Genomic DNA, 45,235 nt, shown 5'->3' on the forward strand with positions numbered 1-45,235 from the left:
CACGAAACGCCGAGGAAACCGCGGGAACAAAAGCCACGAGAGAGGACGAAAGAAGCTCTACAATGGACCTCGGTCCCATATCGCGGGCTCGGTGACCACAATGCGGATGCCAATCCCACTCAACGGACTACGTCCCACATCATGGGCCTCTGGCGGCGGCCGACACCGGTTGAACCACGCCGGGTCCGCGGCCACCGCGCAGCCGAGACCTCTAACGCGAAAGGTCTCTAGTGCTCGGTCGCGCCGAACGGAGCCACGCTGCTTCCTCCGGGAGATCGGCGAGGGTCAATGGCGTTCGCCTCGCAGAGGAAGGCGGGCGGGCCGTCACGACATTCGTCAGCCGTGTGAGCTGACGAAACTCGATCCGGTTACCCCACGCCGATAGGGCACACGTCAGGAGCGAGCCCGCCGTCACCAACAGGCTGTCGACGCCGCTTTCGAGCAGCCGGGAGCGTCTTTCGGTCGTTTGCTCTCACGCAAGCCCTCAACGGGGGTGGGCGACGCCCCGACGGCCCGGATGCCACCCAACCCACCTTCGAGCCGGGGAACATCAACAGTCCCCGAATGAGCGACAGCCCGTACCGCCCGCCCCGCTACGACCGCGGGCTTGTGACCTTGAAGTTTGTCTTGGCACTGGACGCGCCTAGGAGGTGGGCCAGATGCGGAAGTTTTGCCAGGAGCGGCTGGCCGTGGGGCCGCGCTGGCCCTGATAGCGGGAGCCGTAGACGGCCGAACCGTACGGGTGCTCGGCCGGGCTGGACAGGCGGAAGATGCACAGCTGGCCGATCTTCATGCCGGGCCAGAGCTTGATCGGGAGGTTGGCTACGTTGGACAGTTCGAGGGTGACGTGGCCGCTGAAGCCCGGGTCGATGAAGCCCGCGGTCGAGTGGGTGAGCAGGCCCAGGCGGCCGAGGCTGCTCTTGCCCTCGAGGCGGCCGGCGAGCTGATCGCCCAGCGTGATCACCTCCAGGGTGGACGCCAACACGAACTCGCCCGGGTGCAGGACGAAGGCCTCACCCTCGGCGACCTCCACTTGTGACGTCAGGTCATCCTGCTGCTCGGCGGGGTCGATGTGCGTGTACAGATGGTTGTTGAACACGCGGAAGAACCGGTCCAGGCGCACGTCGATGCTGGACGGTTGCAGCAGGGCCGGCTCGAAAGGCTCCAGGGCGAGGTCGCCCGCCTTGATCTCTTGGACCAGGTCGCGGTCGGAGAGCAGCATCGCAACACCATACCTACCTGCTGTTTCGGCGTGTTTCGGTGGGCGTGTCGAACATATGTTCGATAGACTCTCCCCATGGCTTCCTGGTCCGATTTCGTCGCCGCCGAGCCGTCGCTCGCGGCGGGCGTTCGTGCGCTGCTCCAGCAGTACGGTCCCGGCATGGGATACCTGGCCACGGTGCGTGCCGACGGCGGGCCGCGCGTGCACCCGGTGTCACCGGTCATCACCGACGACGGGCTGTATTGCTTCATCGTCAGCTCACCCAAGCGGCGCGACCTCGAGCGTGACGGACGCTACGCGCTGCACTCGTATCCACCAGAGGAGAACGACGACGAGGCCTATCTCACGGGCCGCGCCGTCCGGGTGACCGACGAAAGCGTGATCCGGCGCCTGGCCGGCGCGCTGCGGGCCTCACCCGACGTGGACTGGTGGCTCTACGAGCTTCTGATCGAGACCGCCACCCTGCGCCGGCACGGGCCGTCCGGCGCGTTACCGCTGGCAGCGGCCCCGGCGGTGATGCCGCGGGCGCGCACCTGGCGGGCCGGCTTATGCCGCCCTCTCGCGGCGGTGAGTTGAGCACGGGCGGTGGAGCCGAGACGGGCGGTCATCAGGTACAGTGATGGCCGCTGCGGGTGTAGTTCAATGGCAGAACATCAGCTTCCCAAGCTGACAGTGCGGGTTCGATTCCCGTCACCCGCTCGTCGGAGGAGGCCTGTGTCCGCAAAATGCGCGGACCTGGCCTCCTCGCCATTTCTTCCTGGGGGCCGAGCCCCCAGACCCCGCGGTGCGGTGGGCGCGCTTAGTGCGGCATGGTCCCGCGTTCTGTGTGCCTCGGATCGCAGTGCGGTGGGGGCGCTTGGTGCGGCGTGGGCCCGCGTTTTGTGTGCCTGGGGTCGCGGTGTGGTGGGGCGCTTGGTGTGGCGTGGGCCCGCGTTTTGTGTGCCTGGGGTCGCGGTGTGGTGGGGCGCTTGGTGCGGCGTGGTCTCGCGTTCTGTGTGCCTGGGGTCGCGGTGTGGTGGGCGCGTCACTCTGGGTGCCAGCGCAGCCATGCGTGGTCTGGCTCGAAGCCGGCGCGCTGGTAGAACGGGATCGCCTGGGTGCTGGAGTGCACTGTCACGTGTTCTAGGTTCAGCGTGTGCGCTTCCGTCGGCAGCGCGTTGAGCAGCGCCGCGCCGATGCTGCCGTTGCGCAGGTCGGGGGTGACGACGACGGACTGGACGTCCCCGAAAAGGCGGCTTCGGGCTATCGGGGTGGGCACCCGTTCGGCGATCATCAGCCACGCCATGCCGACGACGCGTGCGTCCAGCTCGGCGAGAAATGCCAGGTGGGTCTGCTGATGGTCGGTTAGCCAGGTCGAGAGCAGTTTCCCGTACGCCGCCCCATCCGTCCCGCCGTATCCTCGCTCGTCGATCAGTTGCCGCCAGCGGAGTTCCGCCAATGCGGGCGCGTCGGACGCGGTGGCCCTTCGCACAGTCACCGTCATCGCGGTTCGGACCGCGATGACGGCGGCTCGCAGGTTTGTGGCTTTCGTGACGTTCGGGGCCGCCCCGTCATAACGTGTATCCCCTGGTCCACAGTCGCCAATGCTTGCCCGGCGCAAGTTAGCACCGCCGATCCGGCCCTTGCTGGTGCTGTCTCAGGCTCGGGCCGTGTGGCGGGACGTCAGGTGCATCGAGCCCGGCTCTGTCTCGGACCACGGGGCGTCCGTGCTGTGGATGGCCAGGCCCGAGGTTTTCAGGGCTATCTGCTGGCCGTCCCACTCGGAATCGGGGATCAGGAGTAGGGACACCTCGGACACCGTGGGGTTGTGGCCGATCAGCAGGACTGTTTGGACCTCGGCAGGGACCGCCCGCAGCAGGTCGAAAACCTCGGTACGGCCACCGTCGTACAGGGACTGCTCGAAGCGCACCTCGGGGGAGCCCAACGCTTGACCCACCCCTGCCCAGGTCTCGCGGGTGCGGACTGCGGGGGAGCAGAAGACCAGGTCGGGGTGGATTTGAGTGGCGTTCAGCCAGGTGCCCGCGGCGACGGCGTCTTCGGTGCCCCTTGTCGTCAAGCGACGGTCGAAGTCGGAGCCTGACTCGGGATGTTCGGCCTTGGCGTGCCGGAGGAGAACCAGGGTGCGCATGAAGTCAGCTTGCCTGATTGAGAAGCGCGACGTCTGGGTAACTCCCGGTACGAAGCATTGACTTCTGTGAGGACCAAGGAGGACTCCGCGATGGGTCTCGGAGGAAGCATCTTTCTTCTGGTGATAGGTGCGATCCTGGCGTTCGCCGTCAACGCGGACATCAGCGGGCTCGACATCAACATCATTGGATGGATCCTGATGGCGGCCGGTCTGGTGGGTCTGATCGTCACGCTGTGGTATTGGAACAGCCGCCGCCGCACGGTCGTCACCCGGCAGACGAATCAGCCGGTCGACGGGGTTCCGGCTCGGCCCGCCCAGTACAGCGAGTACCGGGAGACCCGGCGCGACGACGTTCCGCCGCCACCGCCGCCCGGTTACTGATCTCACAAGCTCGCGGCGCCGGCAGTCTCCCTCCCCCTAGGGACTGCCGGCGCCGCGCTGTGTGTCAGAGGCTGGCCTTGACCGCCTCGGCGAGCGGGGTCGCGGGGCGGCCCAGCAGCGCCTCGAGGTCGGCGAGCGGGACGTGCAGAGCGCCCTGGGAGGCGGCCCGGTCGGCGTCCGCGTAGATCTCCGCCACCTCGACGGGCAGGCCCACACTCACCAGGAACTCGACGTACTTGTCCACCGGCATGTCGGTGTAGGTGACCGTGTTGCCGGACTGGCGCGAGATCTCGGCGGCCAGCTCCTTCAACGTAAACGGGGCCCCGCCCAGCTCGTACACCTTGCCCTCGTGCCCGGAGCCGGCCAGCACCGACGCGGCGGCCTCGGCGTAGTCGGCGCGCGGCGCGCCGGAGACGAGCCCGTCGCCGATCGCGCCGAACAGGCCGCCGTGCTCGACCGCCTGGGCCGGGTTGTAGACCTCGACGTACCAGGAGTTGCGCAGAATGACGTGCGGCAATCCGGAATCGGCGAGCATGCGCTCGGTGGCGCGGTGCTCCGCTGCCAGCTTCATGTCGGTGGTGTCGGCCCGGGGCGCGCTCGTGTAGACGACCAGCCCGACCCCGGCCGCCTTGGCCGCGTCGACCACGTTGCGGTGCTGCGGAATGCGCTTGCCGACCTCACTGCCGGAGATGAACAACAGCTTGTCGGCGCCGGCAAATGCCTTCTCCAAGGCTTCCCGATCCTCGTACGCGGCCTGCCTGACCGTCACGCCGAGCCCGTCGAGCTTCTCCACCTGACGGCCGACGCCGATGATGTCGGATGCCGGGATACCCCTTGCCTTCAGGGACTCGATGACGACGCGGCCGAAGTGCCCGGTGGCGCCCGTGATGGCGATGGTCATGATGACCTCCTGGGAGTGGTTGCTCAGTGCATCAACTGCCAACTACCCGGTTAGCCGGTCACTTCCCAGGAGATACAGGGCACTTTGAAGTGCTGTACGCACCTGAGGGATAGTGTCCTGGTGGATTTCAACGCCTACGACAGGAACTGCCCGAGCCGCCAGCTTCTGGACCGCATCGGCGATACGTGGAGCGTGCTGATCGTCGTGCTGCTGGCCCAGCGCCCGCACCGCTACACCGAGCTGGCGAACACGATCCAGGGGATCAGCCCGAAGATGCTGACCCAGACGTTGCGCGGGCTGGAGCGGGACGGGCTGATCACCCGCACGGTGCACGCGGTCGTGCCGCCCCGGGTCGACTACGCCCTCACCGATCTCGGCCGCAGCCTCAACGTGCTGGTCGCCGAGCTGGAGAAATGGGCCGAGTTGCACATCACGGACGTTTTGGAGGCTCGGGCGACATACGACGCGCGGGGCGAAAAAGAAGTCGTCTAGGCGTACAGGGCGAAATAGACCGCTATGTGGTGGCAGATCGCTGCGACCAGGGTGCATGCGTGGAAGAACTCGTGGTGGCCGAAGACGGCCGGCCACGGGTTGGGGCGGCGCATCGCGTAGAAGACGGCGCCGACGCTGTAGATGACGCCGCCGGTCGCGAGCAGGACCAGGCAGGCGACGCCGCCGCGGTGCATCACGTCCGGCAAGATCGCGACGGCTCCCCAGCCCAGGGCCAGGTAGAGAGGGGCGCTGGCCCAGCGCGGCAGATGCGGCCAGACCGTCTTCAGCGCCACCCCGCCCAGCGCGCCACCCCAGATGAGCGACAGCATCAGCGTCGCCTTTCCCGGCGGGAGCAACAAAACGCAGAACGGCGTGTACGTTCCGGCGATGAAGATGAAGATCATCGAGTGGTCCATGCGGCGCATGATCTGGTAGCCGCGTTCGCTCCAGACCCGCCGGTGGTACAGCGCGCTGGTGCCGAACAGCCCGCACACGGTGATGCTGTAGATCAGGGTGCTGAAGAACGGCTTCCAGCCTGGCCGGCTCAGCGCGATCGAGCAGAGCACGATGCCGCACGCGATGGCGACGAAGAACGCGAATTGATGAAGCCGGCCTCGTAACCTCGGTTTACCGAGATCGGCCGGCTTCATCCGGAACGGTGCGGCGGTCGTCACTCTTTTAGGTTACGACACCGTAGGTTCCTGGCCCGATCAGGCTTCATCCATTCCGCGCAAGATCAGCGGCAGCCGGTCGGGGCCGCCCGCGGTGACCACGACCGGTACGCCCCAATCCTGCCGGGTCAGGTGGCAGGCCGGGAACTCCTCGTCGACGTCGCAGGTCGCGGCCTGGGCGACCACCTGCAGCACGCCCTTCTCGATCGCCGGGTTGATCACCAGCGGGCGGGACAGGTCGGTGGTCACGCCGCCGCCGGAGAGCAGGAGCTCGGGCGGGGAGGCGGAGATCTCCAGGCGGGTCGGCGGCCCGAACTGGGTGTCCAGCTTCTGGCCTGGTGCGGGTGTGAAGATCACGTCGAGGGTCAGCGGGCCGGCCGCCACCGGGGAAGCGGGACGCTCCGTCTTGTGCCGCTCGCCGGTGACCGTCTTGACCACGCCGGGAGCGAGCCGGGTGAGCCGGTGCGCCGCGGACTCCACCACGATCACGTCGCCGGCCGAGGTCACCACGATGTCGCTGGGCTCGGCCAGGCCGGAATCGATGGTCGAGACCGAGTCGGTGGCCGGGTCGAAGCGGCGGACCGCGCCGTTGTATGTGTCCGCGATCAGCACCGAGCCGTCCGGCAGCGCGGCGACGCCCAGCGGGTGCTGCAGCAGCGCCTCCTTGGCCGGGCCGTCCACGTGACCGAAGTCGAAAAGGCCCTGCCCGACGGCCGTGTGCAGGACGCCGTCCTCGATATACCGCAGCGCCGACGTCTCGCTGTCGGCGATCCACAGGCGGTCGCCGGCGGCGGACAAACCGGACGGCTGCGCCATCCACACGTCGGGGATCGGGCCGTCGCGCAGCGCTTCCACCGTCGTGCCGGCAAAGACGCCGACCGTACGCTTGATCGGGTCGAACCACCACAACTGGTGGATACCGGCCATCGCGCTGATGACCTTGTTGTCGTACCAGGCGAGGTCCCACGGCGAGGACAGGTCGGCGGCCAGCGCGTCGTGCGCGTGCCCGTCGAGCGGGGACCGCCACGGCTTGCCCGAGCCCGCCACCAGGGTCGTCTCGCCGGTGTCCAGCTTGAGGCCGCGCAGCTGGTGGTTGACCGTGTCGGCGACCACCACGTCGTACCCGGCGATCTCGGCGACCGGCGGCGGCAGCAGGACCATGCCCTGCGGCTCGCTGAACGGCTCGCCACGCTCACCCGTGCCGATGCGCCGGACCAGCGTCTCGCCGTCCGGGGTGACCTCGGCCAGCGAGTGCCGGGCCGAATCGCTGACCAGCAGGTTGCCGTTCGGCAGCTCGATCACCTTGCCGGGGAAGCGCAGCAGCGTGTCGGCCGCGACCGGTGGCACGTACGGGCCGTCGCCGCGGTGCAGCGTGCCGTCCGCCTCGTGCTTCGCGATCAGCTCGTCGATCAGCCGGGACAAGCCCTCGGCGTGACCCTCGCCGGCCATCGACGCGACCAGATATCCGGTCGGGTCGACCACCGCGAGCGTGGGCCAGGCCTTCGCCGCGTACTGCTGCCAGATGTGCATGTCACGGTCGTCGACCACGGGGTGGTGCACGCCGTACCGCTCGACAGCGGCGGCCAGAGCGATTGGGTCGCGCTCATGCTCGAACTTGGGTGAGTGCACGCCGATGATGACGACCGCGTCACCGTACTTTTCCTCCAGCGGCCGCATCTCGTCCAGCACGTGCAGGCAGTTGATGCAGCAGAAGGTCCAGAAGTCCAGCACTATGATCTTGCCGCGCAGGTCGGCGAGTGTCAGATCCTTGCCGCCGGTGTTCAGCCACCCGCGACCTCGCAGCTCTGGCGCTCGCACGCGAGGAGTCGTCGTCATGCCGTCAAGAGTGCCAGGCGATCCGCGAAACCCCGCAGCGGCCGGGCGCCAAGGTGCTTGATGCCACCATCGACGCCCGGCCGGCGGGTTCGGCTACTTGTTCGGCTTCAGGCAGAGGACCTGAGACTTGTTTTCGTCGGTCTTGGAAACGACGACCGGCTGCTTCGGGTCATCGCACTTGGACTTGTCGGTCACAATGGACACGATCTGGAACGCGGTCACGTCGGTGCACTTGGCCGCGACCGCCTTCGAGCCCTCCTGCTTGACGCAATCGCCCTGCTTGAAGGCCTGCGAAGCACCGCTGTTGTCGTCACCGCCGGCCGCGAGGGCCACGATGCCGAAGACGATGGCCAGCAGCAGTCCGGCGGCGGCCACGACGGCGAGCAGGATCGGGAACATCCGGATGTGCTTGGTCTCCGGCTTGGCCGCCGGTGCGTCCTCGCCCTCGGCCTTGAACTGGTCGAACCGGCCCTGTTCGGGGCCCGGCCAGTTGGTGGTGTCGTCCGGTCCCGGCGGCGTGACGGTCCCCCGGCTCGCGCCGAAGGCACCCTCCATCCCGGCGGGCATCGGGGGCAGAGCAGGCGCCGGGACATATCCGGAGTCACCACCGCGTCCGGCGATGTCGGTGGTGAGCTCGCTGAACTGTTCCGGTCCGCGGTCGACGAACTCGGCGTGCGGCGGTCCGCCCGGTCCCGGCGGGGCGACGCGGGCGCTTGCCGAGGCACCCTGGTCGTGCGGCATTTGCCCGTACGCCGGTGAGCCGTCCCCAAAAGGCAAACCCGGACCGTCCGGGCGCGGCCCGAACGGAGAGGCGTTGCCGTCGTGGGGTCCGTCCGGTCGTTGCCCGAACGGGGAGTTGCCGCTGTCGTCGGGGCGAGCGCCGAACGGTGACGCGGGCGAGCCCGGGCCGTACGGCGAGCCGGAGTTGTCGTCGGGCCGGGCGCCGAACGGCTGTTCGGGCCGGGCGCCGAAGGGCGAGCCGGACTGTGCTTCGAAGGGTGAGCCGGGCTGGGCGCCGAACGGCGAGCCCTGCTGGCCATCGAGGGGCAAGCCTTGCTGGCCGTCGTACGGCCCACCCGGCTGGACTGCCTCGAAGGGCGAGCCCGGCTGGCCGTCGAACGGGGAGCCTTGCTGACCCTCGTACGGGGAGCCCTGCTGGCCGTCGTATGGCGAGCCCGGCTGGCCGTTGAACGGCGAACCCGGCTGGGTCCCCTCGAACGGCGAGTTCGGCTGGCCGTTGTATGGCGAGCCTTGTTGGCCGTCGTACGGCGAGCCCTGTTGGCCGTCGTACGGCGAGCCTTGCTGGCCGTCGTACGGCGACGTCTGCTGCGCGTCATACGGCGACGCCTGTTGGGCCTCGTACGGCGATGTCTGCGGCGCGTCGTACGACGAACTCGGCTGGTCCGCGTACGGCGAGCCCGGCGGCGCCTCGTACGGCGAAGCCTGCTGCGACTCGAACGCGGCATCCGGCCGGGCGCCGAACGGGGAGCCCGACTGCGGCTGGGCGCCGAACGGAGACGCGGACTCGGCGCCGAACGTCGAACCCTGCGCAGCACCGTATGGCGATCCGCCGAACGGCGGCTCCTGGTGGGATGCGAACGGGGACTCGTCCGGCGTGCCGGGGAAGGGTGCGACCGGTGCGGCTAGAGCCCCGGCCGGGGGCTCAGGCGGGTCGCCGTCGCCTGCTAATTCACCCTCCGGGTCGGTGGACGACGAACGGCGTCCGTAGACCCGGGCCTGCGAGGCGACGGGAGGTGGCGGGAGTTCGGTGGCGTCGATGGGCGCGCGGCTGGCCGTCGGCACCGACGCGCTCGCGGTCACCGGGCGGGCCGAGCCGACCGTCGGACCGGACTGCGGCTGCACGGCCGACACCGGGGCGGCCGATTCCGCCGAGTCGCGCGGTTGCGGCACCGCGCTGCCGAACGACTCGACGGCGGGAGCACCGCCGGTGCCGAGCGAGGCGCCGGGCACCCGTTGCGGGTAGGCGGATTCGCTGCGCCCGAAGGGCGACAGTTCCTCCTGGCCGGCACCGGGTGCGGGCGCACCCCCGGAGAAGGGCGCCGCGCCGAAGCCCGACTCCGCCTGCGGCGAGCCGTAGGTGCCGCCGGCCGACTCGCTCTGCGGCACGCCATAGGAAGAAGAGCCGGACTCGCTCGGTGCCGATCCGTAGGGGGAGCCGGCCGACTCGCTCTGCGGCACGCCGTAAGACGAGCCGGGCGACTCGCTAGGTGCCGAGCCGTAGGAGGAGCCGGACTCGCTCTGCGGAGAACCGTAGGGATTCGGCGATTCGGCCTGATACGAGCCGTAGGAAGAGCCCGGTGATTCGGCCTGCGGTGAGCCGTAAGTTCCGCTCGGTGACTCGGACTGCGGCGAGCCGTACGTTCCGGGCGAATCGGTCTGCGGCGACCCGTAAGCGGCGCTCGGCGTTTCCGTCCCGTAGGCCGCGCCGGTCGGATCCGGCATGCCGTAGGGGCTGCTGGACGACTGCGGTGAGCCATAGGTGCCGCCGGGCGATTCGGCCGGCGGCATGCCGTAGGCGGCGCCCGGCGATTCCGTTTGTGGCGAGCCGTAAGTTCCGGTCGGCGACTCGGTCTGCTGCAGACCATAGGTGCCACTGGGGGCCTCGGCCTCGAATGCCGAGCGCGGCGTGCCGTAGGCGCCGCTCGCCGGCTCGGCCGGCGCGCCGTACGGCTCCGATTCGAACGACGGTGCCGGACGGGCCGAACCGTAGACCGGCGCGTCGGCACGCGGCGCGGACTCGGCCGCGGCGGCCGGGTAACCGGACGCGTCCTGGGCGGGCGTGCGGCCGAACGGGTCCGGCAGGCCGCCACGACTCGGGTCGGCGGACTGCTGATCACCGACCGCGCCGCCGGGCGTGCGGCCGAACGGGTCGGCGAACGGCTCCGAACGCCCGTACAGATCGCCGGACGGCGGCTCGGCCGCGTACGGCGCCTGCTGGCTGCGGATCGGCAAGTCGCTGGCGGCCGGCGGGGCGGCCGCCGCCGTGGACTCGGGCGGACGCCGGGTCGGGAACGTGCCGCTGCCGCCGCCGCGCAGCGGGAAACCGCTGCTCTCGGGCGTGGTCTCGGCGCCCCGCAGGGGGAAGCCACCACTTCCCGGTTCGCTGCCACGCACGGGGAAAGCCTCACCGCCGCCCGCAGGGAAAGCCTCACCACCACGGACAGGGAAAGCCTCGCCGCCGCGCACCGGGAAACCAGTGCCGCCCTGGGCTTCGCCACCGCGCAAGGGGAAGCCGCCGCTCTGCGATTCAGCGCCACGCACCGGCAGACCGCCGGGCGGCTCCGCACCGCGCACCGGCAGACCACCGGGCGGCTCGGCGCCGCGCGCCGGCAAACCGCTCTGCTGCTGGGCGTCAGGAAGATCGGTCAATGTCGCCCCGGGGACGCGAACACGCTGGTCACCGAAGGCGGAAAGGCCGCCCGGCCGGTTCGCCTCGGCCGAAGGCGAGGGAGTGACCGGCGGCGGGGTGCCGCGACCGGGCTGCCCGGCGGCGAACCCGTCGAATCCCTCGAACTGCCCGGCGGCCGGGTCGGCCACCGACGGGTTGCGCTGGGGTAGCGGGTCGCCGGGGCCGGTGTACTGACCGGGGGGCTGCGTCTGCCAGGCCTGCTCACCGCCGCTCTCACCAGGGCTGACCGCGCCGTACGGCGACGGCGGATTGCGACGTGGCAAGGAGTCGCCTGCCTCGGGCTGCTCTGGCACTCGCGCGGCTCCATAAGACGTCCCGCGGGACTCCGGACCTTGGCCGAAAGACGCCACAGTGGGCACGACGAACGGCGACCCACCGTTCGGGGTGTGGTGCGGCGGGGGGCCGTACGAATTGGGGAAACCCTCGGCGGGAGGGGGAGCCGAAGCTCGACCCGACACGCGCTGACTGTCGGTATCCGGTGGGAAACCGTCCGACGTGGGCCCGCCCGACGCGGCCTCGGCCGGCTGTGAACCGGCGTACTGCCCCTCGGACGTCATGAGCGCCTCCTCGATCGATGCGGCCGTGCCAGCTTTACACGGACGCGACCCGGCGGCGAATCTCACCGGGGCCGTGCCCAGCTTCTTGAGGCCAGGCCGTGCGGGACCACCCGGCTCGGTGACTGGTCGGGGCCCCGGTCTCCACTCCGGCCAATCGGGGCCGGGGCGGTGACCGTGCCCAACCGTACCGGGCGCGGGCGACGGGAGGAATCCCGGTGTACGTCCGCCAGGGGACCTGCGGAGATCTTTAAGGGACTGTTGAAAAACGAAACGGCCCGCCCGGAGTGAATCCGGACGGGCCGTCGTGCGTTCTTGTCAGAAAGGCTGGCGCTGGGCCAGGATACGGATCTCTTCGCGCATGGCAGGGGTCGGAGCCGCCTGGATCGCGCGGTTGATCGCGCGGGCCTGGCGGTTGTTGTGCCGGCGCTGCCGTAGGCGCTCGACAAAGCTCATGGCGCTGATCACTTCCCTTTCGGCCGTCGTTGGCCGTCGTCTTCGGATCTCGTCCCGATCGATACCTATTGTGCTCTCGATCGGGACGATCACCAAAGATTTACAGGGTGACGCGCAGCACCAGCTTAAGGATCGTAGGTCAAGTTGCTTGACGGCTTAACAATTTACGTCCAGGCGAGGAGGGCTCCCTCGGGGTCGGTGAGGAACGCACCGATGTCCCGGAGGAACTTCGAGCCCAGTTCGCCGTCGATGATGCGGTGATCGAACGACAGCCCCAGGGTGCTGACCTGGCGAATCTTGATCTTTTCCTTGTGCACCCACGGGGTCGGCTTGACCGCGCCGAACGCCAGGATCGCCGACTCGCCCGGCGGCAGGATCGGCGTGCCGGTGTCCACACCGAACACACCCACGTTGGTGATCGACAACGTGCCGCCGGCCATGTCCGACGGCGGGGTCTTGCCCGACTTCGCGACCTGGACCAGCGTGTTCAGGGACTCGGCTAGTTCTCGCAGGCTGAGACGACCGGCGTCCTTGATGTTCGGCACGATGAGACCACGCTCGGTAGCGGCGGCGATACCGAGATTGATGTAGTCCTTGATGACGATCTCGCCGGTCGCGCCGGACCAGGTCGAGTTCACCATCGGGTGGCGTTTGACGGCGAGCAGCACGGCCTTCGCCACCAGCAGCAACGGAGAAACCCGGACATCACGGAACTCGGGCCGGGCCTTGAGCTTCTCCACGGCCTTCATCGTGCGGGTCATGTCGACGGTGAGGAACTCGGTGACGTGCGGCGCGGTGAACGCCGAGGCCACCATGTTCTCCGCGGTGAGCTTGCGCACGCCCTTGATCGGGATGCGCTGCTCGCGGGACGCGTCAAAAGCCGGAGCAGCCGGGGCGACATCCACCACCGCGACCGCGTCCTGTACGTCGCCCCGGGTCACCGAACCCATCGGGCCGGTGCCGGCGATGGTCGCGAGGTCGACGCCGAGGTCCCGGGCCAGCTTGCGGACCGGCGGCTTGGCGAGGACGCGACCGTTAGGCCCCTCGACGCGTGGAGCAGTCGGAGTTTCGACGACCCTTGCCGGTTCCGGCTGCGGCGCCACGGGTGCGGGCGCGGCCGATGAGGCAGCCGCCGCAGGCGGGGTTGCCGCTGGTGCGGTTGGCGCGCTGGGGGGAGGCGTACTGACTCGGGGTCGCCTTTTTGCCGTTGTGTTCTTCGGGCCGTAACCCACCAGGACGGCGGTGCGGCCGCCCGGGGCCGGACCACCGATGAGGCCGGGCTCGACGGCACCTTCCTCGGGAGCGATCTCGACCGCGGCCAGCGACTCCTCCGAGGGAACCGGGCCCGCCGACGGGTCGGTGTCGATCGCGACGATGGGCTGGCCCACCTCGACCGTCGTGCCCGCCTCGTGGAAGATCTTGGTGACCTGGCCGGCCCACTTCGCCGGGATCTCGACCGCCGCCTTCGCGGTCTCCACCTCGACGATCGGCTGGTTCAGCTCGATCGTGTCGCCGACCTTGACGAGCCAGGACAGGATTTCGCCCTCGGTCAGTCCCTCGCCGAGATCGGGCAGTGTGAACTCTTTGATCCGCGACATGCGCGTCACCAGCCGAACGAACGGTCGACGGAGTCCAGCACACGGTCGAGGTCGGGCAGGTAGTCCTCCTCGACGCGGGCGGCCGGGTACGGAATGTCGTAACCGGTCACGCGCAGCACCGGCGCCTCCAGCGAGTAGAAGCACTCCTCGGTGATCCGGGCCGCGATCTCCGCGCCCATGCCCAGGTTGCCGGGCGCCTCGTGCACGACCACCGCGCGACCGGTCTTGCGCACCGACGCGTACACCGTCTCCATGTCCAGCGGCGACAGCGAACGCAGGTCGATCACCTCGAGCTCACGGCCGTCCTCGGCGGCGGCGGTCGCCGCGTCCAGCGAGGTGCGGACCATCGGGCCGTACGCGATGACGGTCGCGTCCGTGCCTGCGCGAGCAACCCGCGCGGAGTGCAGCGGAAACGCCGTGGCGAGATCGGCGTCCAGGTCGACCTCGCCCTTCTCCCAGTAGCGGCGCTTCGGCTCGAAGAAGATGATCGGGTCGTCCGAGATGATGGACTGACGGATCATCGAGTAGCCGTCCGCCGGGTTCGCGGCGGTCACCACCTTGAGACCGGGCACGTGCGAGAACATCGCCTCGGGCGACTCGGAGTGGTGCTCGACCGCGCCGATGCCGCCGCCGAACGGGATGCGGATGACGATCGGCAGCCGCACGTTGCCCAGCGACCGGTAGAACATCTTCGAGACCTGCGAGACGATCTGGTCGTACGCCGGGAAGACGAACCCGTCGAACTGCATCTCGCAGACCGGGCGGTACCCGCGGATGGCCAGGCCGATCGCGGTGCCGATGATGCCCGACTCGGCCAGCGGCGTGTCCATCACGCGGTCCTCGCCGAAGTCCTTCTGCAGACCGTCGGTAATGCGGAAGACGCCGCCCAGCTTGCCGACGTCCTCACCCATGATGACGACCTTCGAATCGTCCTCGAGGGAGCGACGTAAACCGTGGTTGAGGGCCTTGCCCAGGGTCATCGTCTCGGCCATCAGTGGGCACTCCCCTCGAACGACGCGTGGTACCGCTCGAAGCCCGCCTTTTGGGCGTCGACCTCGGGCGAACCGTGCGGGTAGACGTTGTTGAACATGCTCACCGGCTGCGGGTCGGGCATCTCCAGCACCTTCTCGCGGAGCTCGAGCGCGAGCGTCTTGGCCCGCTCGTCCACCTCGGCGAAGAACGTGTCGTCGGCGAGCTGCTGCTTGGTGAGGAACGCCTTCACCCGGGCGATCGGGTCCTTGGCCTTCCACGCCTCGACCTCGCTGGCGATGCGATACCGGGTCGGGTCGTCGGAGCTGGTGTGCGCGCCCATCCGGTACGTGTACGCCTCGATCAGGGTCGGGCCCTGACCGTTGCGCGCCTGGTCGAGCGCCGCCCGGGTCACCGCGTACGAGGCCAGCACGTCGTTGCCGTCGATCCGGATGCCGGGGAAGCCGTAGCCGTCCGCGCGCCGGTGCAACGGGATCCGGGTCTGCCGCTCCAGCGGCTCGCTGATCGCGTACTGGTTGTTCTGACAGAAGAAGACGATCGGCGCGTGGTAGACGCTGGACCACACGAACGCCTCGTTGACGTCACCCTGGCTGGTGGCGCCGTCGCCGAAGTACGCGATCACGGCCTCGCCGTCGGCGGTGCCGGTCTTGCCGTCCATGGTGATGCCCATCGCGTACCCGGTCGCGTGCAGCGTCTGCGCGCCGATCACGATCGTGTACGTGTTGAACTTGAACTCGTTCGGGTCCCAGCCGCCCTGGTCGACGCCGCGGAACAGGCCGAACGGCATGATCGGGTCGATCCCCCTGGTGTACAGGACGCCGTGCTCCCGGTATGTCGGGAAGGCCATGTCCTGCGCGCGCATCGCGCGTCCGGAACCGACCTGAGCCGCCTCCTGCCCGAGCAGGCTGGCCCAGATGCCGAGTTCGCCCTGCCGCTGAAGCGCGGTGGCCTCGACATCTAATCGTCGGACCGTCACCAGGTCGTCGTAGAGCTGGCGGTACTCGGCGTCGGTGAAATCGACCGAGTACGTGGTGCCGTCGGCGGTCGTGACGCTGTCGATCCGTTCGCCGTCCGGGGTGAGCAGTTGGACGAAACCGCCGGCCGGAACATCCGTCCCAGCTTCGCGTTCGCCGTTCGCCATCCGTGTCTCCCTGTTCATCTCAACGCCCACGGTGGGTGTTGCCCGCCCGCGCGGCGTACTGCTTGGTAACCGCGCTTGGCCGGGTGAGGTTGTCGCGCGGCTCTGAGGCAGGAGCCGGAGCCCCGCCGGGGAGTGACGACGCCCACTTTTTGTCGGCATAGGGCGCCAGCGGTGATGCCGCCGCCACCATCCTGACAGAGAACGTGAGCCCCGTTACAGAGCGGGGAGATCACAGTCGGGAAATTGTGTTTGCCTTTAGTCCGATCTTGGGTGGTGGGCGGGGCGGTTGGACGGGGCATCGGTGCCCGTTTTTGTCCGAATAAGTGGTTTTCGTACGGTCACGTCCGTACGAACGGGCCCTTGCTGCCGATGCCTGTTCGCTGTCGCGTCGTTCACCCCAGTAACCGAGACGGATCCATGTTGATCATTGGTCAGGGGAGGACACCGGCCGTGCCGGACCAGCCAGACGACAACCCCGTGCCGCCCATGAAAGTCATGCGGAAGCGCCTGAACGGCGTGTATCGGGCCGACACCGGTTTCTCGGGGCCGACCCGGCGATACGTGATGATCGTGGCGCTTCTGGTCGGGCTGGCGTCGGTGCCGACGCTGGCGGCGATCACGGCCGGGTCGAACGAGCTGGCCGACGGGCGGACGGACACGATGGACATCCCGTTCCTGCCGCCGATGTCGTCCGGGCCGATCCGATCGGGTGCCGGATCAGCGCCATCTGAAAGGCCATCCTCTCCGGTTACGTCGTGGCGTGCACCATCCGAAGAACCGTCGCCGGCGCGTACGGCATCTCCCGCGCCGTCGGCATCCAAAAAGACTTCCGCCCGTACGCCGGGAAGGCAGCGACCGCGGACGCCGCAGGGACTCGGGTTTTCGCCGTTGCCAGGGATGCCCCGGATTCCGGGATTGCCGGAGATGTCGTGGGCGACCGACCACTCTGACCGGTCCACGAAGGACTCACGGCCGCCGGCGCGCAAAAAGCCCGCCAAGCGTGAGGCGCCGTCCAAGCGTGAGGGACCGGCCAAGCGTGAGGCGCCGGCCAAGCGTGAGGGACCGACGCAGCCCGACGAGCCCGACGAGCCGTGGGCGCCCTCTCGCGACGGCCGCCTCCCGGACATTCCCGATTTACCAGAAATTCCCGATTTACCCGACAACAAGGGACGCCGCGACGATCGGTCCGACTGCCCCGAGCGCGAGCACACCGTCCACAACGACCGGTCCCCCGACCGGTCCGAGCATCGCCGGAGGTCACCAGTGGCTGAACGACCGCACAACATCCGTGCCGCCAGCATCCTCGAGCGCAGCTACGCCAACAGCGGACACCACGGAAGCCCGAACGCCAACCACTCCTACCGGGGCAGCCACCGCGCGAGCAGCACGCATCACGGGGACGAGCACATCACCCCGGCGCAGCGGCGCAGCTCCCGCGTCGGCCGGCACCACGCCGAGAACACCGAGGACCTCAGCGGGCGCTGGAACTAGGGCTCGTCGAACCGGCGGCGGTTCGCGTCCAGCCACTCGTTGATCGCAGCCGAGTCGTCCGGGTCGACGCCCTCGGAGATCAGCTGGGCCACCGCCGCCGTGGCGGGGCTGCGCCGCTCACCGGTCGCGTACAGCCGGGCGAACTCGGGGATCATCTCCTCCAGCGTCTGATCGGTCTGCACCGCCGCGGCCTCGGGCAGCCCGCGCCGCCGCGTCGCGTACGCCGACCAGGCACGGGTGACCTTGGGCAGCATCGCCGCGTCGTCCATGTCCAGCACCGCGCGCCGATGCACCCAGTCGAGCAGGAACAGGCCGGCCACCGCCGGGCTCCAGCGCAGCGGATCCGGCTCGGGCAGGCTCGCCGCGTGATCCAGGATCAGGCTGATGCAGAAGTGCAGCGACGCCAGTTCCTCGTCGGCGGTCACCCCGGCGACACCGAAGCGGGCTGCCTCCGGCGAGGACAGGAAGTCGCGGACCAGGTCGGCGTTCGCCGCGCGCGGGGGTTCCGGCAGCGGCGGCACGGTCGCGTCCGGCAGCAGTGCGAGGCGGGCCGCCGCGAGCGCGCGGTCGGTCGCCAGCGACCCCTCGGCGGGCAGATCACCCAGCCCGTCGGTGATCTCCAGGTGGCGGGCCACCTCGACGCGCAGCCGACCCGGATCCTCCTCGCGGAACCAGGTCAGCTCGTCGTCCGCGCACATCTCGCGGACCTGCTCCAGGATCCGGGTCGCCGAGGATCCGACGAACACGTCCTTGGTGATGCCGATGTTGTGATCGACCAGGGCGACCACCGCGTGCTCGGGGCCGCCGTCCTCGGCGTCCTCATATGCGAAGGTGACCAGATAGGACGTCTGGTCACCGTACACATCCCCGTACGCGTAGTAACCGGTCGGCTTGACCCGCCCGAGTTGTGTGGTCCACGGGGGTGCCTGCGCGCCGCGGCGGACCTCGGCCGCGCCCTGCGCGTCGGGGACCAGGGTGGCGAACACCTCGCGGATGGTGGTGGCGGCCGCCGTGCGCCGCCGGGTGGTGGCGGACAGGAAGTCGCCGACGAAGCTGCGCACCGCCGCGGCACGATCGGACGCGGCGACCGAGTAGACACTGCCAAGAAGCGCGGTGCCCAGCATCTCGGCATCCAGCGCACAGTTGAGCTTCGCCACGTCGCGGGCCGCGTGCAGGACCGCCTCGTACGGAGTCTGTGGAGCCGGCATGTGGCGAGCGTACCTGTGAATCGACCCGCCGGACCGGTCACGAACGCACAGTGCTGAGAGCTTCACGCGCTTGTGCGTACGCGTTCAAAACCTCGCGGACCGGCGCCACCACGTACTCCCGGGCGACCTCGGTCACCGACCCCCGCAGGCGCTGCTCGACCCGCCGCCGGGCGCGCCGCGCACCCCAGTCCACCAGCGGCTTGAGCACCAGCCACAGCAGGAACCCCACGATCAGGCCGCCGAGCAGCAAAAACGTCGGCAGCGGCACCGCGCCGATCTTGGGGTACCCCAGCGACGGAAGCCCCAGCAGACGCAGCGCGTACCCGAGCAGGAGCCAGACCACGCCGGCCACCGCGGCCAGGACGAGCAGCCACTGCAGCCCGCCGACGGCACGCCACCAGAACGGGGTACGCGCGGCGCCCAGATCGGTGGTGGCGACGGCGCGGTCGAGGGCGTCCGGCAGGTCCGCGGTGCGCGACCGCGCCGCGGTGCTCAGCGCCGGAGCCCACACCTCGGGCAGCGGCGCGGCGGCCCGGGTGGCGACCGCCCGGACCGAGATGCCGACCGCCGACTTCTGCGCGGCGTCCGCCTCGGGCAACGACGTACGCGGCACGATGTCGGTGGAGACCGGGTCGGTCTCCGGCTTTTCGCCCAGATGCAGCCGGCGCAGCGGGTCGGGCCGGAGTTTGCGCAGCCCACGCAGCACCGGCCAGCCGGTCGAGGCGGCGGCACGATGCCGGTACGAGCCGGCCGCCGCGTCCGCCACCGCGCTCACCCCGGCCTGGGCGGCCAGCGCGTCGGACAATTGGCGCACCGTGGCGCGATCCACCTCGTCCTCGGCGGCGGGTGGCCCGATCATGCTGGTCAGCTGGGTGCTCACCGCGTCCAGGTCGCCGGCCAGGCGGCGGAGCACGGCCTGCCGGTCGGCCACCGTGCGTTCCAGTGACGTCCGCAACTCGGCGAGCATGCCGGGCTGCTTGGCCGAGGTCGCCATCACCGGGGACGTGCCCAGCCCGTCGTCCGTGAGCAACCGCTTCAGATCGCCGAGCACGGTCTCGGTGTCCTGGGTGGACAGCCGGTCGGCCTGGTTCAGCACCACGACGGTGACGTCCGCGTGCGACCGGAACTGCGACAGATAGGCCTGGTGCAGGATCCGGTCGCCGTACTTCTGCGGGTCGACCACCCACACCACCTGGTCGACCAGGCCGAGCAGCCGATCCACCTCGAGCCGGTGGCCGCGTTCGACCGAGTCGAAGTCGGGCAGGTCAAGCAGCACCAGACCACGCAGCGTGGCCTCGTCGTCGGCGTCCAGCGCGCTCTCCCGGATGAACCGGTGCCGCGGCAGCACACCGATCCAGTCGAGCAGCTGGTTCGCCGGTTCCAGCGGTCCCCAGACACACGCGTGCGCCACCCCGGTCGTCGGCCGGCGCACCCCGACCGGCGAGAGCTTCAGCCGGGCCAGGGCGTTGAACAGGCTGGACTTGCCGCTCCCGGTGCTGCCGGCCAGCGCGACCACGGTGTGGTCGCGGGAAAGTGACAGCCGGTTACCGGCGCGTTCCACCAGGGTGTGCGCTGCGACCAGATCGGCGTCCGGCAGGTACGGGTCGACCAGCTTTACGAATTTGCCGAGCGCGTCGACCCGGCGCACCAGCTCGTCGGCGTCCACTCGCCCGTCGTCCCCGGTCAGCACCCCTCGCACCTTTTCCACCAAACTCATGCGGAGCTCCCCGTCAACGCGAGTTCGATGCGGGCCGCCTCCACCTCGGCGGCGGCCATCCGTAGATCGGCGCCCGGGTCCTCGGCGAGACCCACCCCCGCGGTGCGGTCGGTGAACCGCGCCGCCTCGCGATCGAGCAGCTCGCCGACCCGCAGGAGCAGGTCTTCGCGCGCCTGCGTGGCCAGCGTGCGGATCGCCTGATCACCGAAGAGCGCCTCGAGCACCTTCTGGGCGGCCACTGTAGTGCCCGCCCCGACCGCCACCTCCAGCCCGGTGGGCAGGAAGGCGGTGGAGGCGAACACCGCGATCATCACGGCCAGGCCGGCGCCGTTGACCGCGTACGCCGCGCCGCGCGCCACGATCCGCTTGTCGGCACCCTCCTGACGGACCAGGCCGAGCACCCATTGCTGCCAGTCCCGGACCAGCCGGTCGGCACGCTCGGCCAGATCCGGCGAGGGCTTCTGCAGTTCCGGGTCCAACAGCGCCGTCCCGGCCGGGTGGGCGTGCCATGCCACGTACGCCTGTTCGGCAGCGTCCGCCGCGATCCCGCGCAACAGCGTGACCAGCTGGGACTCCAGCGCCGCCTGCAGGTTGCGACCGGGCAGCGGGCGTCCGGTGATCGCCGAGACGACCCGGTCGCGGAACTGCCCGACCTTGTTCTCCAGCGTCTTGAGGAACTCGCCGGTGCCGACGAACTCCTGCCAGCGGGCCAGCACCTCGCCGCGCAGCAGACGGCCGTCGCGCAGCCCGTCGGCGACGGTCTGCCGGCCGGTGCGATAGGCGACGGTGACCCGCTCGTCCAGCGCCTTCGCGGCCCGGGCCTGCTCGTCGGCGGCCTCGGCGAGCCCGGCCACGGCCGGTCCGAGAGCGGTCAGCGCGCCGTCCAGGGTCTGCCGGACGACCGCGCCGCGCGCGTCGGCGTCCGCGGCGAGTTGACCGAACCAGTCGTGCAGCGGCTGGATGACCTCCTCGGCGATCAGTCCCGGACCGTCCAGTCTGGTCTCCGGCAGGATGAACAGCGGCGCCGCACCGAGGTCGCGCACGGCGAGCATGTCGCGCAGGTGGGTGGTGACGTCGGCGATCGCCTCCGCCGGGACGCGATCCAGCACCAGCGCGATCACCGTGCCGCGCAGCCGGGCCGTGGTCAGCAGTTCCCACGGTACGGCGTCCGCGTACCGGGCCGCGGTGGTGACGAACAGCCACAGGTCGGCGGCGGCGAGCAGTTGTGCGGCGAGTTGCCTGTTCTGGTCGACCACCGAGTCGATGTCCGGCGCGTCCAGGAACGCCAGGCCGGAGCCGAGCGCGGTGGCCGAGACGATCTGCAGCGTGCGCGGGTCGGCGCTCGGCTCGGGCGTGCGGACCAGGCCGGGCAGCAGCTCGCCGGACCGAAACCACGGCAGGTCGGCCGGGCTGCTGACCAGGACCGGGGAGCGGGTCGTCGGGCGCAGCACACCGGCCGCGCTGACCGGCGCCCGCACCAGGCTGTTGACCAGGGTGGACTTACCCGCGCCGGTGGAGCCGCCGACCACCACCAGCAGCGGCGCGTCCAGCCGGGCCAGGCGCGGCAGGAGATAGTCGTCGAGCTGGGCGACCAGCGCGGCACCCACCCGCTTGGCGTCGTCGGCGGACGGCATCACCAACGGATATGCGGCGCCGCCGATGGTGGCGCGCAGCCGGCTGAGCGCGTTGGCCAGGCGTCCCACGGCCGGTGGCGCCTCAACTGGAGGTTTTGTCCCGTTCTGGACGGGTTCCGCCGAGGCCTCGGCAAGATCGGGATGTGGCAGACGTGACACGATGGGATCCGTACGATCGGGGTTGCCGGCGGGATCGGTGGCCATCGTGCTTACCAGGCCCTTCTCGTCCGATTCACCGTGCGATGTCACGGCTAAAGAGTGCCCGATCAATGCATGCACGACAACAGGTACCGGTATGCCGTGACCGGACAGGTATCTACCGAAGCGCCCCGGACCCTGTAGTTGCGCCGGGTGGGCTCAACTCCAACTTGACGATGTGCGAGCCCGTGGCATCATTGAGTCGGCTCCACTCAACCTTGTACGGACTGAGCTCTCAGTAAGAAGCGAGGAACACCATGGCACGTGCGGTCGGCATCGACCTCGGCACCACGAACTCCTGCGTCAGCGTTCTGGAAGGAGGCGAGCCCACCGTCATCGCCAATGCGGAGGGCTCCCGGACGACCCCGTCCATCGTCGCCTTCGCCCGCAACGGCGAGGTGCTCGTGGGCGAGGTCGCCAAGCGCCAGGCGGTGACCAACCCCGACCGGACGATCCGTTCGGTCAAGCGGGAGGTCGGCACCAACTGGTCGATCGACATCGACGGCAAGAAGTACACCCCGCAGGAGATCTCGGCGCGGGTCCTGATGAAGCTGAAGCGCGACTCCGAGGCGTACCTCGGTGAGACGGTCACGGACGCGGTCATCACCGTCCCGGCCTACTTCAACGACGCGCAGCGCCAGGCCACCAAGGAGGCGGGCGAGATCGCCGGCCTCAACGTCCTGCGGATCGTCAACGAGCCCACCGCCGCCGCCCTGGCGTACGGCTTGGACAAGGGCTCCAAGGAGCAGACCGTCCTGGTCTTCGACCTCGGCGGCGGCACCTTCGACGTCTCGCTGCTCGAGCTGGGCGACGGCGTCATCGAGGTCAAGTCGACCTCGGGTGACAACCACCTCGGCGGCGACGACTGGGACCAGCGGATCATCGACCACCTGGTCAAGACGTTCCGCGGCGAGCACGGCATCGACCTCGCGTCGGACAAGATGGCCCTGCAGCGTCTGCGTGAGGCCGCCGAGAAGGCGAAGATCGAGCTGTCCGCGGCGACCACCACCAGCATCAACCTGCCGTACATCACGGCCGGCCCGGACGGTCCGCTGCACCTGGACACGAACCTGAGCCGCGCCGAGTTCCAGCGGATGACCCAGGACCTGCTGGACCGCTGCAAGAACCCGTTCGAGTCCGCGATCAAGGACGCCGACGTCAAGCTGTCCGACGTCGACCACGTCATCCTGGTCGGCGGCTCCACCCGGATGCCCGCGGTCACCGAGCTGGTCAAGAGCCTGACCGGCAAGGAGCCGAACAAGGGCGTCAACCCGGACGAGGTCGTCGCGGTCGGCGCGGCGCTGCAGGCCGGTGTGCTGAAGGGCGAGGTCAAGGACGTTCTGCTCCTCGACGTCACCCCGCTGTCCCTGGGCATCGAGACCAAGGGCGGCATCATGCACAAGCTGGTCGAGCGCAACACCACCATCCCGGCGCACCGCTCCGAGGTCTACACCACGGCGGACGACAACCAGCCCTCCGTGCTGATCCAGGTCTTCCAGGGTGAGCGCGAGATGGCGGCGTACAACAAGAAGCTCGGCACCTTCGAGCTCAGCGGCATCGCGCCGGCTCCCCGCGGCGTCCCGCAGATCGAGGTCTCCTTCGACATCGACGCGAACGGCATCGTGCACGTGTCCGCCAAGGACCTGGGCACGGGCAAGGAGCAGAAGATGACGATCACCGGCGGCTCCGCGCTGCCGAAGGACGACATCGAGCGCATGATGCGCGACGCGCAGGACCACGCGGACGAGGACAAGAAGCGCCGCGAGGACGCGGAGACCCGCAACCTGGCCGAGCAGCTGCAGTGGCAGACCGAGAAGTTCCTGGCGGAGAGCGGCGACAAGCTCTCCGACGACAGCAAGAGCAAGATCAATGACGCGCTGGGCGAGCTGCGTGGCGCGCTGGGCGGCACCGACATCGACAAGATCAAGGCCGCTCACGAGCGCCTGTCGCAGGTGTCGCAGGAGGCCGGTTCGCAGCTCTACGGGCAGGCCGACGCGGCGCAGGCCGCGGCCGATGGCGCCGGTGCCCCGGGCACCGACGGCCCGCAGGAGACCCCGGGCGGCGCGACCGGCGCCGGCCCGAACGCTGGTGGGGGCGACGACGTGGTCGACGCCGAGATCGTGGAGGACGACAAGAAGTGAGTGCCGCGGACGACGAGAACGACGGTCGGACGACCGAGCGGGTCGTCATCCGGGACCGGCGCAAGATCGATCCGAAGGGTGGCCAGGCCAAGGACGCCGGTAAGGCGAAGGGCCAGGCCACGGTCGGTGGCATGCATCGTGCCGCCGACCCGGAGGACGGCGCCCCGGCCTCGGAGTCGAAGCCGAAGCCGGCTCCGGCGGAGGCCGAGGAGCCCAAGCCCGCCCTCGGTGCCGAACTGGAGTCACTGCGTGGCGAGCTCGACGAGCGCACGCACGACCTGCAGCGGGTGACCGCCGAGTACGCCAACTACCGCAAGCGCGTGGACCGCGACCGGTCGGTGGCCGCCGAGATGACCACCGGTGCGGTGCTGACCGCGCTGCTGCCGGTGCTCGACGACATCGACCGTGCCCGCGAGCACGGCGACCTGGTCGGGCCGTTCGCCTCGGTGGCGGATTCGCTGACCGCGGTGGCCGGCAAGCTCGGTCTGGTCGCGTTCGGGGAGAAGGGTGACCCGTTCGACCCGAACCGCCACGAGGCGGTCGCGCACCAGACGTCCGCCGACGTCACGGAGCCGACCTGTATCGAGGTGATGCGCCGGGGCTACACACTGGGCGAGCGGCTGCTGCGGCCCGCCATGGTCGCGGTTGCCGACCCGGAGTGATCTACGTGTCCGTCCCGCCTGCCGCACCGCGGCAGGCGGGACCCGCCGCTAGGAGGGGGTGGACGAGCTGAGCTCGAAGGACTGGCTCGAAAAAGACTTCTACGCCGTGCTCGGTGTGCCCAAGTCCGCCTCGACCGACGAGATCAAGAAGGCCTACCGGAAGCTGGCCCGAGACCTGCACCCCGACCGGAACCCGGACAACCGGGAGGCCGAGGAGAAGTTCAAGGCCGCCTCCGAGGCCTACGACGTGCTGTCCGACGACAAGAAGCGCAAAGAGTACGACGAGATGCGCTCCCTGTTCGGCTCCGGCGCGTTCCGGCGCGGTGCCCGCCCCGGCCCCGGCGGCGGCACCGGTTTCGACCCGTCCGACCTGTTCGGCGGGTTCTCCAACCCCAGCGGTGGCGGTGGTGGCGCCGGGGACCGTCGATTCGGCGGTGCAGGCTTCTCCGACATCTTCAGCTCGATCTTCTCGGGCGGGGGCCCGGGCGGCAGCGCCGCGCGTCGCGGCCCGCGTCGCGGCCGGGACGTCGAGACCGAGGTCACGCTGGACTTCGCGCAGGCGGTCCGGGGCACGACGTTACCGCTGACGCTCCGCTCGGCGGCGACCTGCGAGACGTGTCACGGCAACGGTGCCAAGCCCGGTACCTCGCCGCGGACGTGCCCGCAGTGCCACGGCTCCGGTCTCATCTCGCGGAACCAGGGATCGTTCAGCTTCTCCGAGCCGTGCCGTGAGTGCCAGGGCGCCGGGACGATCGTCGACGAGAAGTGCCCGGAGTGCCGCGGCACCGGCGGCGTCACCAAGAACCGCACGATCAACGTGCGGTTCCCGGCCGGCGTGGCGGACGGCCAGCGCATCCGGCTCAGCGGCCGTGGCGAACCGGGCGACCGGGGTGGCCCGGCCGGCGACCTGTACGTGCAGGTGAGCGTGCGGCCGGACGAGCTGTTCGGGCGCAGCGGCGACGACTTGACGCTGACCGTGCCGGTGACCATCGCGGAAGCGGTCCTCGGCACCGACCTGCGGGTGCCCACCCTGGACGGCCCGGTGACCATGCGGGTGCCGGCCGGCACGCCGAGCGGTCGCAAGCTGCGGGCGCGCGGTAAGGGTGTGCCCCGCAAGAACGGTCCGGCGGGTGACCTGATCGTCACGGTCGAGGTCCAGGTGCCGGACGAGGTAACGGGGGAGGCGCGAGACGCGCTCGAGCGCTTCGCGAAGCTGACGCCGCCCGCCGGGCGGGATCGGCTCGAGGCCCGGGCGCGCCAGAGCGGTTAGGACGACACAGTTAGGAGGGCAGGCAGATGTATGAAGAGATCCATATTTCGGTCGAGCAGGCCTCCGACGCGAAGGTCCTGATCATCTCGGTGGCCGCCCGGCTGGCCGGGATGCACCCCCAGACCCTCCGGCAGTACGACCGGCTCGGGCTGGTCGAGGCGGGCCGGGCGGGCGGTGGCGGACGCCGGTACAGCGAGCGGGACGTCCAGCTCCTGCGTGAGGTGCAGAAGCTCAGCCAGGAGGAAGGCGTCAACCTGGCCGGGATCAAGCGCATCATCGGGCTGGAGCAGCTCGTCGGCGACCTTCAGCAGCGGGTTCAGGAGCTGCAGCAGCAGCTCGACGAGGCGTACGCCCGGCTGGCGCACTTGGAAAGCCCGTACGCCGGGGGTGATCTGGTCCGGCGCGAGGGCGCGTCCACCGCACTGGTGGTGTGGCGGCCGCGCAAGCCGCCGGAGAAGTGACCCGAAGAAAATGGCGGTCCCACCATGCGGGACCGCCATTTTCGTGTCCTGATCAGCCGAACAGGCCCAGCCGCCGCGGGTGCCGGACCAGGCCGCCCTCGATCCATTCGGCATAGTCGAAGATCTCCGGACGGCTCATGAGCACCCGGCAGTTGTGCGCCCAGATCGACATCGGTTCGTCGCCGACCTCCTCGGCGCGTTCCACGTACTTCTTCAGGCGGCGGCGGCGCTGGGCGGTCGCGTTCTGCCGGACCCCGTCGGCGGCGTAGATGTACATGCAGTGCAGGGCGAATCGGCGCGCCGGGCACTGCCTGTCCATCGCCAGCTCGAACAACGTCGGGGCCAGGACGTCACCGGCGATCAGCAGGTCCCAGTCGGGCGGCATGCTCTGCAACGGCACGGACGCGGGGTTGTACGCCCATGCGTGGAGCTCCTCGGGCCGAGGATCCACCGGGTTTTGAAACCCGTAGAAAGCCGACTCATGCACCGCCACGTCGCCCTGCCAAAAAGTCTGTTAACACGCCGATGTCGAGGGCGAAGGTAGCGCGCCGGATTGTCAGGCGAAAGTGTTAGGGGGTCACAATCGGATACTGATCAGTAGCAATAAGCGTTGTTGCCAATGCGATCATCAATCGCCGGTGGTGACCGGTTGCACGGATTGCCGCCGTAACGCCATCCGACGCCTGATAAATCCCTTGAACCAGCCATAATCCGGTAGCCGGGCGAGCATCGGCCCGGAGACCACAGTGATTAGCACGTATGCCGTCGCCAGCGGGGCGAGGCGCGGCTCCACCCCGGACGCGACCGCCAGCCCGGCGATGACCACGGAGAACTCGCCGCGCGGCATCAGCGCGAAGCCGGCACGAACGCGACCGGGCAGCGCGATACCGGCCCGGCGCGCGGCCAGATAACCCGTCACGATCTTGGTCAGCATGGTCAGCACCGCGAGGCCGAACGCGGGCAGCAATACCGGCGGCATGTCCGCGGGATCTGTGGACAACCCGAAGAAGACGAAGAACACCGCGGCGAAAAGATCACGTAGCGGGGACAGCATCTCGGTGGCGTGATGTGCCACCGGCCCGGACAGCGCGATGCCCACCAGGAACGCGCCGACCGCCGCGGACACCTGCAGCTCGGCCGCCACGCCGGCCACGAACAGCGTCAGGCCGAGCACGCTGAGCAGCAGCGCCTCGGGATCGCGGACCGACATGAACCGGCTGATCACCCGGCCGTACCGGATCGCCACGACCAGCACCGCCACCACGGTGACCACCGCGATGCCCAGCGTCTCCAGCCCGCCGAACAGGCTGACCCCGGCCAGCACGGCGGTGACCAACGGCAGGTAGAAGGCCATCGCGAGGTCTTCGATGACCAGCACCGACAGGATCGTCGGAGTCTCGCGGTTACCGAGCCGGCCCAGGTCACCCAGCACCTTGGCGATCACCCCGGACGACGAGACCCAGGTGATGCCGGCCAGCACCAGCGCGGCCTGCCAGCCCCAGCCCAGCAGCAGCGCGAACGCGGCGCCGGGCAGCGCGTTGAGGACGGCGTCGATGACCCCGGCCGGAGCCGCCGCGCGCAGGTTGCCGACGAGCTCGTCCGCCGAATACTCCAGGCCCAGCATCACCAGCAGCAGGACCACGCCGATCTCGGCGCCGACCGAGATGAACTCCTCGCTCGCCGAGAGCGGAAGCAGGCCGCCGTGGCCGAACGCCAGCCCGGCGAGCAGATAGAGCGGAATCGGGGAGAGGCCGATCCGGCGTCCCAGGCGGCCGAGCATGCCGAGCGCGAACAGCAGCGCTCCCACCTCGATGAGGAGGACAGTCGTATCGTGCACGGCGTCAGTCGGTGTCGCCGGCCAGGATGGCGGTCAAGCCGTCCAGGCCTTGGCGGGTGCCGACCGCGACGACCACGTCGTTCGCCTCCAGGACGAAGGACGGGCCGGGCGAGGCGACGACCTCGCTGCCCCGTAACACCGCGACGATGGACGAGCTGGTGCGGGTGCGCGCCTTCGTGTCGCCCATCGGGCGGCTGACGAACGGCGACCCCGCGGGCAGGAAGATCTGCTCGGTGAGCAGGCCGGCGGCCTGTTGTCGCAGGCCGGCGAGCTGGCTCAGCATCAACGAGGCGCCGAGCAGGTCGGCCAGCGCCTCGGCCTCGTCATCGGTGAGCGGGATCGAGGCCACGCACGCGTCCGGGTCGTCCACGTCGAAGAGCACCAGGTCCCGGCGGCCGCTGCGATGCGACACCACGCCCATCGTGCGGCCGGACGATGTGATCAGGTCATGGCGCACACCGATTCCCGGCAGCGGCGTCTGTTCCACTCTCACTCGCACGTTCTTACCGTAGCTGAGCGATCACCGGCTCCGGGCGTGCTGTGGATGCCCGGCGTCCCGCGGCGATCATCAGGAGCAGACCCACCACACAAAGACCCAGGTTCATCCCGTACGCCAACCGGAAGCCGAAGTGCTGTGCCAGGCCGAACGCGGGACCGGCCAGAATCTGCCCCGCCGGATACGTGTTGGTGATCATCGTGGTGGCCCGCCCGGGCCGCCCCGGCATCAGATCCTGCACGTAGGAGACGCCGAGCCCGCTGATCGTCGCGATGAAGGTCGCGTTCAGCACCTGGGCCGCGGCCAGCATCCACACCGTGGTGGCGAGGGTCGCCGCGGTCTGGTACGCGATCCCGACGAGCGCCCCGAACAGGATCAGCCGGCGCAGCGGCACCCGCGCGGCGAGCGCGCCGAAGGCGATCAGCAACGGGATCTCCAGCAACGCGCACAGCCCGAGGACCAGGCCGGCCTGGCGCACCGAGCCGCCCAGATCGGTGCTGACGTAGAACGGCATCGCCTGCACCCCGAGCGTCATCGTCACGGTGATGCTCACGAAGCCCGCGATGATCACGTAGATCGTCCGGCGCGGCGCGGGCGCTACCTCGACGAGGGGCGCGCCGTCCTCGCCGACGGGTCTCGGCACTTCCTTGAGGCCGAAGAGCACCGCGCCCAGCGCGACCGTGTAGGTCAGCGCCGCGAAGCCGTAGACCAGGCCGAAACCCCGGCTGGCCAGCAGCAGGGCGGCCACCGGCGGGCCACCCACCCACGCGGCCGACAGCAGCGTGCGTAACAGGCTGATCGCCATCGCGGCGCGGGCCGGGTCGCCGTGCTGCAGCACCTGACGGGCGTACGCGTAGCTCTGCGGCACCAGGGACGCGGCCATCGCGGTGAGGGTCACGGTGATCGCGAGCAGCACCCAGTAGTCGCGGACCACCGCGGTCAGCGCGGTTCCGGCGAGCCCGGCCGTGGCCGCGACCAGCAGCAGGCGGCGGCGGATCGGCCGATGGTCGGAGAGCCGGCCGACCACCCATGCGATCACGACGCCGGAGGCGGGCGCGGCGATCAGGAAGACGGTGGTGCGGACGGGACCCGCATGCACCGCGTCATTGAGGAAGAGCGCGAGGTAGGGACCGACGAACGAGGTCGAGAGGCCGACCGCGATGAAGATGAGTGTCAGGGGGAACAAGCGCCGGGTGAGGCGTACCGGCGTAACGGGTGGTGCGGCCATGATTCCTTCACGCTAGGCCGCTCGCGGTGGCGTACGGGCGGCTGGTGGTGACGATCACTAATGGCCGCCCCTACGAGTTGTCGAGGTGGCGTGGGCCTCTTAGAGTTGAGTGGGTTACGCTCAAGTCTGAGGGCTAGCTATCTCAGTGTTGCTTTCACAGGGGAGCGCATGAACGCCGAACGTTTGACCACCAAGAGCCGCGACGTCATCACCGGGGCGGTGGCCGATGCCGGTCGTCGCGGACACGCCACGGTGGAGCCGTGGCACATGCTGCTTTCATTGCTGGACACGGGCGGCTCGACCGCGCCCGCGCTGCTGCGTGCCGTCGGCGCCAACCCGGCCGACGTGCGGCGCGTCGCGGTTCGCGCGATCGAGCAGTTGCCCTCCGCGCGCGGTTCCAGCACCGCCGAGCCCAGCCTTTCCCGCGAGTTCGTCAACGCCATCGGCGAGGCCGAGCTCATCGCCAAGCCGCTCGGCGACGAGTATGTGTCGACCGAGCACCTGCTCGCCGGGCTGGCCCGCGTCGGCGGCGTGGTGGGCGGCGCGCTCAAGGCCGCCGGGGCCACCGAGGAGGCGCTGGTCGCCGCGTTCCCGCAGGTGCGCGGGGGTGAGCGCCGGGTGACCAACGCCGATCCCGAGCAGACCTACCAGGCGCTGGAGAAGTACAGCGTCGACCTGACCGCACTCGCGCGTGACGGCAAGATCGACCCCGTCATCGGCCGCGACACCGAGATCCGTCGCGTGGTGCAGGTCCTGTCCAGGCGTACCAAGAACAACCCGGTGCTGATCGGTGAGCCCGGGGTGGGCAAGACCGCGATCGTCGAGGGTCTCGCTCAGCGGATCGTCGCGGGCGACGTGCCCGAGACGCTGCGTGACAAGCGGCTCGTCTCGCTGGACCTGGGCGCGATGGTGGCCGGAGCGCAGTACCGCGGCCAGTTCGAGGAGCGGCTCAAGAGCGTCCTCGAGGAGATCCGCGGGTCCAACGGCCAGGTCGTCACCTTCCTCGACGAGCTGCACACCGTCGTCGGCGCCGGCAGGGGCGAGGGCTCGATGGACGCCGGCAACATGCTCAAGCCGATGCTGGCCCGCGGCGAGCTGCGGATGGTCGGCGCCACCACACTCGACGAGTACCGCGAGCACATCGAGAAGGACCCGGCACTCGAGCGGCGCTTCCAGCCCGTGGTCGTGGGCGAGCCGACGGTCGAGGACACCATCGGCATCCTGCGCGGGCTCAAGGGCCGCTACGAGGCGCACCACCGGGTCCAGATCACCGACGCCGCGCTGGTCGCCGCCGCGAGCCTGTCGGACCGCTACATCAGCGACCGCTTCCTGCCGGATAAGGCGATCGACCTGATCGACGAGGCCGCCTCCCGGCTCCGCATGGAGATCGACTCGCGGCCGGTCGAGCTCGACCAGCTGCAGCGCCTGGTCGACCGGATGCGGGTGGAGAAGCTGGCGCTCGAGAAGGAGACCGACGTCGCCTCCCGCGACCGGCTGGAACGGCTCGAGCGCGACCTCGCCGACCGCGAGGAGGAGCTGACCGCGCTGAACGCCCGGTGGGAGCGCGAGCGCGGCGGCCTGAACCGGGTCGGTGAGCTGAAGAAGCGGCTCGACGAGGCGAAGGCGGAGCTCGAGCGGGCGCAGCGCGACGCCGACTGGGAGAAGGCGTCCCGCCTGCAGTATCAGGAGATCCCCGCGCTGGAGCAGGAGATCAGCAGCGCCGCCGAGGCGGACGAGGAGGAGAAGCCCGAGCCGCCGATGGTCAAGGAGGAGGTCGGCGCCGACGACATCGCCGAGGTCATCTCCTCGTGGACCGGCATCCCGGCCGGCCGGATGATGGAGGGTGAGACCGCCAAGCTGCTGCGCATGGAGGAATCGCTGCAGGAGAAGGTGGTCGGTCAGCAGGAGGCCGTGGCCGCGGTGGCCGGCGCCGTGCGCCGCGCGCGGGCCGGCATCGCCGATCCGGACCGCCCGACCGGCAGCTTCCTGTTCCTCGGCCCCACCGGCGTCGGCAAGACCGAGCTGGCCAAGGCGCTCGCCGGGTTCCTGTTCGACGACGAGCGCGCGATGGTCCGGATCGACATGAGCGAGTACGGCGAGAAGCACTCGGTCGCGCGGCTGGTCGGCGCCCCGCCCGGATACGTCGGGTACGAGGAGGGCGGCCAGCTCACCGAGGCGGTGCGGCGTCGGCCGTACAGTGTGGTGCTGCTCGACGAGGTGGAGAAGGCCCACCCGGACGTCTTCGACGTGCTGCTTCAGGTGCTCGACGACGGCCGGCTCACCGACGGTCAAGGCCGCACCGTCGACTTCCGCAACGCCATCCTGGTGCTGACCTCGAACCTGGGGTCGCAGACGGCCGACTTCACGATGGGCGACGAGGAGCGGCGGGACGAGGTGCTCGCCGTGGTGCGGGCGCACTTCAAGCCCGAGTTCCTGAACCGGCTGGACGACATCGTGGTGTTCCACGCCCTCACCAAGGAAGACCTGTCGGCGATCGTGGACATCCAGCTCGGACGGTTGCGGGCCAGGCTGGCCGAGCGGCGGCTCACGCTGGAGGTCACGCCGGCCGGCATCGAGTGGCTGGGCGAGCACGGGTACGACCCGATCTACGGTGCGCGGCCGCTGCGGCGGCTGGTGCAGTCGGCGATCGGTGACTCGCTGGCCAAGGCGCTGCTCGCCGGGGAGATCCGGGACGGCGACACCGTCGTGGTCGACCTGGGCGACAGCAAGGACGGGTTGTCGGTCGCGCGCGCCTGATACGAAACGGCCCCGGGGATCTCCCCGGGGCCGTTCTCGCGTTACTGGCTGGCCCTGCGATAGGCCTGGGTCATGAGTACGTCGGTCACGACCATCTCGCCCTCCTCGGACCATATTCGGATGCCGTCGCGGTGGAGCTGGTAGCGAACGTTCCGGAATCTGGTCCGGGTGTCGTCATGGTGAACGACGTCGAGGGTGTCTGCGTGGGGCATGGGACTCACCGGTCCTTAGGTCTCGGGCAGCCGCGGGACGGTCACGCGGCCGGCCTAATGGGAAAGGCGCCCGGATCGGGTCTGCCTCGGCCCCGGCGACCCCGGTCGGGGTGTGCGCTCTTCAGGGCGGGCGACCACGATGGGCAGGCGGCGTCGCACGATGAGGTTGATGCGACATCGGCGCCACGGATGGAAGTGTAGGGGTGGCTTTCGGGCCGCGTCGCCCCCCAAACGGACGACCTATATCCGGATATTTCGCGCATCTTCGCCCAATACTGGCACACCGTGACGACGTCTGCCGAGCTGTCGCGTATCTAGCTGCCGCCCGATACGGTAAGTGGATCTAGATAGGGGAGCATTGTGTCCGTTCCGAGCTATCCGGCGCCCGGGCCGGGATATTTAGCACCCGCACCACGGTCGCGCCCGACCACCGTGACGGTCGCGACGTACCTTCTCTACGCGGTCGCCGTCCTCCAGGTGATCAATGCGATCGCCGCCTTCTCGACGTACGGCGCGCTGCGCGACGCCATCCAATCGGCATACGTCGGCACCGATCTCGAGGGCAGCGAGGGCTTCATCGCCGCGTTCTCGGTCATCGGCGGCGTGATCAACCTGGTGATCGGCCTCGGCTTCGTCGCCCTGGGTTACTTCGACAGCAAGGGCAAGAACCCCGCTCGGATCGTCACCTGGGTGGTCGGCGTGATCTCGCTCTGCTGCCTGGGCGCCGGCCTCGGCAGCAACGCCGTGCTCGGCACGATGAACGCGGACACCACCGGCACCGGCCCCAGCAGCGACGAGGTCCAGCGCCGGGTCGAGGAAGCGCTGCCCGGCTGGTACAACGGTCTGACCACGACGCTCAGCGTGCTGGGACTGCTGATCATCCTGGCCGTGGTGATCCTGCTGGCACTGCCCGCCTCGAACGAATTCTTCCGCAAGCGCGTGGCGAGTGGCTGGAACCCGGCGTACCCCGGATATCCGGGCCAGCCGCAGGCCTACCCCGGCGGCCCGTACCAGGGCTACCCGGCGTACCCGCCGCAGCAGGGCCAGCCCGGACAGCCGGCGCCCGGTTTGCCGCCGTATCCGGGCCAGCAGCCGCCGCAGCCGTATCCGGGTCCGCCTTATCCCGGCCAGCCCTATCCCGGCCAGCAGCCCCCTTATCCGGGCCAGCAGTCCACGCCGCCGTACCCGGGTCAGACGCCGCCGGTCGATCCCTATGCGCCGCCGACCTCCGACCCGTACGCGCCGCCGGCCGTTCCGGCGCCGGGGCCGTATTCGCCGCCGGCCGACCCGACCGCGGCGCCGCGGTACGGGCAGCCCTACGGTGAGCCGCCGGCCGCCGCGCCGTGGGCACCGTCCGACGTGCAGCCGCCGGCCGCGCAGCCGCCCGCGGCGCCCGAGCAGCCCACCGCGCCGATGCCGACGGCCGAGCCCACCGCGCCGATGCCCTTGGCCGAGTCGACCGCGCCGATTCCCTCGGCCGAGCCCACCGCGCCGATGCCGGCGGCCGAGCCCACCGCACCGGCGGCTGAGCCGCCTGCCCCGCAGCCGTCGGCCGAGCAGCCGCCGGCCGCACCACCGGCTTCCGGCGGCGACCAGTCGCCGAAGCCGCCGACCAACCCAGCCTGACGCCGGGGTTCACCCTCGCCCGGCTCCCGGGCGAGGGTAGGTTCGGGCGAACGGATTTACGCCGGGGAGTGCTCCATGTCGTACCCAGTCCAGCCACCGCCGGTCGCCGTGGTGTCACCGCCTTCCCCGGCCGCCCGCCCGCTCGGCGTGACCATCGCCGCCGTGGTGCTCTGGGTGATGGCCGCGGCCGGCCTGATCTACGCGATCGCGACGCTGGTCGTGGTGCCCGGCACGCTGGACACTTTCCGCGGTGCGGCGGTCGACGACCCCAGCGCGTACACGGCGGTGGTCTGGTTAGGGGCCGGCGTCTCGTTGCTGGTCGCGGTCGCCCTGATCGCGCTCTTCCTGGTGCTCGGGCTCGGGTTACGCCGGGGCAGCGACGTGGCTCGCATCGCCACCCTGATCGTCTGCGGTCTCGGCATCCTGGCCGGGGCCGGCTCGGCGCTGACCGTCACCGCGCAACAGGCGGGTGATTCGGTGCCCGGGACGTTGGGCGACCAGCTCTCCGACGCGTACCCGGGCGGCTGGATCGGCACCAACATCAGCGTGGCGGTCGCGCAGATCATCGGCTACATCCTGGTCGCCGTGCTGGTCCTGACCGCGCCCCGGGCTTTTTTCCGCGCCTCCTCCGGCCCGCTGGTCATGGCCGGCCCGCGGAATGCTCCCAACCAGCCCGCGTACGGCATGCCCTACCCCGGCCAGGGATACGCCGCCGGCCCGCCGAGCTATGCCGCCGGCCCACCGGTTCCTCCGGGGTACGGCCCGCCGGCTCAGCCCAGCCCGCCGGGCTACGGCCAGCCACCGCCGGGATATGGCCCGCAGCCGGGCGCCCCAGCCAACGCGCCGGGGTATGGCCCGCAGCCGGGCGCAGCAGCGTCCAGCGCGCCCGGGTATGGCCCGCAGCCGGGTCCCTCGCCTTATGCGCCGGGTTATGGCCCACCGCCCGGATATGGGCCGCCACCGCCCGGATATGGGCCGCCACCGCCCGGATACGCCCCGGGAACCTATCCGCCCGGTGGCGCCTACGCGCCGCCGCCCGGGACCCCCTACATTCCCGCGCCGCAGCCGGACTCGCCTTTCGCCCGCCCGGCCAGTGTCCCGCCACACCAGTCGTTCGAAGCGCCGGACACACCAGAGGCACCAGAGGCCGCCGCCGCCGCGGAGCCCGCCGCCGCCGCGGAGCCCGCCGCCGCCGCGGAGCCCGCCGCCGCCGCGGAGCCGGCCGCCGCGTCCGAGACCGCACCCTCCACCGCCGACGGCCCCACCGCGCCGCCACAGTTCTCGGGAGACGCGTCCACGGAGCGTTAGGCCGTTCCATCAAGGCCCGACCCCCACGTGTTCTTCGTCTCACGACCCTTCATGATCACGCTCTGCTGCCTCATCGGACGCCCATTGTGGTTTTCGTTTGGCGTCGGGGCTCCGCGTCTCGTACTGTGCAGAGCGCGGTCGTTGCCCGCGTTGCTCGCCGGTCGCGCGTCCTTGGACGATGAAATTTGGTCACGTCCAGGTCAGAGCCGACTTCGAGACCCCTCATATTGATGGGTATGGGTCACCCGAACGGGTAAGACTTGATGTCCCTCTATCGGCTGTCCGGATGGACTCATACCCACCGGTCGGAGAGTGTTTTTCGCTAAGTGGGTAAACGTGGGACAGCGAAATTCACAGGACCTTCTCAGTTCCCCGACCGGGTGATCTGTCTCTGCCAGCGCATGTGACGCGGGACATAGGAGCTTTGAGCTGCTTCGATGCCTCTCGGAACGGGCGAAAGGGACCAGGCGAACCGTAAACTTTGTTTTTAGATCCACCCAATGTCGGGCGTCAATAGTTCCCTTCCTCACCCGAGGGCGAAAGGCTGGTGTTTCCTTCAAGCCAGTACGCTCTATACATGGAGGCACGCCACGACCTGCGTAAATTCGTCACTGAATTAGCCGTCGCGGAGCGTGGTCCCGTGCTTTCATCGGGTCGTGGACTTCCGGTGCCGACCGCCTGGTCCGGAAGATCGCGCAGCGTGGCGTGATGACGACGGCGAGGTCGGTGCGGACCGAGCCGAAACGGATCACCGGCCCGAAACGAACGATGCATTGACAATGCGAGCACCTCACTCCGGGGGCGGGATCGAGGGCTCGACACAGATGGGCAGCGTCCAGACGGCGGCTGAGGCGTTGCAGAAGGCAGAGACCGAAGTGGTTACCGCGTAAAGGTCGTTCAGGACGGCTCCGGCCGCCCGGCTGATCGACCAAGACGGTGATCGATTTCGGCCTTCTGGCCTGAAAGTCAGCCGGTTCGTTCCTGTTCACATGCAGGAGAATCGATGCAGTTGGTGGAAGGATGGAGATCGTGGGAACTGCGTTGGCGGAAATGACAATGCCTCAGATCTCGCCGCTTGCCGGCGAGCCGATCGAACGTGCCGACGCCGAGCGGCTGGCGGGTGTCCTCAAGGCGCTCGCCGACCCGGCCCGGTTGCGGCTACTGAGCCTTATCCAGTCCGCGACGGACGGCGAGGCGTGTGTTTGCGACCTGACGGCTCCCTTGGGCCTGTCGCAGCCCACCGTGAGTCACCATCTGCGGATCCTGACGGAGGCCGGCCTCCTGGAGCGCGAGAAGCGCGGCGTGTGGGCGTACTACCGCCTCGTGCCGACCGCGATCGCGACCATCGCCGACCTTCTCACGCCGCCGCGCAAGCGGGCGACCAAGAAGGCGCGCTGAGCGCTTTAGCAATGCCTGGCGTCACACCGTTGAAGACGTGACGCCAGGCTGAAGACTCCGCCTCCAGTCCCACCCCCAGGACCCGAGGAGTAACGGGTGAACTACGTCCACGGCGATCTGCGTGATCAGCTCGCTTTCGTGGGTTTCGACGTGGTCCAGGCCGGCCTCGTCGTTGGATCCGGCGGCAATCTGTCCGCACGGATCCCGGACGAGGACGCCCTCTGGGTGACCGCCAGCGGTACCTGGCTCGGCCGGCTCAGCCGGACGACCTTCGCCCCCGTACGGATCTCGGACGGCTCACCCGCGACGATCGGCAGCGTTCCGTTGCCGCGCGTCGAGCCGACCAGTGAGATCGCTCTGCATCTCGCGTTGTACCGGGCCCGCCCGGACGTCAACGCGGTGATCCATCTGCATCCGCAAACCGCCCTGCTGCTCGATGCTCTGGGCGAGCACATCCGGATCGTCACCACCGACCACGCCCATTACCTGGGCCGCGTGTCGACGGTGCCGTTCCGGTTGCCCGGGAGCATCGAGGTGGCGGCGCTGACCGCCGCGATGGCGGCGGACGGCACCGACTGTCTGGTGCTGAGCCAGCACGGTTGCGTCGTCATGGGCGACTCGATCGAGTTGGCCCACAAGCGGGCTCGTTACCTCGAAGAGGCCGCACAGCTCACCTACCGCGCACTGGCGGCCGGCCGCCTGGAGAACCTCCGGGACTCCCCCGAAGAGTTTCTCACTCGCCTCTCCGACCCCACGGCGATCTCGGTCTGAGACACACAAAACCGGCCGGCCCGCACCGGGGCCGGCCGGTTTTCGGTGTGGTCAGCGAGCCCGATGCGAACGCGGAGGCGTACGCGGGTCCTCGTCGTCGTGGTGATGCTGGGCGGCGTCGGCCAGGCCGGCGATGCTGGCGGCGGCGACCACCCCGATCGCCGCGGCCGCGTCCGGGTCGTCCGTGTTGCCCGCGCTGCCCGCCTTCTTCTTCGCCCGGCGCTCGCGCAGGATCTCGATGAAGATCGGCAGCAGCGAGATCAGAATGATCACCGCGACCACCGGCAGGATGTAGTGGTCGATGTTGTCGCCGATCGCGTCGTAGATCGAGCTGGCCAGCGCGTGCCCGATGATCAGGATGCCGTCGGTCCAGATGATCGCGCCGATGACGTTCCACAGCAGGAACTTGCGGGCCGGCATGCCGAGCGTGCCGGCCACCGGGTTGAGGAACGTGCGCACGATCGGGATGAAGCGCGCGAGCAGCACGGCCTTCGCCGGGCCGAACTTCTCGAAGTAGTACTCCGCCTTCTCCACGTACTCCCGCTTGAACAGCCGCGAGTCGGGTTTCTCGAACATCCGCCGGCCATAGCGCCCGCCGAGCCAGTGGCCCAGCTGCGCGCCGAGGATCGCGCACACCGGAGCGCCGATCAGCAGCCCCACGAACGAGATCTGGGTGCCGTCGCCGAAGATCTCGTTCGCCACCGGTGAGGCCGCCACGCCGGCCAGGAACAGCAGTGAGTCGCCGGGGAAGAAGAACCCGACGAGCAGGCCGGTCTCGGCGAACAGGATCGCCCAGACGCCGAACATGCCGAAGGTGTGCAGCAGGTCCTTCGGGTCCAACGGGTTGAGGGCGAGCTGCTCGCCGAGCGCATGCATGTCCACGGTGAGCCAGGGTACCGGCCCCGACCTATCGGTTGGCTGGACAGTTGCTGTGGACTTGGTTGCCCGGCGAAAGGATCACAGTCGCGGGTCCACCGGCTCGGATTCGGTGGCCAGGATCGCGAACACGAGCTCGTGGACCCGCCACAGCGGAGCGCCCTGCGCGACCCGGTCCAGCGCCGCCAGCCCCAGCCCGTGCTCACGCAGCGCCATGTTGCGCTTGCGGCCCAGGTTGCGCCCGCGCAGCCGGGACAGCTGCTCCGGACGGGTGTACTCGGGACCGTAGATGATCCGCAGGTACTCCCGCCCACGGCACTTCACGCCCGGCTGCACGAGGCGGCCCGTGCGGTCGGTGACGGCCAGACCGGCGTACGGCTTGACCACCATGCCCTCCCCGCCCGCCGCGGTGAGCGTGAGCCACCAGTCGGTCGCGGCGGCCTCCGATGCGGTGTCCGCCAGCTCCACGATCATGCGGCGAGTCGGGGTGAACAGCGTGGGATCGGCCGCCACCAGCCGGTCCGCCAGCGCCAGATGCCAGCCGTGATCCATCTTCGCGTACGAGACCCCGGCCCCGGCCAGCACGGCGAACGGCGCGAGCGTGACCCCGTCCAGACCGTCGGTCGGCCGCACGTACGCGCGGTAGGCCGCTGAGTATCCGTCGATCTCCGACGAGCGCAGCTCGAGACGGTCGCGCAGTCCGGTGACGTCCAGCCCGCGGCCGGCCACCCGGTCGAGCACGCCGAGCGCGGCCGGAAGCGCGGCCCGGCCCGCCGCGCCCACCCCGGCGTACCGGTCGCGGATGAGCCCGCCCGCCTTGGCCGACCAGGGCAGCAGCTCGGTGTCGAGGAGCAGCCAGTCGCTGTCCAGCTCGTCGAACAGCGACCCGGCCGCCGCGCGGACCCGGGTCAGCAGCTCCCCGTCCATCGGGGCGCCGAAGAACGGCCGGCCGGTACGCGTCCAGATGGCGTCCCCGGCCCCGGAGCGGGACACCCGGACCACCGCTCGCGAGCCCATGTGCTTCTCTTCGCACACCACCCGGTCGATCCCGGCCGCGCGCAGATCGGCGAAGGCGGACGCGGGGTGCTCCAGATAGCCGTCCAGCGTCGAGGTCGAGCACGGCGCCATCGTCGGCGGCAGCCACACGAGCGTGGCCGGGTCGAGGGCGAACCGGCTCATCACCTCCAGCGCCGCGGCCGCGTTCTCGGCCGGGACGGTGATCCGCCCGTACCCGTAGTCGAGGTGCTTCCGGCCGATCACGTCGGCGATGTCGAGTCCCTCGTCCGGCCGTTCGACGACGGTCTCGAGCGGCCGGACCGGGGCGTAGTACTCCCGCGCGGCCGGCACCGAGACCAGCTCGCGCGACGGCCAGCGCAGCGCGGTGAGCGAACCGCCGAACACGCAACCGGTGTCCAGGCAGATCGTGTTGTTGATCCACTCCGGCCGCGGCGTCGGGACGTGGCCGTAGACGACCGCCGCCGAGCCGCGGTAGTCGCGCGCCCACGGGTGACGCACCGGCAGCCCGTACTCGTCGGTCTCGCCGGTCGTCTCGCCGTAGAGCGCGAAGCTGCGCACCCGCCCGGACGCGCGCCCCTGGTAGGCCTCCTTGAGCCCGGCGTGCGCGACCACCAGCCGGCCGCCGTCGAGCACGTAGTGGCTGACCAGGCCGTCGATGAAGGCGCGGGCCTCGGCCACGAACGACGCCGGCTCCCGGTCGAGCTGTTCGAGCGTCTCCGGCAGGCCGTGGGTGAGCTGCACGTTGCGGCCGTTGAGCTTGCGGGCCAGCTTCTGCTCGTGGTTGCCCGGCACGCAGATCGCGCTCCCGGCCGCGACCATGCCCATCACCAGGCGCAGCACGCCCGGCGAGTCCGGACCGCGATCGACCAGGTCGCCCAGGAAGATCGCGGTACGCCCGTCCGGGTGCACGGCGTTGACCGGCCGCCCGGCCCCGTCGCGGGTCAGGGCGTACCCGAGAGTGCCGAGCAGCGTCTCCAGCTCGGCCCGGCACCCGTGCACGTCCCCGATGATGTCGAACGGGCCGGTGACCTCGCGCTTGTCGTTGAACAGCTTCTCGTAGCCGACCTCGGCGGCGGCGATCTCCTCCGGACCACGCAGCACATGCACCTTGCGGAACCCCTCGCGGCTCAGCGAGCCCAGGGATCGCCGCAGGTCACGGCTCATCCGGGTGAGGACCTGGCGGCCGAAGGTGCGGTCCGCTCGCGCCTCGGTGCGTTCCCAGGCGAGCGCCTCCGGTACGTCCAGGACGATCGCCACCGGCAGGACGTCGTGCTCGCGGGCCACCTTGACCAGGCCGGCCCGCGCGTGCGGCTGCAGGTTCGTCGCGTCCACCACGGTCAGCCGGCCCGCCGCGAGCCGCTTGCCGGCCACGTAGTGCAGCACGTCGAACGCGTCGGCGGACGCGGACTGGTCGTTCTCGTCGTCGGCCACCAGGCCCCGGAAGTAGTCCGAGGACAGCACCTGGGTGGGGGCGAAATGCGTACGGGCGAAGGTCGACTTGCCGGATCCGGAGATACCGACGAGCGCGACGAGCGAGAGCTCCGGAATCTGGATCACTGGGCCACCTCGGCGCTTACGGTTCGGAAAAGGGCGAGCTGCGTCGGTGCGCCGGTGGCCGGGTCGTCCTCACCGACCGGCCGGAACGTCACCTCGTAGCGGTAGCGGGCGGCCACCCGGGACGCCCACGAGCGGAACTCCGCGCGCGTCCACTCGAAGCGGTGGTCCGAGTGACGCGTCCCGGTCAGCCCTTCGTAGTGCACGTTGTATTCGACGTTCGGCGTGGTCACCACGACCGTGGCGGGACGCGCGTGGCCGAAGACCGTCTCCGCCAGCGCCGGCAGCCGCGGCGGGTCGAGGTGTTCGATGACCTCCATGAGCACCGCCGCGTCGTAGCCGCGCAGGCGGTCGTCGCGGTAGGTGAGCGCGGACTGGAACAGCCGGACCCGGTCGCCCAGCCGTTCCAGGTGGATCCGCCGGGCCGCGATCGCCAGCGCCCGGGACGACACGTCGGCGCCGACGATCTCGGTGAAGCGCCGGTCCTTGATCAGCGCGGTGAGCAGGGCTCCGCCGCCGCAGCCCAGGTCGAGCACGCGTGCGGCGCCGGCGTCGGCCAACGCCGTGAGCACGGCGTCCCGGCGGTGCGAAGCCAGGCTGATCTTCCGGGTGACCGGGAGCTCGGCGTCCTCGTCGGTGGTCTCGTCCCCCTCCAGCAACTGCAGGGCCGTGGTCGCGTACGCCTTCTTGTGCGCCAGGTAGCGGCGGGTGATCAGCACCTTCTCCGGGTGCGCGGCCAGCCACCCCTCTCCGGAGCGCAGCAGCTTCTCGATCTCGTCGGGCGCCACCCAGTAGTGCTTCGCGTCGTCCAGGACCGGGAGCAGCACGTACAGGTGGTTGAGGGCGTCGGCGAGGCGTACCGAACCGGAAAGCTGGAGATCGACGTAGCGGCTGTCGCCGCCGATCTGGGGTTCCAGCGGGATCGGGGTGGCGGTGACCTGCCAGCCGAGCGGCTCGAACAGCCGGGTGGCCAGCTCGGACGTGCCGCGCAGCACCGGCACCGCGATCTCCAGCGGCAGCGGCGCGGCGGCCAGCTCCGGACGATCCTTCGAGACGCCCCGCAGCGCACTGCGGAAAACCTTGTTCAGAGCGCTCGCGAGCAGGCTCGACGCGGCGTACGGGCGGTCGTTGACGTACTGCCCCAGCTCGAATGTGTCCTGCTGCGCGCGCAACCGCTGCGGATCGACGTCCAGCAGCAGGGCGGCCGTGCAACGGTCCGCGGCGGCCTCAGGGTAGAGGACGTACGCCGTACCGGTGGGCACGTCGAACGAATGCACCCGGTCCGGGTGCTTGACCAGCAGATACCCCAGGTCGGTGGCCGGCCGGTGGGTGGTGGAAACCGTGAGCAGCACGCCCGTAATGATCGGACCTGGCCGCCTCGGAAAGCGAACGAATTGCTAGCGGTACTCGTCTTCGGAGGGCCAGAGCGACTGATGTTGCTCCTGGACGTCCCACTCCGGGGCCTCGAGGTCCTGTTCGTCCTCGTCCGGACCGGCGTCCTCGTCATCGTCCTCGTCGAAGGCACTCATGGCCTGTTCCGCCGCGTCTTCCTCAGGCGCCTCAAGGTCAGTGTCATCCGGATCTGTCATCGTCCACCCCCTCCGAAGGAAGCATATGTCCGGCTCGAATCGGTCGAACCGAGTTGCGGGGTGATTTCGCATCGTGTTCGCCACTGCGGAATACTGCCTTTTGGAGAACTCTCAGCTTTCTCACTGCATGAGTACAAGGAGCGCAACGATGCCCATCGCTTCTCCCGAGGTCTATGCCGAGATGCTCGACCGTGCCAAGTCCGGCGCGTTCGCGTACCCCGCGATCAACGTGACCTCTTCGCAGACGGTTAACGCGGCCCTGCAAGGCTTCGCCGAGGCGGGCAGCGACGGCATCATCCAGATCTCCACCGGCGGCGCCGAGTACGCGTCCGGCCCCACCGTGAAGAACATGGTCACCGGCGCGTTGGCGCTCGCCGAGTTCGCCACCGAGATCGCCAAGAACTACCCGATCAACATCGCGCTGCACACCGACCACTGCCCCAAGGACAAGCTCGACAAGTACGTCCGTCCGCTGCTCGCCATCAGCAAGGAGCGCGTGGCCAACGGCAAGGCGCCGCTGTTCCAGTCGCACATGTGGGACGGCTCGGCAGTGCCGCTGCACGAGAACCTCGACATCGCCGAGGACCTGCTGAAGGACGCGGCTGCGGCGCACGTGATTCTCGAGATCGAGGTCGGCGTGGTCGGCGGCGAGGAGGACGGCGTCTCCGCCGAGATCGACGAGAAGCTGTACTCCACCATCGACGACGGCCTGGCCACCGCCGCCGCGCTGGGCCTCGGCGAGAAGGGGCGGTACATGACCGCCCTGACCTTCGGCAACGTGCACGGCGTCTACAAGCCGGGCAACGTCAAGCTCCGCCCGGAGATCCTCAAGGAGATCCAGGACGCGGTCGGCGCGAAGTTCGGCAAGGAGAAGCCGTTCGACCTGGTCTTCCACGGTGGTTCCGGCTCGCTGCTGTCGGAGATCCGCAGCGCCCTCGACTTCGGCGTGGTCAAGATGAACATCGACACCGACACGCAGTACGCGTTCACCCGGCCGGTCGTCGAGCACATGTTCAAGAATTACGACGGCGTGCTGAAGATCGACGGCGAGGTCGGCAACAAGAAGGCGTACGACCCGCGGGCGTGGGGCAAGCTGGCCGAGAACGGCATGGCGAAGCGCGTCGTCGAGGCGTGCGAGAACCTTCGCTCCACCGGTACCACTCTCTCGAAGTAATCGTCGCGCGATGGCCGGTCCCTCTCCGGGGGCCGGCCATCGTCGTGTGTTGCGCGGTTACTCAGAGGCGTGGGTACGATCGTGCGATCCTGAACGGAGGATCAAGATCGTGATCGGTATCGAAGGCTATGATCCGGCGTGGCACCACGACGCCGAGGCCCTCGCTGCCGTGCACCGCACCCGATTTGTGCGGCTCATCGGACGTCCACTGCGATCAAGCTGGCTGATGTGGGACATGGCCGAGCGTGGCTGGTTCGCGGACGGCCCGGTCATTCTCGACTTTGGAACAACCCACGTCGAGATTACCCACCGTAAGTTTGACGAGTGCGCGATCACGTGGGACCAGATCGACCTCAATGTACCGATCGACTGGTATGAGCACTTTGACTGGCGGCCCGACCCGCACGCGGCGTTGCGCGCGGCCCGGGGCCGGCCACTACGCGCGGTCAACATCATCGAGCTGGTCACGGTGGCGGACTGGCGGCCCCGCATCCTGCACGCGGTGGAGTTCCTCTTCGAGGGCGCCCGGCTGGCCGTCTACAACGCGATGGATGAGAACGGCCTCACCGACGTACCGGAAAAGGATCTCCCGGTGACGAACTGGCGCCGGGTCCACGTGGCCTAGCTGCGGTTCCGCTTCAGCAGACCTAACCCGATGCGCAACCGCCGCTGCGGCCGACGAGATCGTCATAGTCGCGCGGCCATCCGCTTGCGCGCGGCCATCCGCTTGCGCGGGCGGTTCCCACTCTATGGACATTGCAGGCCACATCGTGGGCTTTTCGCGAACCTTGGAGAGTTGCGCCCACATAC

At 69.7% G+C, this 45,235-nt stretch carries 38 protein-coding genes and 1 tRNA gene; 16 read left to right on the forward strand and 23 right to left on the reverse strand.

Annotated features, from left to right (window positions below):
* Window positions 1-643: 643 nt before the first annotated feature.
* The gene (dcd, locus tag HH310_RS41355; RefSeq protein ID WP_169181242.1) at window positions 644-1,222 is read right to left on the reverse strand and encodes a dCTP deaminase; all 579 of its coding nucleotides are present in this window, start codon (window positions 1,220-1,222) and stop codon (window positions 644-646) included.
* Between the two features lie 75 nt (window positions 1,223-1,297).
* Between dcd and HH310_RS41360 the strand changes: the two genes are divergently transcribed.
* Both HH310_RS41360 and HH310_RS41365 read left to right on the forward strand, forming a co-directional pair.
* Window positions 1,298-1,798, forward strand: coding sequence for a pyridoxamine 5'-phosphate oxidase family protein (locus tag HH310_RS41360; protein ID WP_169181243.1), 501 nt, complete (start codon window positions 1,298-1,300; stop codon window positions 1,796-1,798).
* A gap of 52 nt (window positions 1,799-1,850) precedes the next feature.
* A tRNA-Gly gene (locus tag HH310_RS41365) sits at window positions 1,851-1,921 on the forward strand.
* A 325-nt stretch (window positions 1,922-2,246) separates the two neighbouring features.
* Here HH310_RS41365 and HH310_RS41370 read toward each other — a convergent pair.
* The gene (locus tag HH310_RS41370) at window positions 2,247-2,699 is read right to left on the reverse strand and encodes a GNAT family N-acetyltransferase (RefSeq protein ID WP_169181244.1); all 453 of its coding nucleotides are present in this window, start codon (window positions 2,697-2,699) and stop codon (window positions 2,247-2,249) included.
* Window positions 2,700-2,858: 159 nt separating this feature from the next.
* Complete coding sequence (locus tag HH310_RS41375) at window positions 2,859-3,350, reverse strand: histidine phosphatase family protein (RefSeq protein ID WP_169181245.1); 492 nt, start codon at window positions 3,348-3,350, stop codon at window positions 2,859-2,861.
* A 90-nt stretch (window positions 3,351-3,440) separates the two neighbouring features.
* Here HH310_RS41375 and HH310_RS41380 point away from each other — a divergent pair, with 90 nt between their 5' ends.
* Window positions 3,441-3,731 (forward strand): DUF6458 family protein, encoded by a 291-nt coding sequence (locus tag HH310_RS41380; RefSeq protein ID WP_169181272.1) that lies wholly within the window; start codon window positions 3,441-3,443, stop codon window positions 3,729-3,731.
* 64 nt (window positions 3,732-3,795) lie between these two features.
* On the opposite strand, the gene HH310_RS41385 is transcribed toward HH310_RS41380, so the two are convergent.
* Window positions 3,796-4,632, reverse strand: a complete 837-nt coding sequence (locus tag HH310_RS41385; RefSeq protein WP_169181246.1) for an SDR family oxidoreductase — start codon at window positions 4,630-4,632, stop codon at window positions 3,796-3,798.
* A 120-nt stretch (window positions 4,633-4,752) separates the two neighbouring features.
* On the opposite strand from HH310_RS41385, the gene HH310_RS41390 reads away from it, so the two are divergent.
* A complete protein-coding gene (locus tag HH310_RS41390) occupies window positions 4,753-5,124 on the forward strand; it encodes a helix-turn-helix domain-containing protein (RefSeq protein WP_169181247.1) in 372 nt (123 codons plus the stop codon).
* Here the strand turns inward: HH310_RS41390 and HH310_RS41395 are convergent.
* From HH310_RS41395 to HH310_RS41430, 8 genes are all read right to left on the reverse strand, one after another.
* The gene (locus HH310_RS41395) at window positions 5,121-5,798 is read right to left on the reverse strand and encodes a hemolysin III family protein (protein WP_169181248.1); all 678 of its coding nucleotides are present in this window, start codon (window positions 5,796-5,798) and stop codon (window positions 5,121-5,123) included. The genes HH310_RS41390 and HH310_RS41395 overlap by 4 nt on opposite strands.
* A 36-nt stretch (window positions 5,799-5,834) precedes the next feature.
* A complete protein-coding gene (locus HH310_RS41400; RefSeq protein ID WP_169181249.1) occupies window positions 5,835-7,631 on the reverse strand; it encodes an NHL domain-containing thioredoxin family protein in 1,797 nt (598 codons plus the stop codon).
* Between the two features lie 93 nt (window positions 7,632-7,724).
* Entirely contained in the window at window positions 7,725-11,354 is a 3,630-nt protein-coding gene (locus HH310_RS44580) for a hypothetical protein (protein WP_248294927.1), read from the reverse strand.
* 579 nt (window positions 11,355-11,933) lie between these two features.
* Window positions 11,934-12,164 (reverse strand): hypothetical protein, encoded by a 231-nt coding sequence (locus tag HH310_RS41410; protein ID WP_169181241.1) that lies wholly within the window; start codon window positions 12,162-12,164, stop codon window positions 11,934-11,936.
* Between the two features lie 71 nt (window positions 12,165-12,235).
* The gene (locus HH310_RS41415) at window positions 12,236-13,678 is read right to left on the reverse strand and encodes a dihydrolipoamide acetyltransferase family protein (RefSeq protein ID WP_312034657.1); all 1,443 of its coding nucleotides are present in this window, start codon (window positions 13,676-13,678) and stop codon (window positions 12,236-12,238) included.
* Window positions 13,675-14,664 carry an alpha-ketoacid dehydrogenase subunit beta gene (locus HH310_RS41420; RefSeq protein WP_211193298.1) on the reverse strand — a complete coding sequence of 330 codons (990 nt, stop codon included), beginning with the start codon at window positions 14,662-14,664 and terminating at the stop codon, window positions 13,675-13,677. The genes HH310_RS41415 and HH310_RS41420 overlap by 4 nt, the downstream gene beginning before the upstream one ends.
* Window positions 14,661-15,800: a pyruvate dehydrogenase (acetyl-transferring) E1 component subunit alpha gene (gene pdhA / locus HH310_RS41425; RefSeq protein ID WP_169181252.1), complete on the reverse strand. Its 1,140-nt coding sequence runs from the start codon at window positions 15,798-15,800 to the stop codon at window positions 14,661-14,663. The genes HH310_RS41420 and pdhA overlap by 4 nt, the downstream gene beginning before the upstream one ends.
* 431 nt (window positions 15,801-16,231) lie before the next feature.
* Window positions 16,232-16,759, reverse strand: a complete 528-nt coding sequence (locus tag HH310_RS41430) for a hypothetical protein (RefSeq protein ID WP_169181253.1) — start codon at window positions 16,757-16,759, stop codon at window positions 16,232-16,234.
* 304 nt (window positions 16,760-17,063) lie between these two features.
* Between HH310_RS41430 and HH310_RS41435 the strand changes: the two genes are divergently transcribed.
* Window positions 17,064-17,291 carry a hypothetical protein gene (locus HH310_RS41435; protein WP_169181254.1) on the forward strand — a complete coding sequence of 76 codons (228 nt, stop codon included), beginning with the start codon at window positions 17,064-17,066 and terminating at the stop codon, window positions 17,289-17,291.
* Here the strand turns inward: HH310_RS41435 and HH310_RS41440 are convergent.
* The 3 genes from HH310_RS41440 to HH310_RS41450 are packed head-to-tail and all read right to left on the reverse strand — an operon-like array spanning window position 17,288 to window position 22,054.
* Complete coding sequence (locus HH310_RS41440) at window positions 17,288-18,499, reverse strand: hypothetical protein (protein ID WP_169181255.1); 1,212 nt, start codon at window positions 18,497-18,499, stop codon at window positions 17,288-17,290. The two genes, HH310_RS41435 and HH310_RS41440, sit on opposite strands and share 4 nt — an antisense overlap.
* 37 nt (window positions 18,500-18,536) lie before the next feature.
* Window positions 18,537-20,216 (reverse strand): GTPase family protein, encoded by a 1,680-nt coding sequence (locus tag HH310_RS41445; RefSeq protein ID WP_169181256.1) that lies wholly within the window; start codon window positions 20,214-20,216, stop codon window positions 18,537-18,539.
* Entirely contained in the window at window positions 20,213-22,054 is a 1,842-nt protein-coding gene (locus HH310_RS41450) for a dynamin family protein (RefSeq protein ID WP_248294930.1), read from the reverse strand. Before HH310_RS41450 ends, HH310_RS41445 begins: the two co-directional genes overlap by 4 nt.
* Before the next feature lie 251 nt (window positions 22,055-22,305).
* Between HH310_RS41450 and dnaK the strand changes: the two genes are divergently transcribed.
* From dnaK to HH310_RS41470, 4 genes are all read left to right on the forward strand, one after another.
* Window positions 22,306-24,189, forward strand: a complete 1,884-nt coding sequence (gene dnaK, locus HH310_RS41455) for a molecular chaperone DnaK (protein WP_169181257.1) — start codon at window positions 22,306-22,308, stop codon at window positions 24,187-24,189.
* A complete protein-coding gene (gene grpE, locus HH310_RS41460; protein WP_169181258.1) occupies window positions 24,186-24,851 on the forward strand; it encodes a nucleotide exchange factor GrpE in 666 nt (221 codons plus the stop codon). Before dnaK ends, grpE begins: the two co-directional genes overlap by 4 nt.
* 67 nt (window positions 24,852-24,918) lie before the next feature.
* Entirely contained in the window at window positions 24,919-26,121 is a 1,203-nt protein-coding gene (gene dnaJ, locus HH310_RS41465) for a molecular chaperone DnaJ (RefSeq protein ID WP_169181275.1), read from the forward strand.
* A 26-nt stretch (window positions 26,122-26,147) separates the two neighbouring features.
* The gene (locus tag HH310_RS41470) at window positions 26,148-26,582 is read left to right on the forward strand and encodes a heat shock protein transcriptional repressor HspR (protein ID WP_169181259.1); all 435 of its coding nucleotides are present in this window, start codon (window positions 26,148-26,150) and stop codon (window positions 26,580-26,582) included.
* Between the two features lie 52 nt (window positions 26,583-26,634).
* On the opposite strand, the gene HH310_RS41475 is transcribed toward HH310_RS41470, so the two are convergent.
* The 4 genes from HH310_RS41475 to HH310_RS41490 all read right to left on the reverse strand — a co-directional run bounded on the left by HH310_RS41475 (window position 26,635) and on the right by HH310_RS41490 (window position 30,143).
* A complete protein-coding gene (locus tag HH310_RS41475; protein WP_169181260.1) occupies window positions 26,635-27,075 on the reverse strand; it encodes a hypothetical protein in 441 nt (146 codons plus the stop codon).
* Between the two features lie 135 nt (window positions 27,076-27,210).
* Complete coding sequence (locus HH310_RS41480; RefSeq protein ID WP_169181261.1) at window positions 27,211-28,419, reverse strand: cation:proton antiporter; 1,209 nt, start codon at window positions 28,417-28,419, stop codon at window positions 27,211-27,213.
* Between the two features lie 4 nt (window positions 28,420-28,423).
* Entirely contained in the window at window positions 28,424-28,918 is a 495-nt protein-coding gene (locus HH310_RS41485; protein WP_169181262.1) for a cation:proton antiporter regulatory subunit, read from the reverse strand.
* 4 nt (window positions 28,919-28,922) lie between these two features.
* Entirely contained in the window at window positions 28,923-30,143 is a 1,221-nt protein-coding gene (locus HH310_RS41490) for a sugar efflux transporter (RefSeq protein ID WP_169181263.1), read from the reverse strand.
* A 168-nt stretch (window positions 30,144-30,311) separates the two neighbouring features.
* On the opposite strand from HH310_RS41490, the gene clpB reads away from it, so the two are divergent.
* The 5 genes from clpB to HH310_RS41515 all read left to right on the forward strand — a co-directional run bounded on the left by clpB (window position 30,312) and on the right by HH310_RS41515 (window position 38,215).
* A complete protein-coding gene (gene clpB, locus HH310_RS41495) occupies window positions 30,312-32,900 on the forward strand; it encodes an ATP-dependent chaperone ClpB (protein ID WP_169181264.1) in 2,589 nt (862 codons plus the stop codon).
* A gap of 572 nt (window positions 32,901-33,472) precedes the next feature.
* Window positions 33,473-34,738, forward strand: coding sequence for a hypothetical protein (locus tag HH310_RS41500; protein ID WP_169181265.1), 1,266 nt, complete (start codon window positions 33,473-33,475; stop codon window positions 34,736-34,738).
* Window positions 34,739-34,813: 75 nt separating this feature from the next.
* The gene (locus HH310_RS43390) at window positions 34,814-36,046 is read left to right on the forward strand and encodes a hypothetical protein (RefSeq protein ID WP_211193294.1); all 1,233 of its coding nucleotides are present in this window, start codon (window positions 34,814-34,816) and stop codon (window positions 36,044-36,046) included.
* Between the two features lie 1,020 nt (window positions 36,047-37,066).
* Window positions 37,067-37,444 carry a helix-turn-helix transcriptional regulator gene (locus tag HH310_RS41510; protein ID WP_014440216.1) on the forward strand — a complete coding sequence of 126 codons (378 nt, stop codon included), beginning with the start codon at window positions 37,067-37,069 and terminating at the stop codon, window positions 37,442-37,444.
* 96 nt (window positions 37,445-37,540) lie between these two features.
* Entirely contained in the window at window positions 37,541-38,215 is a 675-nt protein-coding gene (locus tag HH310_RS41515; protein ID WP_169181266.1) for a class II aldolase/adducin family protein, read from the forward strand.
* 51 nt (window positions 38,216-38,266) lie between these two features.
* Here the strand turns inward: HH310_RS41515 and HH310_RS41520 are convergent, their stop codons facing one another.
* The 4 genes from HH310_RS41520 to HH310_RS41535 all read right to left on the reverse strand — a co-directional run bounded on the left by HH310_RS41520 (window position 38,267) and on the right by HH310_RS41535 (window position 43,251).
* Window positions 38,267-39,097: a DedA family protein gene (locus HH310_RS41520; protein WP_396027578.1), complete on the reverse strand. Its 831-nt coding sequence runs from the start codon at window positions 39,095-39,097 to the stop codon at window positions 38,267-38,269.
* A gap of 75 nt (window positions 39,098-39,172) precedes the next feature.
* Entirely contained in the window at window positions 39,173-41,665 is a 2,493-nt protein-coding gene (locus HH310_RS41525; protein ID WP_169181267.1) for a polynucleotide kinase-phosphatase, read from the reverse strand.
* Window positions 41,662-43,014, reverse strand: coding sequence for a 3' terminal RNA ribose 2'-O-methyltransferase Hen1 (locus HH310_RS41530; protein ID WP_169181268.1), 1,353 nt, complete (start codon window positions 43,012-43,014; stop codon window positions 41,662-41,664). Before HH310_RS41530 ends, HH310_RS41525 begins: the two co-directional genes overlap by 4 nt.
* Before the next feature lie 45 nt (window positions 43,015-43,059).
* Complete coding sequence (locus HH310_RS41535; RefSeq protein ID WP_169181269.1) at window positions 43,060-43,251, reverse strand: hypothetical protein; 192 nt, start codon at window positions 43,249-43,251, stop codon at window positions 43,060-43,062.
* A gap of 148 nt (window positions 43,252-43,399) precedes the next feature.
* On the opposite strand from HH310_RS41535, the gene fbaA reads away from it, so the two are divergent.
* Both fbaA and HH310_RS41545 read left to right on the forward strand, forming a co-directional pair.
* A complete protein-coding gene (gene fbaA, locus HH310_RS41540) occupies window positions 43,400-44,425 on the forward strand; it encodes a class II fructose-bisphosphate aldolase (RefSeq protein WP_169181270.1) in 1,026 nt (341 codons plus the stop codon).
* 109 nt (window positions 44,426-44,534) lie between these two features.
* Entirely contained in the window at window positions 44,535-45,050 is a 516-nt protein-coding gene (locus tag HH310_RS41545; RefSeq protein ID WP_169181271.1) for a hypothetical protein, read from the forward strand.
* The last annotated feature ends 185 nt before the right edge of the window (window positions 45,051-45,235 follow it).

Source organism: Actinoplanes sp. TBRC 11911, from assembly GCF_012933445.1.
GTDB lineage: Bacteria > Actinomycetota > Actinomycetes > Mycobacteriales > Micromonosporaceae > Actinoplanes.

Coding starts and splice junctions, on each gene's coding strand:
- dcd (WP_169181242.1), bottom strand. CDS start 1,222: ATGCTGCTCTCCGACCGCGACCTGGTCCAAGAGATCAAGGCGGGCGAC.
- HH310_RS41360 (WP_169181243.1), top strand. CDS start 1,298: ATGGCTTCCTGGTCCGATTTCGTCGCCGCCGAGCCGTCGCTCGCGGCG.
- HH310_RS41375 (WP_169181245.1), bottom strand. CDS start 3,350: ATGCGCACCCTGGTTCTCCTCCGGCACGCCAAGGCCGAACATCCCGAG.
- HH310_RS41380 (WP_169181272.1), top strand. CDS start 3,441: ATGGGTCTCGGAGGAAGCATCTTTCTTCTGGTGATAGGTGCGATCCTG.
- HH310_RS41385 (WP_169181246.1), bottom strand. CDS start 4,632: ATGACCATCGCCATCACGGGCGCCACCGGGCACTTCGGCCGCGTCGTC.
- HH310_RS41400 (WP_169181249.1), bottom strand. CDS start 7,631: ATGACGACGACTCCTCGCGTGCGAGCGCCAGAGCTGCGAGGTCGCGGG.
- pdhA (WP_169181252.1), bottom strand. CDS start 15,800: ATGGCGAACGGCGAACGCGAAGCTGGGACGGATGTTCCGGCCGGCGGT.
- HH310_RS41440 (WP_169181255.1), bottom strand. CDS start 18,499: ATGCCGGCTCCACAGACTCCGTACGAGGCGGTCCTGCACGCGGCCCGC.
- HH310_RS41445 (WP_169181256.1), bottom strand. CDS start 20,216: ATGAGTTTGGTGGAAAAGGTGCGAGGGGTGCTGACCGGGGACGACGGG.
- HH310_RS41450 (WP_248294930.1), bottom strand. CDS start 22,054: ATGGCCACCGATCCCGCCGGCAACCCCGATCGTACGGATCCCATCGTG.
- dnaK (WP_169181257.1), top strand. CDS start 22,306: ATGGCACGTGCGGTCGGCATCGACCTCGGCACCACGAACTCCTGCGTC.
- HH310_RS41470 (WP_169181259.1), top strand. CDS start 26,148: ATGTATGAAGAGATCCATATTTCGGTCGAGCAGGCCTCCGACGCGAAG.
- HH310_RS41490 (WP_169181263.1), bottom strand. CDS start 30,143: ATGGCCGCACCACCCGTTACGCCGGTACGCCTCACCCGGCGCTTGTTC.
- clpB (WP_169181264.1), top strand. CDS start 30,312: ATGAACGCCGAACGTTTGACCACCAAGAGCCGCGACGTCATCACCGGG.
- HH310_RS43390 (WP_211193294.1), top strand. CDS start 34,814: ATGTCGTACCCAGTCCAGCCACCGCCGGTCGCCGTGGTGTCACCGCCT.
- HH310_RS41510 (WP_014440216.1), top strand. CDS start 37,067: ATGGAGATCGTGGGAACTGCGTTGGCGGAAATGACAATGCCTCAGATC.
- HH310_RS41535 (WP_169181269.1), bottom strand. CDS start 43,251: ATGACAGATCCGGATGACACTGACCTTGAGGCGCCTGAGGAAGACGCG.
- fbaA (WP_169181270.1), top strand. CDS start 43,400: ATGCCCATCGCTTCTCCCGAGGTCTATGCCGAGATGCTCGACCGTGCC.